Source organism: Pseudomonas koreensis (genome assembly GCF_036668835.1).
Taxonomy (GTDB): Bacteria; Pseudomonadota; Gammaproteobacteria; order Pseudomonadales; family Pseudomonadaceae; genus Aquipseudomonas; species Aquipseudomonas koreensis_I.
Genome location: NZ_JAZEVW010000008.1, coordinates 170,182 through 227,852, shown reverse-complemented (window position 1 = coordinate 227,852; position 57,671 = coordinate 170,182). Strand labels below are relative to the sequence as shown.

Sequence of the window (57,671 nt, the reverse complement as noted above, 5' to 3'; positions counted from 1 at the left end):
ATAGGGGCGGCATTATATGGAGTTGTTCGGCTGTCGGCTACGGTGATGCTGCGTGCTTGAGCAGGTTGAGTGAATCCCGGACAATGCGGCCTCTTTTTCTAACGCTTGGGCGTGATAAACGATGTCGACAGACAAGGTTTCTGTCCACGGCAGTTGGGCTAGCCGCTGGGTATTCATACTCGCCGCGACCGGTTCGGCCGTGGGACTGGGTAGTATCTGGAAGTTCCCCTACATGGTCGGGGTCTACGGTGGCGGCGCCTTTGTGCTGATGTTTCTGGCCTGCATCGCGCTGATCGGCGTTCCAGTGATGCTCGCTGAAACCCTGATCGGCCGTCGCGCCCGGCAAAGTCCGGCGAATGCCTTGAAGGTGCTGGCGCTGGAAGCCGGGCACTCGCCCAAGTGGTCGTGGGGCGCCTTTGCCGGGATGATCACGGCGTTGCTGATCCTGTCTTTCTATAGCGTGGTCGGCGGCTGGTCGCTGGACTATATCGTCGACATGGGGCGCGGCGACTTCCAGGGCGCGACACCCGATCAGGTCGGCGCGTATTTCGGCAATGTCATCGCCGATCCATGGCGGCTGACACTTTGGCACACGATTTTCATGCTGCTCTCGGCCTTGGTCATCGCCAGAGGCGTGGTTGCCGGGCTGGAACGCAGCCTGCGGATCATGATGCCCCTGCTGTTCGTGATGATTCTGGTGCTGCTGGGCTACAGCATGACCACTGGGCATTTCATGGAGGGCGTGCATTTCATGTTCGACTTCCATCCGGAAAAAGTCCTTGATGGCTTGCTGCCTGCGATGGGTCACGCGTTCTTCTCGCTGAGCGTCGGTGTCGGCTCGATCATGATCTACGGCGCCTACATGCCGAAGAACACCTCGCTGTCGCGTACCGTGGTGGGTGTCGCGTTGCTCGATACGTTCGTGTCGCTGGTCGCCGGTCTGGCGTTGTTTCCGATTGTGTTTGCGGCCGGCCTGAACCCGAGCGAAGGTCCGGGGCTGATGTTTGTCAGCCTGCCGTTTGCCTTTGGTAACGTGTTTTTCGGCCAGCTGATGGGCGTGGTATTTTTTGTGCTGGTCGCGGTGGCGGCGTGGAGCTCGGCGATTTCGCTGCTTGAGCCGATGGTCGCCTACCTGGTCGAGCGCACGAAAATCAGTCGCGCCTGGGTCACGTTCTGGCTGGCCTTTACCTGCTGGTTTGTTGGGTTGGGCACGGTGTTTTCCTTCAATATCTGGAAGGAAGCCAAGTTTTTCGTGAACGAAGGCGGAGTGTTCAGCCTCTACCAATGGGGCGCGAAGAGCGGGCTGGATTTCTTCGGCGTGATCGATTTCTTCACCTCGCGGATCATGCTGCCCGTCGGTGGCTTGTGTTTCGTGTTGTTCGCCGGATGGGTGATGGGGCGTGAGGCGGTGCGCGACGAGTTGTCGATCCGTAACCCGGCACTGTTTGGCCTGTCCTTGTTCTTGATGCGCTACGTGGCGCCTATCGGCATTCTTGTAGTATTTGCCGCTCAGCTCTGGAAGTAACGCTTACATGACGACACATATTCAACGATCCGCGCTGCTGCCTTACCCGGCGCAGTTTCTCTACGACCTGGTCAATGATGTGGCGCGGTATCCGGAATTCCTGCCGTGGTGTTCGGCTGCCGAGGTGCTGGAAAGCTCGCCGGACCATATGCGCGCCAGTGTCGGCGTGGCCAAGGGCGGCCTCAGCCAGCATTTCGTGACGCGCAATACCCTGGTGCCAGGGCAATCAATCGAGATGAACCTGGAAGAAGGGCCTTTCAATCAGCTGCACGGCGTCTGGGTGTTCAAAGCGTTGAACGAAAAAGCCTGCAAGATCAGCCTCGACCTTTCGTTCGATTATGCCGGGCCGCTGGTACGCGCTACGTTGGGGCCGCTGTTCAATCAGGCGGCCAATCAGCTAGTGGATGCGTTCTGTCAGCGCGCAAAACAGATGCATGGTCAGCCCGGTGCTTGAGATAGAAGTGGTGTATGCCGCAGTCGATCGCCAGGTGCTGCGTTCGCTCAATGTGCCGGAGGGCATGACGGTGCGTGCGGCGGTGCAGGCGTCGGGGATCGCTGCCGACTTTCCTGAGCTCAAGCTGGATGAGTGCCCGTTGGGTATCTTCGGTAAGGCGGTCGCGGACACGCGTGTGATTCAGGCGGGCGATCGCATTGAGATCTACCGGCCGCTGCTTGCCGATCCCAAGGAAGTGCGACGCTTGCGAGCGGCCAAGGCTGCCGAGGCAAAAGCCCGGAATATTTGATCAAGCCAAACGGCAGGCAATAAAAAACCCGGAATGTCCGGGTTTTTTATTGCCTCGCAAAATTATTGCGGCGAGGTGTCCAGCGGTTCTGGCGTTGGCACCGGAACGGTTTCTACGCCATCGACGTCCTTCTGGATCTGATCCAGCAAGGAGCCTGGTTTGGCTGGTTTTTCAGCTTCTGGCTTCTCGGCGTTTTCAGCAGGCGCGGTAACGGTGGTACCGCTGTCCTTGCCGAGAATGGCTTCGTCACGGCTCACACCCGGCATGAAGTCACCGGACAAGCTGACGAGCTGGTCGTTTGAGTTGAAAATAACGCTGACGCGTTCCTGTTGGCGTTCACCGCCACCCGGTTGCAGGCTGTACAGATAATCCCAGCGATCGGCATGGAACGTGTCGGCAAGCAGAGGGTTGCCCATGATAAACCGTACTTGCGGCCGGGTCATTCCCGGGCGTAACTGGTCTATCATGTCCTGCGTGACGACATTGCCCTGCTGGATGTCGATTTTGTAAACCCCGGGGAATGAACAACCGGCGAGTGCGAGCAGTCCCACAAAGGTGAAACTGGTTAGCAAGAGCTTGGTGTTTTGCATCGGTGGGCGACTTCCACTATCTTGGCTGGGACAACGTAAACGCCGATCATACCCGCATTAAGAGAAGCTGCGAAGCAGCATCGCGAGAAAGCTGACCATGGTTGAAAATAGCGAACTACGCAAAGCCGGCCTCAAAGTGACCCTGCCACGGGTCAAGATCCTGCAAATGCTCGACTCCACCGAGCAGCGCCACATGAGTGCCGAAGACGTCTACAAGGCGTTGATGGAAGCTGGCGAGGACGTCGGTCTGGCCACGGTTTACCGTGTACTGACCCAGTTCGAAGCGGCCGGCCTCGTGGTCCGCCACAACTTCGACGGCGGCCACGCGGTCTTCGAACTGGCTGACGGTGGCCACCACGACCATATGGTCAACGTGGAATCGGGTGAAGTGATCGAGTTCTTCGACGAAGAAATCGAAAAACTTCAAAAATCGATCGTCGAGAAGCATGGCTTCGAGATGGTTGATCACAACCTGGTGTTGTACGTACGCAAGAAAAAGTAAGCATGTCGCGCGAATTTCACGTTCGCGAAACGAACGAAGGCGACCCAAGGGTCGCCTTCGTGCTTTCTGCTGTCGGTCAAGCCTTCGCCGTCACCACCATTTTTTTCGCATGGGCCAAGGATTCCTTGGTCAGATCGATGCCGCCGAGCATGCGTGCGACTTCTTCGATACGTTCGTTTTTGCTCAGCTTCGCGACAGCGGTGTGAGTGGCTTTTTCATCGCGAACCTTGTGCACAAACAGATGCTGATGCCCCTGCGCGGCTACCTGCGGCAAATGCGTCACGGTCAGCACCTGGCCGCGCTCGCCTAGACGCCGCAACAATTGGCCGACAATTTCCGCCGTTGGCCCGCCAATACCTACGTCCACTTCGTCGAACACCAGCGTCGGCACGCGGGATGTCTGCGCCGTGATCACCTGAATCGCCAGGCTGATTCGTGACAACTCGCCGCCAGAGGCGACTTTTGCCAAGGCTTTGAGCGGTTGGCCAGGGTTGGCACTGACCAGCAGTTCAACCTGTTCCAGCCCATTGGGCTGCAGTTCGTCGCCACTGTTTGCTTTCAATTCGATGGTGAAGCGACCGCCGGGCATGCCCAGGCGCTGGATTTCCTGTTCCACCGCGCTGGCCAGGCTGCCCGCTGCCTGATGACGAAGGTCGCTCAGCTCGCGCGCTTTCTCCTGATAATGACGGGCATACGAAGCCAGCTCTTCACCCAGGCGCTCGATGGATTCGTCATTGGCATTCAGCGTTTCGATTTCATCCAGCAGTTTCTGCTGCATTTCACCGACTTCGGTCGGCTGGATGCGGTGCTTGCGCGCCAGCGTGTAGATAGCGTCGAGACGCTCTTCCAGATATTGCAGGCGCGCCGGATCGGCATCGAAATTGTCGAGGAAGCGGTTGAGCTCGCCGACGGCTTCTTCGACCTGGATCTGTGCACTGGTCAACAGGCTGCTGGCTTCGCCCAGCGCGCCGGCGGAATGATTGACGCTCGACAGGCGGTTGAGGCTCGCGGTCAGCGCGTTCAGCACATTGCCCGAATCGCTTTCACTGCACTGTTCGACCACTTGGCGGCAGATGCCCAGCAAGGTTTCGGCGTTGGTCAGGTTCTTGTGTTCCTGTTCCAGTTGCTCCAGTTCGTTCTCGCCGAGGCCGAGGTTTTCCAGCTCTTCGAGCTGATAGCTGAGCAACTGATGCCGGGCGCGTTGTTCATCGCCGGAATTGGACAGACGCTCCAGCTCCTGACGAGTCTGGCGCCAGCGCTGGGCGGCAAGCTGTACCTGACGGGCGAGATCGGTAGCGCCTGCGTACTCATCCAGCAAGCGGCGGTGGGTATCGGTTTTCAGCAGCGACTGATGTTCATGCTGGCTGTGGATATCGATCAGCAGTTCGCCAAGCGACTTGAGATCGCCCAGCGGGCAAGGCGTGCCATTGATATAGCCGCGCGAGCGCCCTTCGCAGGTGATGACCCGGCGCAGAATGCACGGGCCGTCGATGTCCAGGTCGCGCTCGGCCAGCCAGGCGCTGGCTTCCGGAATGTCGGCCAGATCGAACGTCGCCAGGATATCGGCCTTGTCGGCGCCCGGGCGAACCACGCCGCTGTCGGCGCGATCGCCCAGGGTCAGGCCCAGCGCGTCGAGCATGATCGACTTGCCGGCGCCGGTTTCCCCTGTGATCACGCTCATCCCGCGATCGAGTTCGAGATCGAGATGTTCAACGATGGCGTAGTTGTGTACGGACAGGTGCACCAGCATAAAGGCCGCTCCCAGGCTTGAGGTCTGGTTATTTATACAGTGTTTTGTTCGGGCCTGACAATGCCCCGGCTTAGCTCGATTCGCTTGGTCGAGTAACTTTTTTAGTGCATTCGAGAATGCTTAATCAGCACTTTTTTGTAGGGACAATCGAATCCAGCCCTTGAAGCCTGATTTTGCGGCCCCATATATCGGGGCAGAAGCGCGAGTCAGGCTCGCGGACGTAATTGAAAGGAGAATTCTATGGCTGACGAATCGACAGTAGATCCGCAAAACCCAGAAGCCAATCAGGCGCCCGAAGGTTCGGGTGACGACCTGGCGACCCGTGTACAAGTGCTCGAAGAGCAATTGGCCGCCGCGCAGGACCAGTCTCTGCGTGTTGCTGCCGATCTGCAGAACGTCCGTCGCCGTGCCGAACAGGACGTCGAGAAGGCGCACAAGTTTGCCCTGGAAAAATTTGCCGGCGACTTGCTGCCTATCGTTGACAGTCTGGAGCGCGGCCTCGAGCTGTCGAGCCCGGACGACGAAAGCATCCGCCCGATGCGCGAAGGTATCGAGCTGACGCTGAAAATGTTCCATGACACCCTCAAGCGTTATCAGCTGGAAGCGATCGACCCGCATGGCGAACCGTTCAACGCCGTTCAGCATCAGGCCATGGCCATGCAGGAAAGCGCTGACGTCGAACCGAACAGCGTGTTGAAGGTGTTCCAGAAAGGCTACCAGCTCAACGGTCGCCTGTTGCGCCCGGCCATGGTTGTGGTCAGCAAGGCGCCTGCGCCAGTTTCGCCTTCTATTGACGAGCAGGCTTGAAATTAGCCGCAAGGCCCCCATTTAGAAGTCAAGCGTTTAAGTATTACCGCAGTCAGCCACCACTGCTGCGGCAAAAAAATCAAAGTTTCGGGAGAGTGAACATGGGCAAAATTATCGGTATCGACCTGGGGACTACCAACTCCTGCGTCTCCGTGCTGGAAAACGGCAAGGCTAAAGTTATTGAAAACGCTGAAGGCGCGCGTACCACGCCGTCGATCATTGCGTACGCCAACGATGGCGAAATTCTGGTAGGTCAGTCGGCCAAGCGTCAGGCTGTGACCAATCCGCACAACACCCTGTACGCAGTCAAGCGTCTGATCGGTCGTCGTTTCGACGAAGAAGTTGTGCAGAAAGACATCCAGATGGTCCCTTACAAGATCGTCAAGGCTGACAACAATGACGCCTGGGTTGAAGTGAACGGCCAGAAAATGGCGCCGCCACAGATCTCGGCTGAAATCCTGAAAAAGATGAAGAAGACTGCCGAAGACTACCTCGGCGAAGCAGTGACCGAAGCGGTGATCACCGTTCCGGCCTACTTCAACGACAGTCAGCGTCAGGCGACCAAAGACGCCGGCCGCATCGCGGGTCTCGACGTTAAACGTATCATCAACGAACCAACCGCAGCCGCTCTGGCTTACGGTATGGACAAGGCCAAGGGCGATCACACCGTGATCGTTTATGACCTGGGTGGCGGTACTTTCGACGTTTCCGTGATCGAGATCGCTGAAGTTGACGGCGAGCACCAGTTCGAAGTGTTGGCCACCAACGGTGACACGTTCCTGGGCGGTGAAGACTTCGACATTCGTCTGATCGACTACCTCGTTGACGAATTCAAGAAAGAAAGCGGCATGAACCTCAAGGGTGACCCGCTGGCCATGCAGCGCCTGAAAGAAGCCGCTGAGAAAGCCAAGATTGAGCTGTCGTCCGCGCAGTCGACAGACGTCAACCTGCCGTACATCACTGCAGATGCCACCGGTCCTAAGCACCTGAACGTGAAGATTTCGCGTGCCAAGCTCGAAGCACTGGTTGAAGACCTGGTTCAGCGCACCATCGAACCTTGCCGTATCGCCATGAAAGACGCCGGTATCGACGTTGGCGCGATCAACGACGTAATTCTTGTCGGTGGTCAGACCCGTATGCCACTGGTGCAGAAGCTGGTAACCGATTTCTTCGGTAAAGAAGCTCGCAAAGACGTCAACCCGGACGAAGCTGTTGCCATGGGTGCTGCAATCCAGGGCGCCGTTCTGGCCGGTGACGTTAAAGACGTTCTGCTGCTCGACGTCAGCCCGCTGACCCTGGGTATCGAAACCATGGGTGGCGTGATGACCGCGCTGATCGAGAAAAACACCACGATTCCTACCAAGAAATCGCAAGTGTTCTCGACTGCCGATGACAACCAGGGCGCTGTGACCATTCACGTTCTGCAGGGCGAGCGCAAGCAAGCCGCACAGAACAAGTCGCTGGGCAAGTTCGACCTGGCCGATATTCCACCTGCTCCACGTGGCGTGCCGCAGATCGAAGTGACCTTCGACATCGATGCCAACGGCATCCTGCACGTAGGTGCGAAAGACAAGGCCACCGGCAAGACCCAGTCGATCGTGATCAAGGCCAACTCCGGTCTGTCCGACGAAGAAATCGAGCGCATGGTGCGTGACGCTGAGGCGAATGCCGAGGAAGACCGCAAGTTCGAAGAGCTGGCCGCTGCCCGTAACCAGGGCGACGCACTGGTTCACTCCACTCGCAAGATGGTCGCGGACGCCGGTGACAAGGTGACTGCCGAAGAGAAGACCGCAATCGAAGCTGCTGTAGTTGCCCTCGAAGCCGCTGTTAAAGGCGACGACAAGGCTACCATCGAAGCCAAGGTTGAAGAGCTGTCGAAAGTCTCCGCTCCGGTTGCGCAGAAGATGTACGCCGAACAGGCTCAGCCAGCTGATGGCGCGGCCCCGCAAGGCGAGTCGGCCGAGAAGGCTGATGATGTTGTCGATGCAGAGTTCGAAGAAGTAAAAGACCAAAAGTAAGTTGTTGGTCGTCCGGTTGACTGCCTTGCGGCGGTGACTGGTAGGATGTCGCCGCGCGGGAGCTTGCTCCCGCGTTGGCGTATCTGGAATACGCGAATTTTTACAGCATGCGACAAAGCTCGCGTGCTCGTGGTATGGCCGAAAATGCTCCTGCTTTTCGCGCCGCAGATACCGCATGAATCAAAGACCAGGATCGTTGAATTGACGTGAGTTGGGTCCGGGCCTTCATGGGGGCTCAACGAGTTTGGCGAGGCTCAGGAGGGGTTTGCCGAACGTCCTTAAGAGTGCAAAGAACTTATGGCAAAGCGTGACTATTACGAAGTATTGGGTGTCGAGCGAGGCACGAGCGAAGCGGACCTGAAGAAGGCCTATCGCCGCCTGGCAATGAAGCACCACCCTGACCGTAATCCGGGCGACAAGGCTTCGGAAGATGCGTTCAAAGAAGCCAACGAGGCTTATGAAGTGTTGTCCGACGCCAGCAAGCGCGCGGCCTACGACCAGTACGGTCATGCCGGCGTCGACCCAAGCATGGGTGGCGGCGGTGCCGGTTTTGGCGGGCAGAACTTCTCCGATATTTTCGGCGACGTCTTCAGCGACTTCTTCGGCGGCGGTCGCGGCGGTGCCCGTGGCGGCGCTCAGCGTGGCAGCGACTTGCGCTACACCCTGGAGCTGAATCTGGAAGAAGCGGTGCGCGGTACCTCGGTGAATATCCGCGTGCCGACACTGGTCAACTGCAAGCCGTGCGATGGCTCGGGTGCGAAGAAAGGCTCGTCGCCGTCGACCTGCCCGACCTGCGGTGGTATCGGTCAGGTGCGCATGCAGCAAGGCTTCTTCTCGGTGCAGCAAACCTGCCCGCGCTGCCATGGCCAGGGCAAGATCATTTCCGACCCGTGCGATTCGTGCCACGGTGACGGTCGCGTTGAAGAATACAAAACCCTGTCGGTGAAAGTGCCGGCCGGCGTCGACACCGGCGATCGCATTCGTCTGTCCGGCGAAGGTGAGGCGGGGACGCAGGGTGGTCCGACGGGCGATCTGTACGTGGTCATCAATGTCCGCGAACACGACATCTTCCAGCGTGACGGCAAACACCTGTTCTGCGAAGTGCCGATCAGCTTCGTCGACGCGGCGCTGGGCGGCGAGCTGGAGATTCCGACCCTCGACGGTCGGGTCAAACTGAAAATCCCTGAAGGCACCCAGACCGGCAAGCAGTTCCGCGTGCGCGGCAAAGGCGTGGCGCCAGTGCGTGGCGGTGGTGCGGGCGACTTGATGTGCCGCGTCGCGGTCGAAACGCCAGTCAACCTCAATCGTCGTCAGCGTGAACTGCTGGAAGAATTCCGTAGCTCGCTGGCCGACGACAACAGCCATTCGCCGAAAACCACCGGTTGGTTCGACGGTGTGAAGCGCTTCTTCGGCGATCTGTAAGGAGTCGGCATGCGACGTATAGCTGTGATGGGCGCTGCTGGGCGCATGGGCAAGATTCTGGTCGAAGCCGTGCAGCAGCGCGCGCCGCTGACCGGTCTGACGGCCGCGGTGGTGCGTCCCGGCAGTACGCTGATCGGCGTCGACGCCGGTGAGCTGGCTTCGCTGGGGCGTATCGGTGTGCCGCTGTCTGGGCATATCGAAGCCGTGGCGGAAGAGTTCGATGTGCTGATCGACTTCACATTGCCGGAAGTGATGTTGAAAAATCTGGCGTTCTGCCGCAAGGCTGGCAAAGCCATGGTCATCGGCACCACCGGGCTGGACGCAGCGCAAAAGCAGTTGCTGGTCGAGGCGGGCAAGGACATTCCGATCGTCTTCGCGGCCAACTTCAGCGTCGGCGTCAATCTGTCGCTGAAGCTGCTCGACATGGCGGCACGTGTCTTGGGCGATGAAGCGGACATCGAGATCATCGAGGCGCATCACCGGCACAAGATCGATGCGCCGTCCGGCACCGCGCTGCGCATGGGTGAAGTCATCGCCAGTGCGCTGGATCGTGATCTGCAGAAAGTCGCGGTCTACGGTCGCGAAGGTCACACCGGCGCCCGTGAGCGTGAAACCATCGGCTTCGCCACTGTGCGCGGTGGTGATGTGGTAGGTGATCACACCGTGCTGTTCGCCTGCGAGGGCGAGCGTCTGGAGATCACTCACAAGGCGTCGAGCCGTATGACTTTCGCCAAGGGTGCGGTGCGTGCCGCGCTGTGGCTTGATGGTCGTGAGCCGGGTCTTTACGACATGCAGGACGTGCTCGAGCTGCGTTAACGCAGTGCTGAACCCGGTGCAAACGCCCTGTTTGCACCGGTTTTTCTCCGCTTGGCGACGACCTGTCGCATTCTCCGGCCTTTAGGGCTCTTTAGCGGTGGACCAAAAAAGCCTTTTTCTGTAAGCTACAGCTTTAGTGTGTCCACTAAAAGCGCGCAGAATAATTCAGTGAAGAAGCGGGGTGACGTGTCCATACGTCACTCCGCTTTTTTACAACCTGCGATCGCCCTTTCATGCGTTATTTACGGGAGGTCTTCTTGACTAAGCCAGCCATACTTGCCCTTGCTGATGGCAGCATTTTTCGCGGCGAAGCCATTGGAGCCGACGGTCAGACCGTTGGTGAGGTGGTGTTCAACACCGCAATGACCGGCTATCAGGAAATCCTTACCGATCCTTCCTACGCCCAACAGATCGTTACCCTGACTTACCCGCACATCGGCAACACCGGCACCACGCCGGAAGACGCCGAGTCCGACCGCGTATGGTCCGCTGGCCTGGTCATCCGTGACCTGCCGCTGGTAGCGAGCAACTGGCGTAACACGATGTCGCTGTCCGATTACCTGAAAGCCAACAATGTCGTGGCGATCGCCGGTATCGACACCCGTCGTCTGACCCGCATCCTGCGTGAAAAGGGCGCGCAGAACGGCTGCATCATGGCCGGTGACAACATCTCCGAAGAAGCCGCCATCGCCGCTGCGCAAGGCTTCCCGGGCCTGAAGGGCATGGACCTGGCGAAAGTCGTCAGCACCAAGACTCAATACGAATGGCGCTCGACGGTCTGGGATCTGAAAACCGACAGCCACGCGACCATCGAAGCGTCCGAGCTGCCGTATCACGTGGTTGCCTTCGACTACGGCGTCAAGGTCAACATCCTGCGCATGCTGGTCGAGCGCGGCTGCCGCGTCACCGTGGTGCCTGCCCAGACTCCGGCAGCCGATGTCCTGGCGTTGAAGCCGGACGGCGTGTTCCTGTCCAACGGCCCGGGTGACCCGGAGCCATGCGACTACGCGATCCAGGCGATCAAGGACGTGCTGGAAACCGAAATCCCGGTCTTCGGCATCTGCCTCGGTCACCAGCTGCTGGCTCTGGCCTCCGGCGCCAAGACCGTGAAAATGGGCCACGGCCATCACGGTGCCAACCACCCGGTGCAGGATCTGGACACCGGCGTTGTGATGATCACCAGCCAGAACCACGGTTTTGCGGTCGACGAAGCCACCCTGCCGGGCAACGTTCGCGCGATCCACAAATCGCTGTTCGACGGCACCCTGCAAGGCATCGAACGCACCGACAAAAGTGCGTTCAGCTTCCAGGGCCACCCTGAAGCGAGCCCGGGCCCGAACGACGTCGCGCCACTGTTCGACCGCTTCATCAACGAGATGGCCAAGCGACGCTAAGCGTTCGCCTTGAGACTGTAGAGAGAAGTATTCGAGGGCGGCCCCGGCACCGGTGGCCCCTTCGGGACTTCAGAAATCGATCAAGACGGCTTGCCGACTGACCTGCGGATTTGAGTGACAACCCATGCCAAAACGTACAGACATTAAAAGCATCCTGATTCTCGGCGCTGGCCCGATCGTTATCGGCCAGGCCTGCGAATTCGACTACTCCGGCGCCCAGGCCTGCAAAGCCCTGCGCGAAGAGGGCTACCGCGTCATCCTGGTGAACTCCAACCCGGCCACCATCATGACCGACCCCGACATGGCCGACGCCACCTACATCGAGCCGATCAAGTGGCAGACCGTTGCCAAGATCATCGAGAAAGAACGTCCGGACGCCGTCCTGCCAACCATGGGCGGCCAGACCGCTCTGAACTGCGCCCTGGACCTGGAGCGCGAAGGCGTTCTGGAGAAGTTCGGCGTAGAAATGATCGGCGCCAACGCCGACACCATCGACAAGGCTGAAGACCGTTCGCGTTTCGACAAGGCGATGAAATCCATCGGCCTGGCGTGCCCGCGCTCCGGCATCGCGCACAGCATGGAAGAAGCCAACGCCGTCCTCGAGACACTGGGCTTCCCGTGCATCATCCGTCCGTCCTTCACCATGGGCGGCACCGGTGGCGGTATCGCGTACAACCGTGAAGAATTCGAAGAAATCTGCGCCCGCGGTCTGGACCTGTCGCCGACCAAAGAGCTGCTGATCGACGAATCGCTGATCGGCTGGAAAGAATATGAAATGGAAGTTGTCCGCGACAAAAAGGACAACTGCATCATCGTCTGCTCGATCGAAAACTTCGACCCGATGGGCGTGCACACCGGTGACTCGATCACCGTGGCGCCGGCACAGACCCTGACCGACAAGGAATACCAGATCCTGCGTAACGCCTCGCTGGCGGTACTGCGCGAGATCGGCGTTGAAACCGGCGGTTCCAACGTGCAGTTCGGTATCTGCCCGAACACTGGTCGTATGGTCGTGATCGAGATGAACCCGCGCGTATCGCGTTCCTCGGCGCTGGCTTCGAAAGCCACCGGTTTCCCGATCGCCAAAGTCGCGGCCAAACTGGCTGTGGGTTACACCCTCGACGAACTGTCGAACGACATCACCGGCGGCAAGACCCCGGCGTCCTTCGAGCCGTCGATCGACTACGTCGTGACCAAGCTGCCACGCTTCGCTTTCGAGAAATTCGCCAAGGCTGACGCACGCCTGACCACTCAGATGAAGTCGGTGGGTGAAGTCATGGCCATCGGCCGGACTTTCCAGGAATCCCTGCAGAAAGCCCTGCGCGGTCTGGAAGTCGGCGTTTGCGGTCTGGACGAAAAACTCGACCTGAGCAACCCGGAAAGCATGAGCGTGCTCAAGCGCGAGCTGACCGTTCCGGGCGCCGAGCGTATCTGGTACGTGGCTGACGCATTCCGCGCCGGTCTGTCGGTCGAAGACATCTTCGGCATGAACATGATCGACCCGTGGTTCCTGGTGCAGATCGAAGACCTGATCAAGGACGAAGAGAAGGTCAAGACCCTCGGTCTGTCTTCGATCGACCGCGACCTGATGTACAAGCTCAAGCGCAAAGGCTTCTCCGATCAGCGTCTGGCCAAACTGCTGGGCGTGACCGAGAAGAACCTGCGCACGCATCGTCAGAAGCTCGAAGTGTTCCCGGTCTACAAGCGCGTCGACACCTGCGCCGCCGAGTTCGCCACCGACACCGCTTACCTCTACTCGACATACGAGGAAGAGTGCGAAGCCGCGCCGTCCGGCCGCGACAAGATCATGATTCTGGGTGGCGGTCCGAACCGTATCGGCCAAGGCATCGAGTTCGACTACTGCTGCGTTCACGCCGCGCTCGCCCTGCGCGAAGACGGCTACGAAACCATCATGGTCAACTGCAACCCGGAAACCGTTTCCACCGACTACGACACCTCCGATCGTCTGTACTTCGAACCAGTGACCCTGGAAGACGTGCTGGAAATCTGCCGCGTCGAGAAGCCGAAAGGCGTGATCGTCCAGTACGGTGGCCAGACCCCGTTGAAACTCGCTCGCGCGCTGGAAGCCGCTGGCGTGCCGATCATCGGCACCAGCCCTGACGCCATCGACCGTGCCGAAGACCGTGAGCGCTTCCAGCAAATGGTTGAGCGTCTGAACCTGCGTCAGCCGCCGAACGCCACCGTGCGCAGCGAAGACGAAGCCGTCCGTGCTGCCGCGAAGATCGGTTACCCGCTGGTCGTGCGTCCGTCCTACGTACTGGGCGGCCGTGCGATGGAAATCGTTTACAAGGAAGACGAGCTCAAGCGCTACCTGCGTGACGCGGTGCAAGTGTCGAACGACAGCCCGGTGCTGCTCGACCACTTCCTCAACTGCGCCATCGAGATGGATGTGGATGCGGTCTGCGACGGCAAAGACGTGGTGATCGGCGCGATCATGCAGCACATCGAACAGGCGGGCGTTCACTCCGGTGACTCGGCGTGCTCGCTGCCGCCGTACTCGCTGCCGGCGCACATCCAGGACGAAATGCGCGAACAGGTCAAGAAAATGGCCCTGGAACTGGGCGTTGTCGGCCTGATGAACGTGCAGCTGGCTTTGCAGGGGGAAGACATCTACGTCATCGAAGTCAACCCGCGCGCCTCGCGTACCGTACCGTTCGTGTCCAAGTGCATCGGTGTTTCCCTGGCGATGATCGCTGCTCGTGTGATGGCCGGTAAGACTCTGAAAGAGATCGGCTTCACCAAGGAAATCATTCCGAACTTTTACAGCGTGAAAGAGGCGGTGTTCCCGTTCGCCAAATTCCCTGGCGTTGACCCGATCCTTGGCCCAGAAATGAAGTCGACCGGTGAGGTGATGGGCGTCGGCGACACCTTCGGTGAAGCATTCGCCAAAGCCCAGATGGGTGCCAGCGAAGTGCTGCCAACCGGTGGTACTGCGTTCATCAGCGTGCGTGACGACGACAAGCCACTGGTTGCAGGCGTGGCCCGTGATCTGATCAACTTGGGCTTCGAAGTGGTTGCCACTGCCGGCACTGCCAAGCTGATCGAAGCCGCAGGTCTGAAAGTGCGCCGCGTGAACAAGGTAACCGAGGGCCGTCCGCACGTGGTCGACATGATCAAGAATGACGAAGTCACACTGATCATCAACACCACCGAGGGTCGTCAGTCGATCGCCGATTCGTACTCCATTCGTCGCAATGCCCTGCAGCACAAGATCTACTGCACCACCACCATTGCTGCGGGCGAAGCGATCTGCGAAGCGCTGAAATTCGGTCCGGAAAAGACCGTGCGTCGCTTGCAGGATCTACACGCAGGATTGAAGGCATGATCAAATACCCAATGACCGTCCAGGGCGCCAAAGCCCTGGAAGAAGAACACGCTCACCTGACCAAGGTCGTCCGTCCGAAGCTCAGCCAGGACATCGGTACGGCCCGCGAATTGGGTGACTTGAAGGAAAACGCTGAATACCATGCCGCCCGCGAACAGCAGGGCATGGTCGAGGCGCGGATCCGTGACATCGAAGGCCGGATTCAGAATCAGGTCGTCATCGATGTCACCACCATCCCGCACACCGGCAAAGTGATTTTCGGGACCACCGTCGAAATCGCCAACGTCGAGACTGACGAAAGCGTCACTTACCAGATCGTGGGTGAGGATGAAGCTGACTTCAAACTCGGCAAGATTTCGGTCGGCTCGCCGTTGGCCCGTGCCTTGATTGGCAAGGAAGAGGGGGACGTAGTCGCCGTCAAAACGCCAAGCGGCGTGATCGAGTACGAGATTGTCGAAGTTCGTCACATCTGAAAGACGGCGCCCGCTACATGCGGGCGCCATGCTTTGGCAGCTGGCCCAGATGCTTTGGGTCGGCGGGCTATGGTTGATTCATCTCGGTTTGCAGCCGGCCTTGGGCCAGATTGGCCTGGCGCCGCTGCTGATCGACGAAGTCGCCGGTGCCTTTGAGGTGCTGGTCGTGGGTTTCGCTGCAGTTTGCGTGATCTTTCAGGCTTTGGTGCTGGTACAGGCCGAGGGCCCTGGCAGTCTATGGCGGGATTTTCGCGGGCAGGTGCTGCTGATGGCGTTGTACGCGTGTGCGATGTATGTCGCCGTGCGTGTCGGCTGGCCGGATGCGCAGCGCTGGCAGGTGTTCAGTTATCTGGTGCTGGGTTTTTCCGGGCTGGTGCTGGTCATGCAGCCGGTGCCGGGCTGGAGTGCCAGGGTGCGCGAAGCACACCCTTGACCCTTGTCATCACTTGAAGCGATGAACGTTCGACAGCTGCTTGTTGACGCTGAAGTTCTTGCGATACACCAGTGCCATCTTGCCGATGACCTGTACCAGGTCCGCTTTGCCGACCTTGCACAATTCTGCAATGTGCGCCAGGCGCGACTCGCGATCGAGGATGTTGAGCTTGATCTTGATCAGCTCGTGATCCGCCAAAGCGCGTTCGAGTTCGGCTAGCACACCTTCAGTCAGACCGTTGTCAGCCACAGTCAGAACTGGTTTCAAGTGGTGGCCAATGGATTTGTACTGTTTCTTCTGCTCTGGAGTGAGCGGCATAATCTGACCCTTTCGTCTGGATTCTGTAAAATGGCGGCCATTTTACCCGAGGGTTCGTGGATCCGCCCAACTAATCACGACCCTTATCATCGAGGTGCCCAATGGCGCGTTCCAAGACAAGCCTTGGTTGGCTGAAAAGACATGTCAACGATCCCTATGTGAAGCAGGCGCAGAAGGATGGCTACCGCTCGCGTGCGAGTTACAAACTTCTGGAAATCCAGGAAAAATACAAACTGATCCGTCCCGGCATGAGCGTTGTCGATCTGGGCGCGGCGCCCGGTGGTTGGTCGCAGGTCACCAGTCGACTGATCGGTGGTCAGGGGCGTTTGATCGCTTCGGACATCCTGGAAATGGACAGCATTCCGGACGTCACCTTCATTCACGGGGACTTCACCGAGGACTCGGTACTCGGCCGAATCCTTGAGGCCGTCGGTAATTCGCAAGTGGACCTTGTGATTTCCGATATGGCCCCCAATATGAGTGGTACGCCTGAAGTGGATATGCCCAAGGCCATGTTCCTGTGCGAGCTGGCGCTGGACCTGGCGGAACGGATCCTCAAGCCGGGTGGCAATTTCGTCATCAAGATTTTTCAGGGCGAAGGGTTTGATGTTTACCTGAAGGATGCTCGTCGCAAATTCGACAAGATCCAGATGATCAAGCCGGATTCTTCGCGTGGCAGCTCCCGCGAGCAATACATGCTGGCTTGGGGTTACCGCGGCAACGGCGAATAAAAAACGGTTTTTCAGCGGGGCGATAGCTTTTTCATATTTTGCCCCGCGCGCATAAACGAATATTGTGTGGAAAGTGTTTCACAAAGGGTTACAGACGGCGCCTGCCAGAGTTGTAGGTAATGTAGTAAGTTAGGCCGGTGAATATCATGCGAAGCGCGCGCCAGTAGCGGAGCTTGCTTCAGAGGGTAGTTAATTGAACGATATGGCAAAGAATCTGATCCTGTGGTTGATCATCGCGGCTGTCCTGGTGACGGTGATGAACAACTTCTCCAGCCCTAACGAGCCACAGACCCTCAACTATTCCGACTTCATCCAGCAGGTCAAGGATGGCAAGGTCGAGCGCGTCGCCGTTGATGGTTATGTGATTACCGGCAAGCGCACCGATGGCGACAGCTTCAAGACCATTCGTCCGGCAATCCAGGACAATGGTCTCATCGGCGATCTGGTCGACAACCATGTCGTGGTTGAAGGCAAGCAGCCTGAGCAGCAAAGCATCTGGACTCAACTGCTGGTGGCCAGCTTCCCGATCCTGGTGATCATCGCGGTGTTCATGTTCTTCATGCGCCAGATGCAGGGCGGTGCCGGTGGCAAGGGCGGGCCGATGAGTTTCGGCAAGAGCAAGGCGCGCCTGCTCTCGGAAGACCAGGTCAAAACCACGCTGGCTGACGTCGCCGGTTGCGACGAAGCCAAGGAAGAAGTTGGCGAATTGGTCGAGTTCCTGCGTGATCCGGGCAAATTCCAGCGTCTGGGCGGCCGCATTCCTCGCGGCGTGCTGATGGTCGGTCCTCCGGGTACCGGTAAAACCTTGCTGGCCAAGGCGATTGCCGGCGAAGCCAAGGTGCCGTTCTTCACCATTTCCGGTTCTGACTTCGTCGAAATGTTCGTTGGTGTCGGTGCCAGCCGTGTGCGTGACATGTTCGAGCAGGCCAAGAAGCACGCACCGTGCATCATCTTCATTGACGAAATCGACGCCGTCGGTCGCCACCGTGGCGCCGGCATGGGCGGCGGACACGACGAGCGTGAGCAGACCCTCAACCAGTTGCTGGTAGAGATGGACGGCTTCGAAATGAACGATGGCATCATCGTCATCGCTGCTACCAACCGTCCGGACGTTCTCGACCCGGCATTGCTGCGCCCGGGCCGTTTCGACCGTCAGGTGGTGGTTGGCTTGCCAGACATCCGTGGTCGCGAGCAGATTCTCAAGGTCCACATGCGCAAAGTGCCAATGGGTGACGATGTTGCTCCAGCGGTGATCGCGCGTGGTACTCCAGGCTTCTCCGGTGCCGACCTGGCCAACCTGGTCAACGAAGCTTCCCTGTTCGCTGCGCGCAGCGGCAAGCGCATCGTCGAGATGAAAGAGTTCGAACTGGCCAAAGACAAGATCATGATGGGCGCCGAGCGCAAATCGATGGTCATGTCCGAGAAAGAAAAACAGAACACCGCTTATCACGAGGCCGGCCACGCCATTGTTGGTCGTGTAGTGCCTGAGCATGATCCGGTTTACAAGGTCTCGATCATCCCGCGCGGTCGTGCGCTGGGTGTGACCATGTTCCTGCCGGAAGAAGATCGCTACAGCCTGTCCAAGCGTGCGCTGATCAGTCAGATCTGCTCGCTGTACGGTGGCCGTATCGCTGAAGAAATGACCCTTGGCTTCGACGGTGTCACCACCGGTGCCTCCAACGACATCATGCGTGCCAGTCAGATCGCACGGAACATGGTGACCAAGTGGGGCCTGTCGGAAAAACTCGGTCCGTTGATGTATGCGGAAGAGGAAGGTGAAGTGTTCCTCGGTCGCGGCGGCGGTGGTCAGGCAGCGAGCTTCTCGGGTGAGACTGCCAAGCTGATCGACTCCGAAGTGCGCAGCATCATCGATCACTGCTACGGCACGGCCAAGCAGATCCTGACCGACAATCGCGACAAGCTCGATGCGATGGCTGACGCGCTGATGAAGTACGAAACGATCGATGCTGAGCAGATCGACGACATAATGGCGGGGCGTACACCTCGCGAGCCGCGCGACTGGACGGGTGGCACGGGTACTCCGCCACCACCAGTAGTCCGAGACGAGCGTCCGGAAACACCGATTGGCGGTCCGGCTGCTGATGTTTAAGGCTTGAAATGACTTCTGTACAGTCCCTGACCCGGTTGCCTTGCGGCAACCGGGTTCTTGATTTGGCCCGGACGCATGTCATGGGCATTCTCAATGTCACTCCTGATTCCTTCTCCGACGGCGGCCAATACAGCCAGCTGGACGCTGCCTTGCGTCACGCTGAAGCCATGGTGGCTGCCGGCGCGACGCTGATCGATGTCGGTGGCGAATCCACGCGCCCAGGTGCAAGAGCGGTGTCACCGCTGGAAGAGCTTGAGCGCGTGGCGCCAATCGTCGAGCTGATCAATCGCGAGCTCGATGTGATCATTTCGGTCGATACCTCGACGCCAGCGGTCATGCGCGAAACCGCGCGACTCGGCGCCGGCCTGATCAATGATGTCCGTTCGCTGCAGCGCGATGGTGCGCTGGATGCAGCAGCGGCTACCGGTTTGCCGGTGTGTCTGATGCACATGCTCGGCGAGCCTGGAAACATGCAGGACAACCCGCAGTATCAGGATGTCACGCGGGAAGTGGGTGAGTTTCTCGCCGGGCGCATGGCGCAGTGTGCGGCGGCCGGTATTCCTGCCGAGCGAATCATTCTCGATCCCGGTTTCGGTTTCGCCAAAACCCTGCAGCACAATCTAAGCTTGTTCAAACACATGGAAGCCCTGCATGCGTTGGGCAGACCCTTGCTTGTGGGTGTTTCGCGAAAGAGCATGATCGGGCAGGCCTTGAATCGCCCTGTGGGCGAGCGTCTTCATGGCGGTCTGGCCCTTGCTGCGCTGGCGTCGGTAAAAGGTGCGTGTATATTGCGCGTCCATGATGTGGCGGAAACGGTAGATGTGGTGCGGATGATCGCGGCCGTAGAATCAGCCGAATAAGAATGATGGAGCGTTTATGAGCAAAAAATACTTTGGTACCGACGGCATTCGTGGCCGGGTCGGTGTGTACCCGATCACTCCTGACTTCATGCTCAAGCTCGGCTGGGCCGCCGGCATGGCGTTCCGCAAGATGGGCGCCTGCAAGGTGCTGGTCGGCAAGGACACGCGTATTTCCGGATACATGTTCGAATCGGCTCTCGAGGCGGGCCTGACATCGGCAGGCGCCGATGTGATGTTGCTCGGCCCGATGCCGACGCCGGCGATTGCCTATTTGTCGCGCACATTCCAGGCCGAGGCCGGGATCGTGATCAGTGCCTCGCACAATCCGCACGACGATAACGGTATCAAGTTCTTCTCCGGCAAAGGTACCAAGCTGCCGGATGAGTTAGAGCTGATGATCGAAGAGTTGCTCGACGCGCCGATGACGGTGGTTGAGTCGAGCAAGATCGGCAAAGTGTCGCGAATCAACGATGCATCCGGCCGTTACATCGAATTCTGCAAAAGCAGTGTGCCGACCGGCACCAGTTTTTCCGGTATGAAAATTGTCATCGATTGCGCACACGGCGCGACCTATAAGGTTGCGCCAAGCGTGTTCCGCGAGTTGGGCGCAGAAGTGGTCGTGCTGTCGGCGCAGCCTAACGGTCTGAACATCAACGATAACTGCGGCTCGACCCATATGGGCCCGTTGCAGGCTGCGGTGTTGGCTGAGCACGCTGATCTGGGCATCGCCTTCGATGGTGATGGCGATCGCGTTCTGATGGTCGATCACACCGGCGCCATTGTCGATGGCGACGATTTGCTGTTCATCATCGCCCGTGATCTGCATGAGCGCGGCAAGTTGCAGGGCGGCGTCGTCGGCACCTTGATGAGTAATCTGGGTCTTGAGCTGGCGCTTGCCGATCTGTCCATCCCGTTTATTCGGGCCAACGTCGGTGACCGCTATGTGATTGCTGAGCTGCTTGAGCGCAACTGGTTGGTGGGTGGCGAGAATTCCGGGCATGTCGTGTGCTTCAATCACACCACTACTGGTGACGCGATCATCGCGGCGTTGCAGGTGCTGATGGCGCTGAAGAGCCGTAATGAGGGTCTGGCGCAAACCCGTCAGGCGCTGCGCAAATGTCCTCAGGTGCTGATCAACGTGCGTTTCGGTGGCGGCGAAAGCCCGCTGGAGCACCCGGCTGTCAAAGAGGCGAGTGCGCGTGTAACCCAGGCAATGGCCGGTCGTGGTCGAGTGCTTTTGCGCAAGTCGGGAACAGAGCCTTTGGTGCGCGTGATGGTTGAAGGCGAGGACGAAACTCAGGTTCGCGGCTATGCCGAAGAACTGGCAAAACTGGTAACTGAAGTTTCTGCCTGATTCGGCTTGCCAGCCTTCACTCTCTTGGGTAACATCTGCGCCCACTTTGACCGACGAGGTACAGCATGCGTCGCCCTATGGTAGCTGGTAACTGGAAGATGCACGGTACCCGCGCCAGCGTCGCTGAGCTGATCAACGGCCTTCGTCATCTGGCCTTGCCAAGCGGTGTTGATGTCGCGGTATTCCCGCCTTGCTTGCATATCAATCAAGTGATTGATGGCTTGAAAGGCAAGTCGATTTCGGTCGGCGCGCAGAATTCTGCGGTGGAAGCCATGCAAGGTGCACTGACCGGTGAGATTGCTCCCAGTCAGTTGGTGGATGCAGGTTGTTCCCTGGTGCTTGTCGGGCACTCCGAACGCCGCCAGATAATGGGCGAGCGCGACGGGATGTTGAATCGCAAGTTCGCAGCGGCACAGGCATGCGGCTTGATTCCGGTGTTGTGTGTAGGGGAAACCCTCGAGCAGCGTGAAGCCGGTAAAACTCTTGAGGTTGTCGGGCGTCAGCTGGGCAGTATCATCGAGGAGTTGGGTGTCGGTGCCTTTGCCAGGGCAGTCATTGCTTACGAGCCTGTCTGGGCTATTGGTACCGGACTGACTGCAACGCCGCAACAGGCTCAGGATGTGCATAAAGCCATTCGCGAGCAGTTGGCGGCAGAGAATTCTGAAGTCGCACGAGGTGTGCGGCTTCTATACGGCGGCAGCGTGAAGGCGGCCAATGCGGCCGAACTGTTCGGCATGCCGGATATCGATGGGGGGCTCATTGGTGGAGCTTCCCTGAATGCAGATGAGTTCGGTGCGATTTGTCGCGCCGCGGGAAACTGAGAAAATGCTGGAAACAGTCGTAGTCGTTTTTCATCTGCTGGGTGCATTGGGCGTAGTTGCTCTGGTTTTGCTGCAGCAGGGTAAGGGTGCGGACGCTGGCGCGTCTTTCGGAGCAGGTGCTTCAAATACTGTGTTCGGAAGCCAAGGTTCCTCTACCTTTCTTAGTAAGTTTACTGCTATACTTGCCGCCGGTTTCTTCATAACCAGCTTGGGGTTAGGTTACTTTGCTAAAGAGAAGGCTCATCAGCTGACTCAAGCAGGTTTGCCAGATCCAGCAGTGTTGGAAGTACCTAAGCAACAACAGCCGGCTTCTGATGATGTCCCGGTGCTTCAAGAGCAAAAGTCGGCTATTCCAGCGACTGACGTACCTCCAGCTCAAGAGCAGAAGTAAGAAGGGTTCCAAACGTAGTTTTGCCGAGGTGGTGGAATTGGTAGACACGCAACCTTGAGGTGGTTGTGCCCATAGGGTGTAGGGGTTCGAGTCCCCTTCTCGGTACCAATTAGTCAGGAGAGCCCGCTGTTGCGGGCTTTCTTGCAGGTGGAAGGTTACATTGACCCTATAAGGGATCGGTCGTATACTTCCGCCCCAGCTTTGTCGCGGGGTGGAGCAGTCTGGTAGCTCGTCGGGCTCATAACCCGAAGGTCGTCGGTTCAAATCCGGCCCCCGCAACCAGTTTAAGGAGCCCCTTTTCAGGGGCTTTTTGTTAGCTGGACACTTTCAATGCCGCTGTTCGACGGCGTTTCAAGGATGGGCGTTATGCCCATTTTTTTATTTTGCAAAGCATGCACATATCATGCACTAGGGGGTTCAGGTGTCGAGCAAGCTAGAAGAGTTGCAGGCCTTGCTGGCCCCGGTGGTCGTGGCCCTGGGCTATGAATGCTGGGGTATCGAGTTTTCGGCTCAGGGTCGGCACTCGATGTTGCGCGTTTATATCGATAAAGAGGGCGGCGTGCTGGTGGACGATTGCGCCATTGTCAGCCGTCAGATCAGCGGTGTACTGGATGTTGAAGATCCAATCTCCGTTGAATACACCCTTGAAGTTTCCTCGCCTGGCATGGAGCGCCCGCTGTTCACTCTTGAGCAGTTTGCAAAATTTGCCGGTGAACAAGTGAAGATCAAGCTGCGCTCGCCTTTTGAAGGTCGGCGCAACTTTCAGGGCCTTCTGCGCGGTGTAGAAGAGCAGGACGTCGTGGTGCAGGTAGATGACCATGAATTCCTGTTGCCGATCGATATGATCGACAAGGCCAACATTATTCCCAGTTTTGACTGAGACGCGGATCCCGCGGATCCAATGGCTTGCGAAAGGCGAGGCGTACGATGAGCAAAGAAGTACTGCTGGTTGTTGAGTCGGTATCCAATGAAAAGGGCGTACCGGCAAGCGTAATTTTTGAAGCGCTGGAGCTGGCTCTGGCCACTGCTACCAAAAAGCGTTTTGAAGACGAAGTGGACCTGCGTGTGGAAATTAACCGCCACACCGGTTCTTACGAGACTTTCCGTCGCTGGACGGTCGTTGAAGAGAATGATCTCGACGATCCGGCCATCGAAACCTGGCCAAGCAAGGTTGCCGAAACGCATCCGGGCGCCAAGGTCGGCGACGTTGTAGAAGAAAAAATCGAATCCATCGAGTTCGGCCGCATCGCTGCACAGACTGCCAAGCAGGTCATCGTGCAGAAAGTTCGCGAAGCCGAGCGCGCTCAAGTGGTTGACGCCTATCGCGAGCGCCTGGGAGAAATCATCTCCGGCACCGTGAAAAAAGTTACCCGCGACAATGTGATCGTCGATCTGGGCAACAACGCAGAAGCGTTGCTGGCCCGTGAAGACATCATCTCTCGCGAAACCTTCCGTGTCGGCGTGCGTCTGCGTGCGCTGCTCAAGGAAATCCGCACCGAGAACCGCGGCCCGCAGCTGATCCTGTCGCGTACCGCGCCGGAGATGCTGATCGAGCTGTTCCGCATCGAAGTGCCGGAAATTGCCGAAGGCCTGATCGAAGTCATGGCAGCGTCCCGTGATCCGGGTTCGCGCGCCAAGATCGCCGTTCGCTCCAAGGACAAACGCATCGACCCGCAGGGCGCTTGCATCGGTATGCGCGGTTCGCGCGTCCAGGCAGTGTCGGGCGAGTTGGGCGGCGAGCGTGTTGACATCGTGCTGTGGGACGATAACCCGGCCCAGTTCGTGATCAACGCCATGTCCCCGGCCGAGGTTGCGGCAATTATCGTCGACGAGGATGCCCATGCCATGGACATCGCCGTTGGCGCAGATAACCTGGCTCAGGCCATTGGTCGCGGTGGGCAGAACGTGCGTCTGGCCAGCCAGTTGACTGGCTGGACCCTGAACGTGATGACCGAATCGGACATCCAGGCCAAGCAGCAAGCGGAAACCGGCGATATCCTGCGCAACTTCATCGACGAGCTGGAAGTCGACGAAGAGCTGGCGCAGGTGCTGGTTGACGAAGGCTTCACCAGCCTGGAAGAGATTGCCTACGTACCGGTGGAGGAGATGCTCAACATCGACGGCTTCGACGAGGATATCGTCGACGAGCTTCGCGCTCGTGCCAAGGATCGTTTGTTGACCAAAGCCATCGCTACTGAGGAAAAGCTGGCAGACGCCCATCCGGCCGAAGACCTGCTCTCGCTTGAGGGTATGGACAAGGATTTGGCGATGGAACTGGCGGTGCGCGGCGTAATTACCCGCGAAGACCTGGCCGAGCAGTCTATTGACGACCTGCTCGACATCGACGGCATTGACGATGATCGTGCCGGCAAGTTGATCATGGCCGCCCGAGCCCACTGGTTCGAGTAATTAGGCGCGGCCTGAGGAGAGAAGTGCATGACGCAAGTCACGGTGAAACAACTGGCCGATGAGGTCAAAACACCGGTAGAGCGCCTGTTGCAGCAGATGCGTGAGGCAGGTCTGCCGCACACCGCCGCCGACGAAAATGTGACTGACAGTGAGAAGCAGTCCCTGCTGACTCACTTGAAAAGCAGCCACAAGGCGAAAGTGGAAGAACCACGCAAGATCACGCTGCAGCGTAAAACCACCAGCACCCTGCGTGTGGCTGGTAGCAAGAGCATCAGCGTAGAAGTTCGCAAGAAGAAAGTTTTCGTACAGCGCAGCCCGGAAGAAATCGAAGCCGAGCGCAAGCGTGAACTGGATGAGCGTCGCGCAGTAGAAAATGCTGCCCGTCAGAAGGCTGAAGAAGAAGCCAAGCAGCGCGCCGAAGAAGAAGCGCGCCGCCAGCCTGCTGCTGCGCAAGCCGCTGCCAGCGACGCCGCTGCGGCACCGGCTGCAGTGGCCGAACCTGTGCGCGAAAGCGAGCCGGTGGCTGCTGCTCCAGCGCCGTCTGCTGACGTTCGCAACAAGCAGAACGAACAGCGCCGTCCGGACAAGCCGCGTGCCGACGACAACAATCGTCGCAGCGGCGGTGGTGATGGCGAGCGTAAAAACGCTCCGCATCGCGCATCGGTCAAGGAAAAAGCCCCGGCTCCACGCGTGGCGCCACGCACTACCGACGAAGAAAGCGATGGCTTCCGTCGCGGTGGTCGCGGCAAGGCCAAGCTGAAGAAGCGCAACGCCCACGGTTTCCAGAGCCCTACCGGCCCTGTCGTGCGTGACGTGCAGATCGGCGAGACCATCACGGTTGGCGATCTGGCCAATCAGATGTCGGTCAAAGCGGCTGAAATCATCAAGTTCATGTTCAAACTGGGTACCCCAGCGACCATCAACCAGGTGCTTGATCAGGAAACTGCTCAACTGGTAGCCGAAGAACTGGGCCACAAAGTGACCCTGGTCAGCGACACCGCCCTGGAAGACTCCCTGGCCGAGTCCCTGAAGTTTGAAGGTGAGTCGTTCTCCCGTGCGCCAGTCGTGACCGTAATGGGCCACGTTGACCACGGTAAAACGTCCCTGCTCGACTACATCCGTCGTGCCAAGGTAGCTGCTGGCGAAGCCGGCGGTATCACCCAGCACATCGGTGCGTACCACGTTGAGACTGATCGCGGCATGGTCACCTTCCTCGATACCCCGGGTCACGCTGCGTTTACCGCAATGCGTGCCCGTGGTGCCAAGGCGACCGACATCGTGATCCTCGTGGTTGCAGCCGACGACGGCGTGATGCCGCAAACCATCGAAGCGGTTCAGCATGCCCAGGCAGCTGGCGTGCCTCTGGTGGTTGCAGTGAACAAGATCGACAAGCCGGGCGCCGATCTCGATCGCATCCGCAGCGAACTGTCGGTTCACGGCGTGACCTCCGAAGAGTGGGGTGGCGACACTCCATTCGTACCAGTATCCGCCAAAATGGGTACTGGCGTGGACGAGCTGCTTGAAGCCGTTCTGCTGCAGGCCGAGGTTCTCGAACTGAAAGCGACTCCATCGGCTCCTGGCCGTGGTGTGGTGGTTGAATCGCGTCTCGACAAAGGTCGTGGCCCGGTAGCCACCGTGCTGGTTCAAGACGGTACCTTGCGTCAAGGCGACATGGTTCTGGTCGGTTCGAACTACGGTCGTGTGCGTGCCATGCTCGACGAGAACGGCAAGCCGATCAAGGAAGCCGGTCCTTCCATCCCGGTCGAGATTCTCGGCCTGGACGGTACCCCGGACGCTGGCGACGAGATGAGCGTGGTTGCCGACGAGAAGAAAGCCCGTGAAGTGGCTCTGTTCCGTCAAGGCAAGTTCCGCGAAGTCAAACTGGCTCGCGCTCACGCCGGCAAGCTGGAAAATATCTTCGAAAACATGGGGCAGGCCGAGAAGAAGACGCTCAACATCGTCCTCAAATCCGACGTCCGTGGTTCGCTGGAAGCGTTGAACGGCGCCTTGAATGGCCTGGGCAACGACGAAGTTCAAGTGCGCGTAGTGGGCGGCGGCGTCGGTGGCATCACCGAATCCGATGCCAACCTGGCACTGGCTTCCAACGCTGTACTGTTCGGCTTCAACGTGCGTGCCGATGCTGGCGCACGGAAGATCGTCGAGCAGGAAGGTCTGGACATGCGTTACTACAACGTGATCTACGACATCATCGAAGACGTCAAGAAAGCCCTCACCGGCATGCTCGGCAGCGATGTTCGCGAGAACATCCTGGGTGTGGCCGAAGTGCGTGACGTGTTCCGTTCGCCGAAGTTTGGCGCGATCGCCGGTTGCATGGTGATCGAAGGTGTTGTGCACCGTAACCGTCCGATCCGTGTACTGCGTGAAGACATCGTTATCTTCGAAGGCGAGCTGGAATCCCTGCGCCGCTTCAAGGATGACGCTTCCGAAGTACGTGCCGGCATGGAATGCGGTATCGGCGTGAAGAGCTACAACGACGTCAAAGTCGGCGACAAGATCGAAGTCTTCGAGAAGGTTCAGGTTGCTCGCAGCCTCTGACTCGCGCACTTCAAGGGCCACGATGCGCCGTAGCATGCAAATGCGCGGTGCAGCGTCCGGACTCTAAACGCAACGCCCGGTCTGGCATTTGTCAGGCCGGGCGTTTGCCGCTTTCAGACCTTGCGGGTTTCACCGCTGGGCAGTAACAGGTAACAAATCATGGCAAAAGAATACAGCCGCACCCAACGTATCGGCGATCAGATGCAGCGCGAGCTGGCCCAGTTGATCCGTCGTGAAGTCAAAGACCCGCGCGTGGGTCTGGTCACCATCACCGCAGTGGAAGTCTCCCGTGACGTCGGTCATGCGAAGATCTTCATCACGGTGATGGGGCAGGACAACGCCGAAGACATCGCGCAAAGCATCAAGGTGCTTAATGCCGCCGCAGGTTTCCTGCGCATGCAACTGGCCCGTGAAATGAAGCTGCGCAGCGTGCCGCAATTGCACTTCCACTACGACGAATCCGTCGTGCGTGGCGCGCATTTGTCGGCGTTGATCGAGCGCGCCGTGGCTGAAGACAATCAGCACGTCGCGGCGCCTGCACCTGAAGACACCAAGGAGTAACTCGGTGGCTCAGGTCAAACGTATCCGTCGTAACGTCAGCGGCATCATTCTGCTCGACAAGCCGCTGGGGTTCACCTCCAACGCCGCGTTGCAAAAGGTGCGCTGGCTGCTCAATGCCGAGAAGGCCGGTCACACTGGCAGCCTCGACCCGCTGGCCACCGGTGTGCTGCCGTTGTGCTTTGGCGAGGCGACCAAGTTCTCGCAGTATCTGCTCGATTCCGACAAGGGTTACGAGACCCTGGCGCAACTGGGCAAGACTACAACCACGGCCGATGCCGAAGGTGAAGTTTTGCAGGAACGTCCGGTGACCGTTGGTCGCGCCGATGTCGAAGCGGTTTTGCCGAAATTTCGCGGCCAAATCAGTCAGATACCGCCGATGTACTCGGCGCTCAAGCGTGATGGCCAGCCGCTGTACAAGCTGGCCCGTGCAGGCGAAGTAGTGGAGCGCGAACCGCGTTCTGTTACTATTGCGCGCTTGGAATTGCTGGCCTTCGAAGGCGATACTGCGCGTCTTGCGGTGGACTGCAGCAAGGGCACCTATATCCGCACCCTGGTGGAGGATATCGGCGAGCAACTCGGTTGTGGTGCGTACGTCGCAGAATTGCGCCGTACCCAGGCCGGGCCTTTCACCCTCGCGCAGACGGTGACCCTCGAAGAGCTGGAAGCGGTACATGCCGAAGGCGGCAACGAAGCGGTCGATCGCTTTTTGATGCCATCGGACAGCGGCCTGCAGGATTGGCCGTTGCTGCATTTCTCGGAAGCGAGCGCGTTCTACTGGCTCAACGGCCAGCCGGTACGTGCCCCGGATGCCCCGAAGTTCGGCATGGTACGGGTACAGGATCACAATGGTCGCTTCATCGGCATCGGTGAAGTGAGCGAAGACGGGCGCATCGCGCCACGTCGCTTGATTCGGTCGGAATGACCGGAACCGGCCTGTGTCACAGCAGGTCGGCGAGTGTGGCTGTCAACAGGCACGGTCACGACTCATTTATAGATACAGGGATTTGTCCCTGGCCTGTTGAAACTGTTTTTTTGAAACAGTTTCCTGATAAGGAAGGATTGCCTCATGGCTCTCGACGTTCAAGAAAAAGCTCAAATCGTTGCTGACTACCAGCAAGCTGTTGGTGACACTGGTTCGCCAGAAGTGCAAGTTGCACTGCTGACCGCCAACATCAACAAACTGCAAGGTCACTTCAAGGCCAACGGTAAAGATCACCACTCCCGTCGTGGTCTGATCCGCATGGTAAACCAGCGTCGCAAGCTGCTGGACTACCTGAAAGGCAAGGACGTGAGCCGTTACAGCGCTCTGATCGCTCGCCTGGGTCTGCGTCGCTAATCAGCGATTGCGCTATGAGGTTGGTTGTCTGCAAGTCGTCAGCGGTTCGCCGCTGGCGCCTTGCAGGCTCCCAGCCTCAAGTTTTATCTGCGGCATGGCTTTACCTGTAGCACCCGGACAATACACATCGGGCCGATTCCCGAGATTGCCCAAGAATTCGCAAGAAACCGTTTTCCCCAAGAGCCACAAAGAAGGTAGGACACCGTGAACCCGGTAATCAAAAAATTCCAGTTCGGTCAGTCGACCGTTACCCTCGAGACTGGCCGTATCGCCCGTCAGGCCTCCGGCGCAGTATTGGTCACCGTTGACGACGACGTCAGCGTATTGGTGACTGTTGTCGGTGCCAAGCAAGCCGATCCGGGCAAGGGCTTTTTCCCTCTGTCCGTTCACTACCAGGAAAAGACTTACGCTGCCGGTAAGATCCCTGGCGGTTTCTTCAAGCGTGAAGGCCGTCCTTCCGAGAAAGAAACCCTGACTTCCCGACTGATCGACCGTCCGATCCGTCCGCTGTTTCCTGAAGGCTTCATGAACGAAGTGCAGGTTGTCTGCACCGTCGTTTCCACCAGCAAGAAGACCGATCCGGACATCGCTGCGATGATCGGTGCCTCGGCTGCCCTGGCCATTTCCGGCATTCCATTCGACGGCCCGATCGGCGCCGCGCGCGTGGCTTTCCATGAAAGCACCGGCTACCTGCTGAACCCGACTTACGAACAGCAAGCCGCTTCGAGCCTGGACATGGTCGTTGCCGGTACCTCCGACGCCGTACTGATGGTTGAATCGGAAGCCAAAGAGCTGACCGAAGACCAGATGCTGGGCGCGGTACTGTTTGCCCACGACGAGTTCCAGGTGGTGATCAACGCCGTTAAAGAACTGGCCGCTGAAGCTGCCAAGCCAACCTGGAACTGGGCTCCTGCGCCTGAAGCCACCGAACTGCTGGGCGCGATCCGTGCCGAGTTCGGCGACGCGATCTCCCAGGCTTACACCATCACCATCAAGGCCGATCGCTACGCGCGTCTGGGCGAGCTGCGTGACCAGGTGGTTGCCAAGCTGTCCGGTGAAGAAGGCCAGCCTTCGTCCAGCGAAGTCAAAGCCGCTTTCGGCGAAATCGAATACCGCACCGTTCGCGAAAACATCGTCAACGGCAAGCCACGTATCGACGGCCGCGACACCCGTACCGTACGTCCGCTGAACATCGAAGTCGGCGTTCTGCCGAAGACTCACGGTTCGGCACTGTTTACCCGTGGTGAAACCCAGGCGCTGGTTGTTGCAACACTGGGCACCGCCCGTGATGCACAGCTGCTGGACACCCTGGAAGGCGAGAAAAAAGACCCGTTCATGCTGCACTACAACTTCCCGCCGTTCTCGGTGGGCGAGTGTGGTCGCATGGGTGGTGCCGGTCGTCGCGAAATCGGTCACGGCCGTCTGGCCCGTCGTTCGGTTTCGGCCATGCTGCCAGCCGCTGACGTGTTCCCGTACACCATTCGCGTGGTGTCGGAAATTACTGAATCCAACGGTTCGAGCTCGATGGCTTCCGTTTGCGGCGCTTCCCTGGCTCTGATGGACGCTGGTGTGCCGATGAAGGCACCGGTTGCCGGTATCGCCATGGGTCTGGTTAAAGAAGGCGAGAAGTTCGCCGTCCTGACCGACATCCTCGGTGACGAAGACCACCTCGGCGACATGGACTTCAAGGTAGCCGGTACCGCCAAAGGCGTGACCGCGCTGCAGATGGACATCAAGATCAAGGGCATCACCGAAGAGATCATGGAGATCGCTCTGGGCCAGGCCCTGGAAGCGCGCCTGAACATCCTCGGTCAGATGAACCAGATCATTGGCCAGTCGCGTACCGAACTGTCGGCCAACGCACCGACCATGATCGCGATGAAGATCGACACCGACAAGATCCGTGACGTTATCGGTAAAGGTGGCGCGACCATCCGTGCGATCTGCGAAGAAACCAAGGCCTCGATCGACATCGAAGACGACGGTTCGATCAAGATCTTCGGCGAAACCAAGGAAGCTGCAGAAGCTGCTCGTCAGCGCGTTCTGGGTATCACCGCCGAAGCCGAGATCGGCAAGATCTACGTCGGCAAGGTTGAGCGCATCGTCGACTTCGGCGCGTTCGTCAACATCCTGCCGGGCAAGGACGGTCTGGTGCACATCTCGATGCTGAGCGACGCTCGCGTAGAGAAAGTCACCGACATCCTCAAAGAAGGTCAGGAAGTGGAAGTGCTGGTACTGGACGTGGACAACCGCGGCCGTATCAAGCTGTCCATCAAAGACGTGGCAGCTGCCAAGGCTTCGGGCGTTTAATCACCCCCAGCCTGTAGCGCAATGAAAATGCCCCGCCGTGCAAACGGCGGGGCATTTTTTTGCCTGCGAAATACCCGGACATTCTGCGAAGTTGCCGGACCACAACAGCGGTGCTAGTTTTAGCCCATCGCCCGTGTAGCTCAGCCGGTAGAGCAGCGCACTCGTAACGCGAAGGTCGCAGGTTCGATTCCTGTCTCGGGCACCATCCCTCGCTTATTTCACCTTGCGGCTCAGATCCTCGACGGTACGTTTGAGCTGATCCATGGCTCGATCCTGATCGTTGACCTTCTGCTTCAGATTCGAAATCTCGCTGCTGCTGGAATTGGAGCTGGAGCCACTGTTGCGCTTGAGGTCTTCAACCTGGCGGCCAAGGGTTTCCAGTTCACGGTCCTGTTCCTTGACCTTGTTCTTCAGTTCGTCCAACTCCCTGCTGCTGGAGTTTGAGCTGGAACCGCCGCTTCGCTTGAGCTCTTCGATCTGGCGCGATTGATCATTGAGGGTGTCGCGCATCTTTTGCAGCTCATCGATGCTGATATCGCTTTTGATCACGACGGTCTTGCCATAATCGTTGTGGATCAGTGAAACCTTGTCGCCATAGGACGGGCTGCTGGAACTCAGCTCAACGGCCATGGCACTTGCCGGCAGGACCAGGGCAGCAATCAAAGCGGTAGTGGAGACAACAGCGGAGATTTTCGAGAAGCTGCGCATCACTGGTTTTCCTTGTGAACAGCATGATGTGTGCCGAAGTGGCACATGGCTATGACTCGGGATCGGCATTTATGTTCCGCAAGTCAGCTTTTTGCACCAGAGATGTAAAGAGCCGTGTAATTCGTCATGCAAACGTCCTATATTCGGTGCCTGCATGAGCATCGCTTAGCAGTTTTCAGATGATCCCGAATGGTTCCGAAGGCCGGCCAAGCCGCGTCAGAGAGATCCTTGATGATCCAGATCCATCCTCCATTCTTAAGATCAACGAGAACGCCATGACTGAATTAACTCAAGAGCAGCGTCACGAACAAGCGCTGGAAAAGTACAAACTTGATGCGCCGCAACTGCTGGAAGAGATCAAGGATCTCAGTCCCGATGATCAGAAAGACCAGATTCAGTGGGCTTTTGAAGACGAAGCCGAGGCTCAGGGTTTGCAGCCTTGGGAGTTGACGCTCAAGTACACGAGCACGCCGGAGGAGTTCGAGGCCCAACGTCTCGTACTGCATAAAGAGGCGGCTGAAGTATTGGGTGTCGAATGGGATGAGTACTGCGAGATGAACAACCTCGTCGTCTAAAAGCAGCTACAAGTTTCAAGCGGCAAGCTACAAGTCAAAGCAAAAGTGTTATGGCTTGTAGCTTGAAACTTGCCGCTGCTGTTAGAGGCTGAGGCGCATCGACAGGTCCACCGCTTTGACATCCTTGGTCATCGCACCAATCGAGATGTAATCCACCCCGGTTTCGGCGATCGGCAGCAGCGTGCTTTCGTTGATGCCACCGCTGGCTTCCAGTTTCGCCTTACCGCCGTTCAAGCGCACGGCTTCGCGCATGTCGTCCAGGCTCAGTTCGTCGAGCATGATGATGTCGGCGCCGGCATCCAGTGCTTCTTTCAATTCCTGCAGACTTTCCACTTCGATCTCGACCGGTTTGCCCGGGGCGATCTTGTGTGCGGCGGCGACGGCTTCGGTGATGCCACCGCTGGCAGCAATGTGGTTTTCCTTGATCAGGAATGCGTCATAGAGGCCAATGCGATGGTTATGGCAGCCGCCGCAGGTCACGGCGTATTTCTGCGCCAGACGCAGGCCCGGCAAAGTCTTGCGCGTGTCGAGCAGCTTGACCTCGGTTTGCCCGACGAAATCGGCCAGGTACTGCGCGCGCGTGGCGACGCCGGAGAGCAACTGGAGAAAATTCAGCGCGCTGCGCTCACCGGTCAGCAGCGAGCGCGCCGGGCCTTCCAGATGGAACAGTGGCTGATTGGGTTTGACCCGTTCGCCATCGATCACTTGCCAATGCACCGCAACGCGCGGATCAAGCTGACGGAACACCGCATCGACCCACGCCGTGCCGCAGATGACAGCGTCGTCACGGGTAATGATGGTGGCTTTGGCCAGACGTTCGGCCGGGATCAGTTGTGCGGTGATGTCGCCGCTGCCGACGTCTTCGAGCAACGCACGGCGCACGTTGGCTTCGATTTCGGCGGTCAGATCGGCGAGACGTAGATTCGGCATAACGGGCTCCACAAACAAAGTGGCCCGATTATAGGGGCAGGGCGCGAGCCAACCCAAGGTGAGAACAGGCGTGCCGGCCTGCAGCCTGTCGATTTTGTTTGAGCAAACCAGCGATATCGTGGTCATTGAAGGGGCGTTGCTAGGGGAAACCCTGACGGCTATGGCGCGGGGAACACGTTATGAAAGATAATCCGCCTTGCATTTGACGTCATAGCATTGACGTCTGATGTCGCCAGAATGGCCGGGACTTGTGGGAGCGAGCCTGCTCGCGAATGCATTTTTTCAGTGACATTGATGCGGCTGACACACCGCCATCGCGAGCAGGCTCGCTCCCACAGGGGATCGGAGTTGCTTGATCGAACGAATCACCGTTTCAGGAGGCTTGGATGCACAGCGACGGAAAAGTAGTGCCTTTGCACAAGGCTGCTATTGATCAGGCGAATCACTCGCCGCTCGCCCGCCTGCCGGTGATTCTGCTTCAGGTCCGCGACAAGGCCGCGCAGCAATTGCGCCACGGTTTGCAGGAGCTGTTCGATAACGCCGATGACACCCTGTTCGAAATGGCCGACCGGGCGCGCAACGATGTCGAGCAAAACATCTTTTTCGAAGCCATGCGCGACCTGCGCCTCAAGCGCAAACACATCGAACGCGGCTTTCTCGAACTGTTTTTCGAAGCCTTCGTCGGCCTGACCCAATACGACCCCACCCACAATGCCTTGCCGCGCACGCTGCTGTTCGACGAGGCGGCGCCGCGCACCGACGACATGGAGCGCAGCGTGGCCATTGAAACCATGGTCCGTCGCGTGCTCAAGCGTGACGGCTTTGCCCTCGATCAGTTGACGGCGCGGCTCAACGCGTTGCTCGGCAAGACCCTCGACGATCAACACAACCCGCTCGGGCCGGCACTGCTGTGCGAATTCTTTCTGCAGGCCGGTCGCAATCTGGGCGTGGAGATCAAGGTCAAGCTGATCCTGCTCAAGCTGTTCGAGCGCTATGTCCTGGCCGAAACCGAGCAGCTGTACGCCGAAGCCAATCAACTGCTGCTCGCCACCGGCGTGTTGCCGGAGCTGAAAGCAGCACCGGCGCGGCGTGCGCTGGATCGTGCCGCCGCCCAGGTCGAGCGCGATGAGCGTGAAGAGTTGCCGCCCGCCGATGACGATGTGCAGGAAGTCTTCGCCGCGTTACAGCAGTTACTCGTGCAGGTGCGCGGCACGGTCGCGCCAACCCTGGAGCCGAGTGTCGCGGCGCAACCGATCTCCACCCGCGATTTGCTGCGTCTGCTCTCGCATCTGCAACACTATGTGCCGGCGCTGGCGACGCAAGATGATTTCGACCTGCGCAATCAGCTCGAACAATTGCTGACCCGGGTCAGTGTCAGGAGTGGCAAGTCGCGGATCGTCGGCGATGCAGACGAAGACGTGATCAATCTGATCGCCATGGTTTTCGACTGCATTCTCGAAGACCGCAATGTGCCGGATTCGCTCAAGGCGCTGATCGCCCGTTTGCAGATTCCAATGCTCAAGGTGGCGGTGCTCGACAAGAGTTTCTTCAGCCGCGGCACACACCCGGCGCGGCGCCTGCTCAACGAAATCGCCGAGGCGGCGATGGGCTGGGGCGATTGCGATGGCGAGGCGCGCGACAGTCTGTATCAGCGCATCGAACAAGTGGTGCAGCGCTTGCTCACCGATTTCGTCGATGACCCGGCGATTTTCTCCGAGCTGTTGGCCGACTTTCTCGCCTTCACCAGCGACGAACGCCGCCGCAGCGAACTGCTGGAACAGCGTTTGCGCGATGCCGAAGAAGGCCGGGCCCGAACCGAACTGGCGCGGCGCCGGGTCGAGCAGGTATTGAATCAGGCGTTGCTGGGCAAAACCCTGCCGCCGGCGGTGGTCACGTTTGTCGAGAACGCCTGGAGCAAGGTCCTGCTGCTGACCTGCCTGAAACATGGCGACCAATCCGCCGAATGGCAGGCCGATGTGCAGACCATGGAGCAACTGATATGGAGCGTGCAGCGTCATGAGGACGCCGAATCCAGCCTGCGCCTGCTGGCGCTGGTACCGGGGTTGCTCAAGTCGTTGCGTGATGGCTTGAACAGTTCGGCATTCGATCCGTTTGCCACCGGCGAGTTTTTCAGCGAGCTCGAAGCGTTGCACGTCAGTGTGCTGGAGCGTTCCGCTGAAGCCGATCAAGCCGCGCCCATGGTCGAGGTGTCGCAAAAGATCGTGCTGCCGGCCGTCGACGAGGGCGACACCACGTTGCCAACGGTGCGCCTGCCCCACGATGACCCCGGTTTGCGCCAGGTCGAGCAATTGCGCGTGGGCAGTTGGGTAGCATTTACCGAAGACGACGAGCACACCCTGCGCTGCAAACTCGCAGCGATCATCGAAGCCACCGGCAAATATGTCTTCGTCGATCGCACCGGAATGAAAGTGCTCGAGCGCAGCAGGACCGCGCTGGCCCTGGAGTTGCGCCGCGGTGTTGCACGTGCGCTGGACAATACCTTGCTGTTCGACCGTGCGCTGGAGTCGGTGCTGGGCAATCTGCGCCGACTCAATCGCGCCAAGTGATCGCGCGCCGGTGGCCGATCACGGCATACTGGGCGCCAACAAAGTCGGCGTTGAAGGAATCGGTATGCAGTTGGATCCCGCTAGCGGGTGGTGTCACGGGGTGCAGGTCTGCCCATCGCCCAACTTCAATGAACGTCCGAGCGGCGAAATCTCCTTGTTGGTCATCCACAACATCAGCCTGCCGCCGGCGCAGTTCGCCACCGGCAAGGTCCAGGAGTTTTTCCAGAATCGTCTGGATGTCACCGAACATCCCTACTTTGCAGGGATTGCCGACTTGCGCGTCTCGGCGCATTTTCTGATTGAACGTGACGGCGCGGTCACCCAGTTTGTCTCCTGTCTTGCGCGGGCGTGGCACGCGGGTGTCTCGGTGTTCGATGGGCGCGAGACCTGCAACGACTTTTCCGTGGGTATCGAGCTCGAAGGCACCGATGATCAGCCGTTCACCGATGCGCAGTATCAAGCGTTGATTGCGTTGACCCGGCAGTTGCAAACGGCATTTCCGGCGATCACCGACGCACGCATCTGCGGTCACAGTGATATTGCCCCAGGGCGCAAGACTGATCCTGGCCCGGGGTTCGACTGGGCGCGTTACCGCGCAGCCCTGGCACAAGAGGAAGGACGATGAGTTTTCTGGTGTTACTGCTGGCGCTGTGGATCGAGAAGTTTTCGGCCTTGCGCCATCGGGTTCAACGCGATGGCGGATGGATCCGCGAACTGCACAAGCTCGAAAGCAGCCAGCGCATGGCGGGCAAACCGTGGCTGGTGCTGACCATACTGGTGCTGTTGCCGGTGGCGCTGCTGGCGCTGTTGCTGCTGGTGCTGGAACCGGTGGCGTATGGCTTGCTGGCGTTGCCGGTGCATTTGCTGGTGGTGATTTACAGCCTGGGGCGTGGCGATCTGCTCGGCGGGCTCGGGCCGTTTCGCGATGCCTGGCGCCGCGAAGATTTGCAAGCGGCGGCGCATGTGGCCAAGCGCGATCTGAACATCTGCGCCGACAGCGGCGAGCAGTTGCTTGAACGCGTGCAGGCGCATCTTTTGTGGCAGGCCTATCAAAGCTTCTTCGCGGTGATTTTCTGGTATTTCGTCCTCGGCCCGGTGGCAGCACTGGCGTATCGCTTGCTGGCGCTGGCTCAGGAACATGGCCAGAACCCGGCGCTGGTCGAGCGCGCCGCGCAACTGCGGCATGCCTTCGACTGGTTGCCGGTACGTTTGCTGGCGGCGAGTCTGGCGCTGGTCGGCAACTTCGTCGCGGTCAGTCGGGTGATGCTGCATGAGTTGCTCAACTGGAACATCAGCGCGGCGCAACTGATCAACCGCGTCGGTCTGGCGGCCGGAGAAATCCCGCCACCGGCGCTCGGGCCGGAAGGCATCAACACCCTCGACTGCCTGTGGGAACTTCTGCTGCGCGCAGCGGTTCTGTGGTATGCCGGGTTTGCCCTGTGGACCGTACTGGTGCACTGACCCCGACGTGCCGAGGGCGCCATTCCCTCGGCACGGCTGCCGTTAACCTTAAGTTACAAAAACTCCCTTCGATTTGAGCTATACAGAGATGGCGCCAGATGGTGGCTATCTGCTTTCGCTGCGCGCCTGCCAATAAAAACAAGAAAAACAAGGGAGACTTCCAGTGAAGAGCTTGCTCTATCCCGCCGTCTCGCTGATGAACCGCTTGAGCTTCGGCATGAAGTTCAGCCTGATCAGCGTGCTGTTTCTGGTGCCGATGCTGGTGACCAATTTCTATCTGGTGCGCGATTCCTATCGCGAATTCCAAGGCACTCGGGTCGAATTGCAAAGCCTCGACCTGCTGGGCAGCGGCCTCGCCCTGCGTCGGGATCTGGAAACCCTGAACAATCTGGTGCAGATCAATGTCACCCTCGGCCAGTCCGGCAAAGCGGGAAATGTCGAAGCGCAGATCAGCACGCTCGAACAAGCGCTGCTGGCCCGTCTGCAAAGACTGACGGCGATGACCGACGACCCCGAGCAGATCAAGCTTTTCGATGCCAAGCGCGATGAAATGATTGCCGCGTTCAAGGCCCAGCAAGCGGAGAACTCGCTGCAAAGTAAAAGCGCGTTGATCGGCAAGCTGCTCACCAGTGCGCAGATTTTCAGCCAGATCATCAGCAGCCAGGCCGGGTTGAGCCGTGACAACCAGAGTGACATCCGCCAACTCAGCGAACTGGTCACGCTCATTACGCCCAGCGTCACGCAAACGCTTGGCGAAGGCCGGGCGATGGGCTCTTACTCGTTGGGCCAGGGTTTTCTCAACAGTGCGTCGAGTACCCGCTTCGATGAACTGCTGGTGCAGATTGAAAAGCTCCAGGCCGAATATGGCCTGAAACTGCAAGACGCCCTCGCTTCCAGCAGCGCCGCGCGTGAATCCCTCAACGCCCCGGCCGAGAGCAGCAAGGCCTCGCTGAAACAGGCCAGCGAACTGTTCGAAGAACAGGTCGTGATGGCCGACACCCTCGATGCGCCATGGCAGGCGTTTTATGACCAGGTCACCGGGCTGATCGACAAGACCTACCAGCTCAATGACGCCACGCTGAAATTTCTCGACCGGCAATTGCAGCAGCGCCTGGCCCAGAACCGCACCCACATGGTCCTGCAGGCGGTGGCGCTGTCGCTGGTGTTTGTGCTGATTTTCTATCTCTACGGCGGCTTCTACGCCTCGACCCGCACCACGCTCAAACGTCTCGGCGCGATGATGGACAAAGTGGCGGCCGGCGACATGACCGTCAACTTCAAGGCCAGTAGCCGCGACGAACTCGGCGAATTGGGTGAGGTGTTCAACGGCACCGTGAAGAAGATTCACGACTTGATCGAGCGGGTCGGTCAGACTGTCGCTGAAGTCGAGCGCCAGGCCGGGCAGGTGGAAAATGTCTCGGCACAAAGCAATCAGGCGGTTGCCGGTCAGCGCACGCAGATCGAGCAAGTGGCGACGGCGATGAATCAGATGTCGGCAACCTCGCTGGAGGTCGCGCGCAGTGCCGCCGCCGCCGTGAGCAGCGCCCACAGCGTCAATGAAGAGACCGTCAGCGGCCGCGGTCTGGTCGAGTCGCAGCAGGGCAGCATTGCCGCACTGGCCAGTGAAATCGACCAGTCGGTAATAGTCATCAATCAGTTGGCCAGCGACAGCCAGTCGATCAGCCGCGTGCTCGAAGTGATCAAGAGCATCGCCGAACAAACCAACCTGCTGGCGCTCAACGCCGCAATCGAAGCCGCGCGTGCCGGCGAGCAGGGGCGCGGTTTTGCCGTGGTCGCTGATGAAGTGCGCACGCTGGCCAAACGCACCCAGCAATCGACCGAAGAAATCGAGCAGATGATCGCCAAGCTGCACGGCGGCGTCGGCGCGGCGGTAAAAGCCATGGGCATCAGCCATCAGATGGCCAACGGCACCGTTGACCAATCGGCCAAGGTGCAGCAGGCGCTGGAAAACATCCTCGGCGCGGTGGGCATGATTGTCGATCAGAACCAGCAGATCGCCGCCGCGGTTGAACAGCAGACCGCCGTGGCCCACGACATCGACCAGAACATCGTCGAAATCAACCGCGTCGGCGAACGCACGGCGCAGGGCGCGCACCAGACTGAAGATGCCAGCCGGGCGTTGTCGGCGCAGGTGGTTGAACTCAAGCAATTGATCAGCGCGTTTCGCGTCTAGGCCTTACGCAGATCCCTTGTAGGAGTGAGCTTGCAGGAGGGCGATGTGTTACCAGCCGAAGACTTCGCTGCAGTTGGCGGTGCTGGCAGTGGCGAGTTGGTCAGGAGTGATTTTCATCAGTTCGGCTAGCGCCGCGCAAATCGCCGGTAAATGCGCCGGGCTGTTGCGCTGGCCGGGGTACATCGTCGGGGCCATGTCCGGTGAGTCGGTTTCCAGCACCACCGACTCCAGCGGCAGCTCCGGCAACACGCGGTGCATGCGCAACGCCTGCGGCCAGGTTGGGGCGCCGCCCAGGCCGAGTTTGAAACCGAGCTTGATGTACTCGCGCGCTTCTTCGCGGCTGCCGGCGAAGGCGTGGATGATCCCGGCGCGTTTGAGCTTGAAGCGTTTGAGCGTTGCGATCACCGCCGCGTGGCTGCGGCGCACATGGATCAGCGCCGGCAGTTGGAAGTCTGCGGCCAATTGCAGTTGCGCCTCGAACAGCGTCTGTTGCCGCTCGCGGTCGAGGGTTTCGATGAAGTAGTCCAGACCGATTTCGCCCACCGCGCACAGTTGCCGATGACCGTGCAGGCGCGTCAGCCAGTCGCCCAGTGTCTGCAGGTCTTTGGGCCGATGCTGATCGAGAAATACTGGGTGCAGACCGAATGCCGCGTAAAGATCGGCATCGCTCTGCACCAGGTCCCACACCCGTTGCCAGTTACCGGTATGCACGCCAAGCACCACCATGCGCCGCACGCCGAGGGCGCGGCTTTCGGCGAGCAACGCCGAGCGATCGGCGTCGAAGTCGGGGAAGTCCAGGTGGGTGTGGCTGTCGATCAGCTCCACGATTCAGTCCCGGTGAATACGCTGCTTGAACGTACGCGCGATGGCTTGTACGCCGGGGGCGTACTCCGACTGTTCGACGGCAGCGAGCGCCAGTTCCAGCGCCTTGTCGGCGATCAACTGGTGCTGCTGGGCCATGGCATTGACCGGCAGCGGCAGGAAATCCAGCAACTGCGTGTCGCCGAAGGTGCCAAGGCGCAGCGGCCGCGATTTCAGCGGGAAGTCGTGCAGCGCATCGAACACACCCTGCAGCAAAACGTAGGACGTGGTGATCAGCGCGTCGGGCAAATGCCCCAAACGTTGCAAGAGTTCTTCCATCAGTTGCTGGCCGCATTCGCGGCTGAAGGCCTCGGCGTGTTCGACCAGCACTTCGCCTTTGAAGTCGCTCAGTGCCTGCCGGAAACCGGCGGCACGCTCCTGGCTGATGCTCAGTTCCGGGCGCGCGCCGAGCAGCACGATCTGCTTCGGTTGCGGATCGAGCAGGCTCTGGGTCAGGTGCAGGCTGGCTTCGCGGTCGTCACTGATCACCGAGCAGAAATGCTCTGGCTCCATGACCCGGTCGATGGCGATGATCGGCAGCCCTTTGGCCTGCAATTGCCGATAACTGTCATCGCTGGCCGGCAGGCAACTGGCGACGATCAGCGCATCGCAGCGGCGCGCGCGGAACAGTTGCAGCAACTGCCGTTCGCTCTCAGGCGCATCGTCGGAACTGGCGATCAGCAACTGATAACCGCGAGCCCGCGCGCCTTGCTCGAGCAGCTTGGCGATTCGCGCGTAACTGGGGTTTTCCAGATCCGGCAGAATGAAGCCCAGCGTGCGCGTATGCCGGCTGCGCAGGCCGGCCGCTTGCGGGTTTGGGGTAAAGCCGTGCAAATCGACCACCGCGCGCACGCGCTCGACGGTCGCTGTGCTGATGCGTTGCTGTTCGGCCTTGCCGTTGATGACGTAGCTGGCGGTGGTGACGGAGACGCCGGCCAACCGCGCGATATCACTGAGTTTCAACCCGGGATTTCCTTGTTTTTTCGAGCATGCGTCGACATTTTCGCCAATCCTACCCGATTCGGGCAGACGACTTATGGCCTACGCACTTCCGACAAGTTGGACTTCAACGATGAGACATTATCGAGTAACGTGCCGATCAATCTAGATTAAACGTTTCAGCAAGCGTATTTTCTACGTTTTAGACGCCTTTGGACGGTTCTGCCGTAAAACCGCCAAAACTGCCGCTCAAAAAGCGCGGCCGAGCGCCTAAGCTGTGACCATCAAAACAATACCTGGCCTGTATCGGGCCAAAAAGGAGATTGCATGCTCGAGCTCACTATAGAGCAGATATCCATGGGCCAGACGGCCGTGGATAAACCCGCCGCCCTGCAACTTTTGGCCGATCATCTGGTTGCCGATGGCCTGGTCGCCGATGGTTATCTCGCCGGCTTGCAGGCCCGGGAAGCACAGGGCTCGACCTTTCTCGGCCAAGGTATTGCCATTCCTCACGGCACCCCGCAAACCCGCGATCAAGTGTTCGCCACCGGCGTGCGCCTGATGCAGTTTCCCGAGGGCGTCGATTGGGGCGATGGGCAGATTGTCTATCTGGCGATCGGCATCGCGGCCAAATCCGATGAACACCTGCGCCTGTTGCAACTGCTGACCCGCGCCCTCGGCGAAACCGATCTGGGCCAGGCCCTGCGTCGTGCCAGCTCGCCGCAAGCACTACTGAAGTTGCTGCAAGGTGCGCCGCAGGAACTGGCGCTGGATGCGCAGATGATCGGCCTCGGCGTTTCTGCCGACGATTTCGAAGAACTGGTCTGGCGCGGCGCGCGTCTGCTGCGTCAGGCCGATTGTGTCAGCAACGGTTTCGCCGGCGTGTTGCAGCAGGTCGAAGCGCTGCCGCTCGGCGATGGCCTGTGGTGGCTGCACAGCGAGCAAACCGTGAAGCGACCGGGCCTGGCGTTCGTCACCCCGGACAAACCGATGCGTTACCTCGGCCAGCCACTCAGCGGTCTGTTTTGTCTGGCCAGCCTTGGCGAAGCGCATCAGGCGTTGCTCGAGCGTTTGTGTGCGTTGCTGATCGAAGGCCGCGGCCATGAATTGGGCCGCGCCACCAGCAGCCGTAAAGTCCTCGAAGTGCTCGGCGGTGAGTTGCCTGCCGACTGGCCGAGCGCGCGGATTGCGCTGGCCAACGCCCACGGTCTGCATGCGCGGCCGGCAAAAATACTCGCGCAACTGGCGAAGAGTTTTGACGGCGAAATTCGTGTGCGCATTGTCGACAGCCAGGACAGCGCCGTGTCGGTCAAAAGTTTGAGCAAATTGCTCAGCCTCGGTGCCCGGCGTGGTCAGGTGCTTGAGCTGATCGCCGAACCGAGCATTGCCGCCGATGCCTTGCCGGCATTGCTCGCCGCCATCGAAGAAGGTCTCGGCGAAGAAGTCGAACCATTGCCGCCAGTCAGTCAGCAGCGTGAAGTGATGGCCGACATCGCCGAGGTGCTGGTCGCCCCGGCCTCTGGCAGTCTGCTGCAAGCGATTCCGGCAGCGCCGGGCATTGCCATCGGCCCGGCGCATGTTCAGGTGCAACAAACTATTGATTACCCGTTGCGCGGCGAGTCCGCCGCCATCGAGCGTGAGCGCCTGACGCAAGCGCTGAGCGACGTGCGCGCAGACATTCAGGGCCTGATCGAACGCAGTAAGGCGAAAGCCATTCGCGAGATTTTCATCACCCACCAGGAAATGCTCGACGACCCGGATCTCACCGACGAAGTCGACACCCGCCTCAAGCAAGGCGAGAGCGCCGAAGCGGCGTGGATGGCGGTGATCGAAGCCGCGGCGAAACAGCAGGAAGCGTTGCAGGACGCCTTGCTCGCCGAGCGCGCGGCGGATCTGCGTGACATTGGTCGCCGTGTGCTGGCGCAGTTGTGTGGCGTGCAAACCGCGAGCGAGCCTGAGCAGCCGTACATTCTGGTGATGGACGAAGTCGGCCCGTCCGACGTTGCGCGTCTGGACCCGGTGCGCGTCGCGGGGATTCTCACCGCTCGCGGCGGCGCCACCGCGCACAGCGCAATCGTTGCCCGCGCCCTCGGCATTCCGGCGCTGGTTGGCGCAGGCGCAGCGGTGTTGCTGCTGGAGCCGGGTACGCCGTTACTGCTCGACGGTCAGCGCGGGCGCCTGCATGTCGACGCCGATGCTGCGACCCTCAAACGTGCCGCTGAAGAGCGCGACACTCGCGAGCAACGCCTGAAGATCGCCGCCGAACAACGCCATCAACCGGCACACACCACCGACGGTCACGCCGTTGAAGTGTTCGCCAACATTGGCGAAAGCGCCGGTGTGACCAGCGCGGTGGAGCAGGGCGCCGAAGGCATTGGCCTGCTGCGCACCGAACTGATTTTCATGGCCCACCCGCAAGCGCCGGACGAGGCGACGCAAGAAGCCGAATACCGCCGCGTCCTTGATGGCCTCGCCGGGCGTCCGCTGGTGGTGCGCACGCTCGATGTCGGCGGCGACAAACCGCTGCCGTATTGGCCGATCGCCAAAGAGGAAAATCCGTTCCTCGGCGTGCGCGGCATTCGCCTGACCTTGCAGCGTCCGCAGATCATGGAAGCGCAACTGCGCGCCTTGCTGCGTTCGGCCGACAACCGGCCGCTGCGGATCATGTTCCCGATGGTTGGCAGCGTCGAAGAATGGCGCCAGGCCCGCGCCATGACCGAACGCCTGCGGAAGGAAATCCCGGTCGCCGATCTGCAACTGGGGATCATGATCGAAGTGCCCTCGGCCGCGTTGCTCGCACCGGTGCTGGCCAAGGAAGTCGACTTCTTCAGCGTCGGCACCAACGACCTGACGCAATACACCCTGGCCATTGACCGTGGTCACCCGACGCTGTCGGCGCAGGCGGACGGCTTGCACCCGGCGGTGCTGCAACTGATCGACATCACCGTGCGCGCGGCCCATGCCCATGGCAAATGGGTCGGCGTCTGCGGCGAGCTGGCGGCCGATCCGCTGGCGGTGCCGGTGCTGGTCGGCCTCGGTGTCGATGAACTGAGCGTGTCCGGCCGCAGCATTGCCGAAGTCAAGGCGCGCATTCGCGAACTCAGCCTGACCCAGGCGCAAACCCTTGCTCAACAGGCCCTGGCCGTGGGCAGCGCCAACGAAGTGCGCGCATTAGTGGAGGCCCTGTAATGGCCAAAATTCTTACCCTGACCCTCAACCCGGCGCTCGACCTCACCGTCGAGTTGCCGCAGCTGGAGGCCGGTCAGGTCAATCGCAGCGACGAGATGCACACCCACGCTGCCGGCAAAGGCGTGAACGTCGCGCAGGTACTCGCCGACCTCGGCCATCAACTGACGGTCAGCGGTTTTCTCGGTGAGGACAATCTGCAAGCGTTCGAAACCCTGTTCGCCAAACGCGGCTTTGTCGACGCGTTCATCCGCGTGCCGGGCGAAACGCGCAGCAACATCAAGGTCGCCGAACAGGACGGCCGCATCACTGACATCAACGGTCCCGGGCCGGTGGTCGATGCAACGGCGCAGCAAGCGTTGCTCGACCGTCTGCTGCAGATCGCACCGGGGCATGACGCGGTGGTGGTCGCCGGCAGTTTGCCGCGCGGGGTCACGGCACAGTGGTTGCGTGAGCTGATCGAAAAACTCAATGCGCTCGGCCTGAAAGTCGCCCTCGACTCCAGCGGCGAAGCGTTGCGCGCGGCATTGCAGGCCGGGCCTTGGCTGATCAAGCCGAACACCGAAGAACTGGCCCATGCGCTCGGCTGTGAAGTGGTTTCCCCGCTCGCCGAAGCGCAAGCCGCCGCACAGTTGCACGCCCAAGGCATCGAGCATGTGGTGATCTCCCACGGCGCTGACGGCGTGAACTGGTTCAGCGTCGGCTCGGCGCTGCACGCGACGCCGCCCAAGGTCAGCGTCGCCAGCACGGTCGGTGCCGGTGACTCGTTGCTGGCCGGCATGCTCCACGGTTTGCTCAGCGCCGATACGCCCGAGCAAACCCTGCGCACGGCCACCGCGATTGCCGCGATGGCGGTGACCCAGATCGGTTTCGGCATCAACGACGCCGCGCAACTGGCGCAGCTCGAACAGGGCGTGCGCGTGCGCCCCCTGACAGAACAATAAGAGGGTTTGTGATGAAGTTAGCCATTGTTACGGCTTGCCCGAACGGCATGGTCACCAGTGTGCTGTGCGCACGTTTGCTTGATGCCGCAGCGCAGCGTCAGGGCTGGAGCACCAGCGTCGAAGTGATCGATCCGGCGCACCCGGAGCGCGAGTTGTCGGCGGTGACCATCGAAGCGGCAGAGTGGGTTTTGCTGGTCACTACCGGCCCGGTCGACATGAGTCGTTTTGTCGGCAAGCGGGTGTTCCAGATCGCCCCGGCGCAGGCGTTGCAGGATGTCGAAGCGGTGCTGCGCCGTGGTGCTGAAGAGGCTGAGGTCTATGTCGCCAGCGAAGCAGTACCGGCGGCAGACACGTCGCGTGCGCCGCGCATTGTTGCGATCACCGCATGCCCGACCGGCGTTGCTCACACCTTCATGGCGGCCGAAGCATTGCAGCAGACGGCCAAGCGTCTGGGCTATGAGCTGCAGGTCGAAACCCAAGGCTCGGTGGGCGCGAAAACCCCGTTGAGCGCAGCGGCGATTGCCGACGCCGACGTGGTCCTGCTGGCGGCGGACATCGACGTCGCCACCGAGCGTTTCGCTGGCAAGAAGATCTATCGCTGCGGCACCGGCATCGCCTTGAAGCAGTCCGAAGCCACGCTGAAAAAAGCCTTGGCCGAAGGGGTTGTCGAAAGCGCGGCGGGCGAGGGCAACGTCCCGGCCAAGTCAGAGAAAACCGGCGTCTATAAACACTTGCTGACCGGTGTCTCGTACATGCTGCCGATGGTCGTGGCCGGCGGTTTGCTGATCGCCCTGTCGTTCGTCTTCGGCATTACCGCGTTCAAGGAAGAGGGCACGCTGGCGGCGGCGCTGATGCAGATCGGCGGCGAGACCGCGTTCAAATTGATGGTGCCGCTGCTGGCTGGCTACATCGCTTACTCGATTGCCGACCGTCCGGGCCTGGCGCCGGGGATGATCGGTGGTTTGCTGGCGGGCACGTTGGGCGCCGGGTTTATCGGCGGGATAATCGCCGGTTTCATTGCCGGTTACGCGGCGAAAGCGATCAGCCGTTATGTCGCGTTGCCGCAGAGTCTGGAGGCGCTGAAACCGATTCTGATCATTCCGCTGTTCGCCAGTCTGATCACCGGTCTGGTGATGATTTACGTGGTCGGCAAACCGGTCGCCGGCATGCTCGCGGCGCTGACGCAGTTCCTCGACAGCATGGGCACCACCAACGCGATTCTGCTCGGTGTGCTGCTCGGCGCAATGATGTGCGTCGACCTCGGCGGGCCGATCAACAAAGCCGCGTATGCGTTTTCGGTGGGGCTGCTGGCCTCGCAGAGTTACGCCCCGATGGCTGCGACCATGGCCGCCGGCATGGTGCCGCCGATCGGTCTGGGCATCGCCACGTTCATCGCTCGGCGCAAGTTCGCCCAGAGCGAACGCGAGGCAGGCAAAGCGGCCTTCGTGCTCGGCCTGTGCTTTATCTCCGAAGGGGCAATCCCGTTTGCCGCGAAAGACCCGTTGCGGGTGATCCCGGCGGCCATCGCCGGCGGCGCACTGACCGGCGCGTTGTCGATGTACTTCGGCTGCAAACTGATGGCGCCGCACGGTGGCTTGTTCGTGCTGGCGATCCCGAATGCGATCAATCATGCGCTGCTGTATCTGCTGGCGATTGTCGCCGGGAGTCTGGTGACGGCGGTGGTGTATGCGCTGCTCAAGCGGCCTGAAGTGGTTGAGCTGGCGCTGGAGCCGGCCAAGGCTTAGCTGACACCGAAAAACCTGTGGGAGCGAGCCTGCTCGCGAAAGCGGAGTGTCAGATGACGAGGTTATAGCTGACAGGACGCCTTCGCGAGCCGGCTCGCTCCCACCGGGACCTGTGTTGTCATTCCGGGTTCATGAACCCATGCTTAAGTTTTCCCTTTTGCAGGGAGAACACCATGAGCGATTTCAACCTCGGCCGCCGTCGTGTCATGCAAGCGGTCGGCGCCGGACTGTTGCTGCCGGGGCTGGCGCCGGCGGTGATTGCTTCGGTCAAGGATCGTCCACAACTCACCGATGGCGTGCAATCGGGCGACCTGCTCGGCGACCGCGCGATGATCTGGAGCCGCAGCGATCGTCCGGCACGCATGGTGGTCGAGTGGGACACCCGCAGCCTGTTCGGCAATCCGCGCAAGTTCGTCTCGCCACTGGCCGATACCCGCAGCGATTTCACCGCCCGTGTCGAGCTGACCGGGCTGCTCGCCGATCAGGCGATTTTCTATCGCGTGTACTTCGAGGATGCCCAGACCGGCGTCGCCAGCGAACCGTGGTTCGGCCACCTGCGCAGCGTCCCCACGGCTAAACGCGACATCCGTTTTGTCTGGAGCGGCGACACCGTCGGCCAGGGTTTCGGCATCAACCCGGACATTGGCGGCATGCGCATCTACGAAGCCATGCGCCTGCGCCTGCCGGACTTCTTTATCCACAGCGGCGACACCATCTACGCCGACGGCCCGGTGCCGGCGCAACTGACCACCGAAAGCGGCCGCATCTGGCGCAACCTCACCACCGAGGCCAAGAGTAAGGTCGCGCAGACCCTCGACGACTATCGCGGTAACTATCGCTACAACCTGATGGACGAAAACATCCGCCGCTTCAACGCCGAAGTGCCGCAGATCTGGCAGTGGGACGATCACGAAGTAGTCAACAACTGGTCGCCGGGCAAACAACTCGATGAGCGCTATCAGGAAAAAAGTATCCACACCCTGGTCGGCCGCGCGCGCCAGGCGTGGCTGGAATATGCGCCGATGCGCTTGCAAGCGGCCGATGGCGGTGGGCGGATTTATCGCAAGCTGAGCTATGGGCCGATGCTCGATGTGTTCGTGCTGGACATGCGCAGTTACCGCGAGGCCAACGACGACAATCTGGGTGCGGCGAAACCGTTTCTCGGGCGTGAGCAACTGGACTGGCTCAAACGCGAACTCAAGGATTCGAAGGCGCAGTGGAAAGTCATCGCTGCCGACATGCCCATCGGGCTCGGTGTGCCGGACGGCGAGGTCAGCCCTGGCGTTGCACGCTGGGAAGCCGTGGCCAATGGCGATCCCGGCCCGGCGCAAGGCCGGGAGCTGGAGATCGCCGAACTACTCGGCTTCCTGCGCGCACAGCAGGTGCGCAATTTCGTGTTTTTGACGGCCGATGTGCATTACTGCGCCGCGCATCACTATCACCCGGATCGGGCGGCGTTTCAGGATTTCGAATCGTTCTGGGAATTTGTTGCGGGGCCGTTGAATGCCGGGAGTTTCGGGCCTAATCCGCTGGATAAAACCTTCGGGCCAGAGGTGGTTTTCGAGAAAGCCCCCGCCGCGCAGAACACCTCGCCGTTTGCCGGGTTTCAGTTTTTTGGCGAGGTGAATATCGAAGGGCAGAGCGGCGAGATGAGCGTGGTGTTGCGGGATCTGGATGGCATCGCTGTTTTCGAGCAGAAACTGCAACCGGTCTGAACACCGCGTCCCCTGTGGGAGCGAGCTTGCTCGCGAAAGCGGACTTACGGCCAACACCGATGTTGACTGTAAATCGTCTTCGCGAGCAGGCTCGCTCCCACAGGGATATGAGTTGGATCAGTAAACGTCGCGGCGGTAGCGGCCCTGTTCGATCAGGCGTTCGACTTCGGCGCTGCCGAGGATATCGATGAGTGCCTGATCCACGCCTGAGGCCATCCCCTGAAGGCTGCCGCAGACGTAAATCACCGCACCCTCCGCCAGCCATTGCTTCAGCTCTTGCGCCGACTCACGCAAGCGATCCTGCACATAAACCTTCTCGGCCTGATCCCGGGAAAACGCCAGATCGAGGCGCGCCAGATCACCGTTGATCAACCACTCTTCCAGCTCGGCGCGGCAGAGGAAATCGTGCTCGCGATTGCGCTCGCCAAACAGCAGCCACTGGCGTTGCTGGCCGTCGGCAATCCGAGCCTTGAGCAAACTGCGCAACCCGGCGATGCCGGTGCCGTTGCCCAGCAGAATCATCGGCACGGGTTCGTTGGGCAAGTGGAAACCACTGTTGCGGCGCACGCGCAGGCTGATGCTGCCGCCCACTGGCGCGTGTTCGGTCAGCCAGCCGGAGCCGATGCCGAGAGTGCCGTCGGTATGCTGTTCCTGACGCACGATCAGTTCCAGCACGCCGTCGGCGGCGATCGAGGCGATCGAGTATTCGCGCATGGCCAGCGGCACCATGGCGTCGACCAGTGATTGCGCATGCAGGCCGACCAGATGCGCGCGGTGTTCCGGCAATTGGCGCGAGGCCAGTGCCACTTCCAACGGCTCGCTGAGGCCGTTGATCTTCACGGTGGTCTCGCCACGAATGCCGAGGCCGTCGAGGAAATGTTCAATCGCCCACGGGCAATTGCGCGGCAGCACTTCGACCAGATCACCGGCCAGCCAGCTGCTGGTGTCGGGGGCTTTGAGGCCGAGTAGATAGACCGGCGCGCCGCTGCTGTCGGGGTTCATCAGTTCACGCTTGACCAGCGTCCAGTTGGCGTAGCTCGGTGCTTGCCAGGTGTCGGTCGGTGCCTGCCCGGTGAGTTGGCCCAGTTGTGTCTGCCAGTGGCGCAGCGCATACGGGTCACCGCTGTCGACTTCGACGGGCGCGAACAAGGTCTTGCCGCCGTGCTCGCCCAGCCACTGATGCAGGCGTTTGGCAAAGCCGCAGAAGTGTGCGTACTGGCGGTCGCCGAGGCCCAGCACCGCGTAGTTCAGACTGTCGAGGGTCGCGGCCTGACTCAGCACCTTGCGCTCGAAACCGCGCGCGCTGTCCGGCGCTTCGCCGTCGCCGAAAGTACTGACGACGAACAGGGCATTGCTCGAGGCGCGCAGATCCTGCTCACTGACATTGGCCAGCGGCTGCACGTTGACCGGCAGTCCGGCAGCTTGCAATTGCCCGGCGGTCTGCCAGGCCAGTTGTTCGGCAAAACCGCTCTGGCTGGCGAAACCGACCAGCCACGCCGAGGCGTCGCCGGCCGGTTGCTCTAGCCCTTTGCGTGCATCCTTGATCTGTTTTTTCTTGCGTCGACGGTCGAGGTACAGCAGCCAGCCGGTAATGAAAAACAGCGGCATGCACACCGCCGCAACGGTCACGATGATGCGCCCGACGAGGCCGAAATAGCTGCCGACGTGCAGCGCATAAATGCTGGTCAGCAGTTGTGCCTTGAAGCTTTTGTCGGCGTAGCGGTCGACGCGTTTGACCTGCCCGGTGGCCGGGTCGAGGGTGATCTGGTTCAGCGCACGATCATGCGGCGAGCTGTCGAGCAGATAGAACACCGTCGCCGGTTGGCCGGCCACGGGCGGCATGCGAATGTTGTAGGCGGACAGGCCTGGGCCGGCGGCGCTGTAGATGCTGCTCCACATCGCCGCGTAGTCGGCGGTCGGCGCCGGGCCTTCGGGCGCCGGACCACGACCGCCGCGCACGCGCTCGTTTTGCGGGGCGTCGGAAAGCAGGCGGGTCAGGCCTTTGTTGTACCACTCGTAGGACCACGACAACCCGGTCAGCGCCAGCAGCAGGTACACCAACAAACACCATGTGCCGGCCACCGAATGCAGGTCCCAGTTGAACGCCCGACCTTTTTTCTTCCAGTCCAGGGTCAGCCACACGCGCCAGCTGTTCCACTGCCGCGGCCAGCGCAGGTACAAACCGGACAGGCAGAAAAACAGCAGCATCAAGGTGCAGGCGCCGGTGATGTTGCGCCCGGTATCGCCCATCGCGAGGAAGCGGTGCAGTTGCAGCATCAGGCCGAAGAAATCCTGGCCGACGGCATCACCCTTGAACTCGGCGTTGTAGGGATCGAAGTAGCGCATCTCGCCGCGACGCTCGCCTTTGGGCGGTGTGAAGTACACCCGTGCCGCGTTGCCACTGTCGGTTTCGACCCAAAGCATGGCGACTTTCTTGCCGGATGCGCCTTCGATGCGCTCCACCAGTTCGACCGGCGGCAGCACCCCGGCGACCTGTTTTTCCACTTGCAGGACGGATGGATTCAGCGCCCGCAGGATTTCGTCCTGAAACGAATAGGCCGCCCCGGTGATGCCCATCAAGGCCAGCACCAGCCCCGCGGTGATGCCAAAAAACCAGTGCAACTGGAACAGGGTTTTCTTCAACACGTCACTCGCCGTCCGTTCGAAAGTTGTCATCACGGCGCGCATTATGCCGTGGGTTGTCGTGAAGCGTTTTTCGTAACACGCAAAAGCCCCGTTCAATTGAATGAACGGGGCCTGATCCGTTTCGCAGATCTCATGTGGGAGCGAGCTTGCTCGCGAAGGCGTCGTGTCAGTCAGCATCGACTTCACTGAGCCACCGCTTTCGCGAGCAAGCTCGCTCCCACAGGTTTTCACATCGGTCAGAAGTGGAAGTTGGTGCTCAACAGCGCCGTACGGCCCGCCGCCTGATTGGCGAAGTGGGTCGAGAAAGCTTTGTCGTAATAGGTTTCGTCGGTCAGGTTCTGCACGTTGAGTTGCAGGTCGACGTTCTTGGTCAGCTTGTAGGCGGCCATCGCGTCGTAACGTACATAGGAATCGACCATCGTGGTGTTGGCAACACTGCCGTAGACGTCGTCGACATAGAACGCGCCACCGCCGATCGTCAGCTTCGGCGTGACCTGGTAAGTGGTCCACAGGCTGGCGCTGTTTTTCGGCGTGTTCGGCAAGTCGTTGCCGTCGTTGGCGCGGCCCAGCGGGCCGCCGTCAACCTGTTCGCTGTCCATGAAGGCGTAACCGGCAAACACCTGCCACTTGTCGGTGAGCTTGCCGCTGGCCGACAGCTCGAAACCTTGTACGCGGGTCTTGCCGGCGTTTTCGTACGAGCTGGTATCGACTTGCACGCGGGCGTTTTCTTTCTCGGTGCGGAAGATGTCAGCGGTCAGCGACAGGCGATCGTTGAGCAGATCCCACTTGGTGCCGATCTCGTAGTTCTTGGTGGTTTCCGGCTCCATGTCGCTGCTCAGCAGGTTGCCGCTGCGATCCGGCGTGCCGCCCAGCGGGTTGCCTTCCTGGCCTTCGCCCAGGGTGTTGCCCGGCGGGGTGGCCGAGGTGGCGTAGGACGCGTAAATGCTGCCGTTTTCCGCCGGCTTGTAGACCACGCCGAACTGGCCGGTGACGAACTCGCTGGTGTCATCGCCCTTGGAGGTGGTGCGACCGGCTGCGTTGTAGGTCTTGTAATCGGTGTCGAAGTGGTCGTAACGCAGGCCCATGTTGACCAACCACTGCTCGGACAGCTCCAGGGTGTCGAACACGTACAGCGCGTAAGTGTCGGCCTGGGTGTCGGTGCCGGCGTAGTTGCGCGAGATCGCGCCGTTCCACGGATCGTTCGGATTCGGATTCGACAGCGAGGTGCAGTTGTAACCGCTGGCGGCGCCGATCAGCCCCGGGTTGCAGTTGGTGGTTACGGCGCTGGTGCGCGGCGTGGTGTCGGTGTTGACGTTGTACGAGGATTTCTCGCTCTGCTCACGGGTGTATTCGACCCCGGTGGAGAAACTGTTCTTGAAACCGGCCACGTAGAAGGTGCCGAACAGGTCGGTCTGGTTGGTGGTGGTTTCGGTGTTGCTCACTCGCGTATTCGCTCGACGCCAGACGCTGCCATTGTTGACGTTGCCCTTGCTGTCGTCCGGCTGGGTCAGGATGTAATCCTGCATGCTGGTGCCGTGGCGCAGGGTGTTCTTGATGGTCAGCGCGTCGTTCAGGTCATGCTCGATGGCGAAGGTCGCGGTGTCGGTGCGGCCCTTGCGGAAGTCGCGGTCCAGACCATAGAAATTGTCGTGATCGCCACCGGCGTACGGCTTGTCCGGATTGGACTTGGTGCGCGCGGCCGAACCACCGGCTGGAATGGTGTACGGGATGCCCGAATCCGGCGTGTCGTTGCTTTCCAGATGGTAGTAATCGAGGTTGACGCGGGTGTCGGTGCCCAGGCCAAACGCCAGCGACGGCGCGATGCCCCAACGGTCGTAATCGACCTTGTCACGACCGGCGACGTTGCTCTCGTGGCTCATCAGGTTCAAACGGCCGGCAGCGCTGTCGCTGAACTGATAGTTGCCGTCGAGGGTGTAGCGCTGGGTCTGGTCGGAGCCGTAGGTGAAACCGCCATCGAACGAATTGCCCAGATGGGCTTTCTTGCTCACCAGGTTGATGCTGCCGCCCGCCGCGCCACGACCGCCGATCGCGGAGTTTGGGCCCTTGCTGACTTCGATGTTCTCGACAGCGAATATCTCGCGGCTCTGCGAACCGGTGTCACGCACGCCGTCCAGGTAGGTGTCGCCCTGTGCATCGAAACCACGGATGAACGGACGGTCGCCCTGCGGGTTACCACCTTCACCGGCGCCAAAAGTGATGCCCGGCACGGTGCGCAACGCGTCCTGCATGTTCAGCGCGCCGGTGTCTTTGAGCACCTGTTGCGGAATGACAGTGACCGAGCGCGGCGTATCGACCAGCGGCGCGGTGTACTTGGGTGAGGAGGCCTTCTCGACCTGATAGGACGTCGAGTCCTGGGCTTCGCCAGTGATGGCGGTAGCGTCCAGGGCGATGGCATTACCGGAGGCTTTGCTCTCGGTCTTTTCGGCGGCGAACACCATCTGGCCTGCGGAGCCGGCGGTGATTGCCACACCGATTGCAGAGGCAAGCAGACGTGGTGAACTGACCGGTAATTGTGCGTGTTGACGTGCCATTTTTATTCCCCTCCCCAAGGATTTGAGGCGGCGGAATATAGGGTAAACAGGTATTTGTATCAATTGCGAAAAATTACTATTCGCGACAAATTTACATTCTTTACAATTTAACCTTACGGATTTTGCCAGTTCATTCGTCTGTCACGTTTTACATGGGCAATAAGAATCAATACCATTGCCGCCTCTTTGCCATCAGGTGACATCGCCATGCTGCTGCACATTCCCGGTCTGTTCGCCAAAGAAGAGGTGCAGCGCATTCGCCAGGCGTTGGAGCAGGCCGACTGGGCCGATGGCAAGATCACCGCAGGCTTTCAATCGGCCAAGGCCAAGCACAACCTGCAACTGCCCGAAGGCCACCCGCTGGCCAAGGAAATCGGCGCGGCGATGCTCGAACGGCTGTGGAAAACCCCGCTGTTCATGTCGGCCGCGCTGCCGCACAAGGTCTTCCCTCCGTTAGTGAACTGTTACACGGCGGGCGGCAGCTTCGACTTCCACATCGACAACGCCGTGCGCCAGCCCAAGGGCAGCATCGAGCGCGTGCGCACCGATCTGTCGGCCACGCTGTTTTTCAGCGAGCCGGACGATTACGACGGCGGCGAGCTGGAGATTCAGGACACCTACGGCACGCAACGGGTGAAATTGCCGGCCGGCGACATGGTGTTGTATCCGGGCACCAGTCTGCACAAGGTCAACGCGGTTACTCGCGGCGCGCGTTACGCTGCGTTCTTCTGGACGCAAAGCCTGGTGCGCGAAGACAGCCAACGCGCATTGCTGTTCGAGATGGACGGCGCGATTCAGCAACTGACGCATGATGTTCCCGACCATCCTTCGCTGATCCGCCTCACCGGCACGTATCACAACCTGCTGCGTCGCTGGGTCGAGGTATGAGCTTCCAGCTGCGCCGCGAGGAAGTGCTCGACGTTGCTGATCTGGCAGCGATGCTTGAAGAAAGCCCGAGCCGTGCTGCACAGGCGATTCTGCTGGCGGCGGGTGAGGGGGAAGTTGAAGCGCAGGCGTTGCTCGGGCAGATTTTGCTCGATGGCCGAGGCATCGCCCAGGATCGACCGCTGGCACTGCGCTGGTTCGGCATCGCCGCCGGGCGCGGGCACCTGATGGCGCGTAACATGCTCGGGCGGTGTCATGAGCATGGTTGGGGGTGTATAGCTGATGCGTCGGTGGCGGCGCAGCATTATCGGATCGCCGCTGAGGCCGGGCTGGATTGGGCGATGTACAACCTTGCCAATCTGCTGGCGACCGGGCGCGGCCTGGCTGTGGACCAGCCGCAAGCTTTGGCGCTTTATCGTCAGGCCGCTGAGTCGGGGCACGCCAAGTCGATGAACCTGCTCGGTCGGTATCTTGAAGAGGGACGCCATTGTCGCGCGGACCCGGTCGCAGCCTTCGATTGGTATCGCCGCTCGGCGCAGAGCGGCGACTTCCGTGGCCAGTTCAGTTATGCCAGTGTCCTGGCTGAGCGCTCACAAATTAGAGAAGCATTGGAATGGTACCGCCAGGCGATGTACGCGGGGCATGCGGTGTTTCTCCATATAGCTGCCCAGACCCTGGAAAGCGCATTACACCCAGCTATTCAAACATTGGCTCTAGAATACAAAGAACGTGCAGAACGCATGGCCGTCTAGTTAAATAAAAAGCTGCTAAAGACTTTCGAGTTGTGTGTCTGATTGTTGGTATTGTTTGTAAATGAATTGAGGGTGTGACGCACTTCTTTAAGTTTAGCTTTTGTGTTTAAGTTTGATTGGAGAGTTCAAGGCTTGTCTGCTTTAACTTTCTTGTTGATTAAACTTAACTTAAAACTGATTAAAGGAATGATCATGTCTTCTTCCAATTTATGGGGCGATGCCCTGAATAATGCCTCCTCTGAGCAGGTTATGCAGATGGCGTCGGCGGCGCCGAAGTTACTCAGCCATGCGTCGGTTTCAGAGGGGAGTGATGTCGTGCGTGACCGGGGACTTCTCCTCACCAAAAAACAGATCATTGATCTGCGTAAATATGAAGCAGCCGGTCTGGCGCTTCCCCATACCCTGAAGGATGTCGAAGATTATCTGCGTTTTGGCGCCGGGCAGAACGGTGGCCCTGGTTTGAATCCGACAGATTTCCTTTCGACCTTCCTCAGCACCCGCAACCACGCAAGACGTTGGTCGCCGTTGCGTGAACGCATCATGATGACCGGGCAAGGGCTGAAGAGCTTTGCCAGCAGCATGCTCAATTATGGCAAGGCGATTCAGGAAGTCTTGAACGATGATGATTCAGTCGCGTTCCTCAAGGCAAACAAGATTAAAACGCTCGCTCAGCTTAAAGCGCTGGAAATCGAACTGGGTGACAAGTTTCCGGATATTGCAATTGACCCTGATACGGTCGCGACGCTGGGCTATTACCTGCAACGAATATTCGAGAGGATCAATAAAAACCTGAGCGATGTGCAGGACATCAAAAAGGATCTGGATCTGTTTGGTTATGATCTGCGTGAGCATGTTCTGCCCAACATCAAACTTCGGGTCGGGCTGATTGATAGTAGTGCGTTGGCAGCGGAGATCAAAGTATTGAAAAACAATATTGATAATCGTGCTAAAGAAATTGATATAAAAAACACTGAATACAAGGCGGCGGTTCAGGAGGCATTGAAGGCTGCAGCCGGGATGAACATCGTGGGCCTGGCCATGGCTATCTACATGGGGGTAGAGGCCGAAAATATTCGTGCTGCACGCAACGAGTTGTATGCCGAACAGGAGCGGGATATCCAGGTGCTGGCGAACATGAACCAGACACTTGGTTCCCTTGCCCGCGTCAAACATGACCTGCAAAGTCTGATGATCGTGGCGATTGATGCCGACATTGCCACACAGAACCTGATGCATGTCTGGAGAAGCCTCTACCTGCACATCTCCAATTCGGTAGCTGCGATGGATCGCATCAACGACGCCTTGAGCCTGCGGATCTTTGGTGCCGATTTCGAAGAAGTCGTGCTGCCGTGGAAAGCCATCGAGACCGACTCGGACAAGCTTATCCAAGTCTTCAAAGAGGCTGATGAAGAATACGAGCGCAACTATTCGTCGA

General features: G+C 59.8%; 47 protein-coding genes, 3 tRNA genes and 1 pseudogene (2 of these 51 only partly in view). 41 read left to right on the top strand and 10 right to left on the bottom strand.

Annotation, left to right across the window (positions count from 1 at the left end):
- On the bottom strand, positions 1-2 hold a 2-nt sliver of the coding sequence (gene smpB, locus V6F91_RS21780) for an SsrA-binding protein SmpB (RefSeq protein ID WP_007953781.1). 481 nt of this gene lie to the left of the window's left edge; only 2 of the gene's 483 nt are visible here; its start codon straddles the left edge of the window (only 2 of its three bases are visible, at positions 1-2); its stop codon lies beyond the left edge, outside the window.
- 119 nt (positions 3-121) lie between these two features.
- Here smpB and V6F91_RS21775 point away from each other — a divergent pair, with 119 nt between their 5' ends.
- From V6F91_RS21775 to V6F91_RS21765, 3 genes are read left to right on the top strand one after another with little or no spacing between them, the layout of a single operon-like run.
- On the top strand, positions 122-1,525 hold the full coding sequence (locus V6F91_RS21775) for a sodium-dependent transporter (RefSeq protein ID WP_332768036.1): 1,404 nt from the start codon (positions 122-124) through the stop codon (positions 1,523-1,525).
- Between the two features lie 7 nt (positions 1,526-1,532).
- Positions 1,533-1,979 (top strand): type II toxin-antitoxin system RatA family toxin, encoded by a 447-nt coding sequence (locus V6F91_RS21770; protein ID WP_258450543.1) that lies wholly within the window; start codon positions 1,533-1,535, stop codon positions 1,977-1,979.
- Positions 1,960-2,268, top strand: a complete 309-nt coding sequence (locus V6F91_RS21765) for an RnfH family protein (RefSeq protein ID WP_332768034.1) — start codon at positions 1,960-1,962, stop codon at positions 2,266-2,268. The genes V6F91_RS21770 and V6F91_RS21765 overlap by 20 nt, the downstream gene beginning before the upstream one ends.
- Before the next feature lie 62 nt (positions 2,269-2,330).
- Here the strand turns inward: V6F91_RS21765 and V6F91_RS21760 are convergent, their stop codons facing one another.
- A complete protein-coding gene (locus V6F91_RS21760) occupies positions 2,331-2,858 on the bottom strand; it encodes an outer membrane protein assembly factor BamE (protein ID WP_093104791.1) in 528 nt (175 codons plus the stop codon).
- Positions 2,859-2,955: 97 nt separating this feature from the next.
- Here V6F91_RS21760 and fur point away from each other — a divergent pair, with 97 nt between their 5' ends.
- Entirely contained in the window at positions 2,956-3,360 is a 405-nt protein-coding gene (gene fur, locus V6F91_RS21755; RefSeq protein ID WP_016771770.1) for a ferric iron uptake transcriptional regulator, read from the top strand.
- Between the two features lie 76 nt (positions 3,361-3,436).
- Here the strand turns inward: fur and recN are convergent, their stop codons facing one another.
- Complete coding sequence (gene recN, locus V6F91_RS21750) at positions 3,437-5,110, bottom strand: DNA repair protein RecN (protein ID WP_208938789.1); 1,674 nt, start codon at positions 5,108-5,110, stop codon at positions 3,437-3,439.
- 240 nt (positions 5,111-5,350) lie between these two features.
- On the opposite strand from recN, the gene grpE reads away from it, so the two are divergent.
- The 8 genes from grpE to V6F91_RS21710 all read left to right on the top strand — a co-directional run bounded on the left by grpE (position 5,351) and on the right by V6F91_RS21710 (position 15,819).
- On the top strand, positions 5,351-5,917 hold the full coding sequence (grpE, locus tag V6F91_RS21745) for a nucleotide exchange factor GrpE (RefSeq protein ID WP_090281700.1): 567 nt from the start codon (positions 5,351-5,353) through the stop codon (positions 5,915-5,917).
- 101 nt (positions 5,918-6,018) lie between these two features.
- Complete coding sequence (dnaK, locus tag V6F91_RS21740; protein ID WP_332768029.1) at positions 6,019-7,935, top strand: molecular chaperone DnaK; 1,917 nt, start codon at positions 6,019-6,021, stop codon at positions 7,933-7,935.
- 297 nt (positions 7,936-8,232) lie between these two features.
- On the top strand, positions 8,233-9,357 hold the full coding sequence (gene dnaJ, locus V6F91_RS21735; RefSeq protein WP_332768027.1) for a molecular chaperone DnaJ: 1,125 nt from the start codon (positions 8,233-8,235) through the stop codon (positions 9,355-9,357).
- 9 nt (positions 9,358-9,366) lie between these two features.
- Complete coding sequence (gene dapB, locus V6F91_RS21730) at positions 9,367-10,173, top strand: 4-hydroxy-tetrahydrodipicolinate reductase (RefSeq protein WP_090281703.1); 807 nt, start codon at positions 9,367-9,369, stop codon at positions 10,171-10,173.
- A gap of 257 nt (positions 10,174-10,430) precedes the next feature.
- Positions 10,431-11,567 carry a glutamine-hydrolyzing carbamoyl-phosphate synthase small subunit gene (gene carA / locus V6F91_RS21725; protein WP_203420696.1) on the top strand — a complete coding sequence of 379 codons (1,137 nt, stop codon included), beginning with the start codon at positions 10,431-10,433 and terminating at the stop codon, positions 11,565-11,567.
- A 124-nt stretch (positions 11,568-11,691) separates the two neighbouring features.
- Positions 11,692-14,913 (top strand): carbamoyl-phosphate synthase large subunit, encoded by a 3,222-nt coding sequence (carB, locus tag V6F91_RS21720; RefSeq protein WP_332768024.1) that lies wholly within the window; start codon positions 11,692-11,694, stop codon positions 14,911-14,913.
- Entirely contained in the window at positions 14,910-15,386 is a 477-nt protein-coding gene (gene greA, locus V6F91_RS21715) for a transcription elongation factor GreA (RefSeq protein WP_332768022.1), read from the top strand. Before carB ends, greA begins: the two co-directional genes overlap by 4 nt.
- Positions 15,387-15,414: 28 nt before the next feature.
- On the top strand, positions 15,415-15,819 hold the full coding sequence (locus tag V6F91_RS21710; RefSeq protein ID WP_332768020.1) for an MFS transporter: 405 nt from the start codon (positions 15,415-15,417) through the stop codon (positions 15,817-15,819).
- A gap of 9 nt (positions 15,820-15,828) precedes the next feature.
- Here the strand turns inward: V6F91_RS21710 and V6F91_RS21705 are convergent, their stop codons facing one another.
- The gene (locus tag V6F91_RS21705; protein WP_003221534.1) at positions 15,829-16,137 is read right to left on the bottom strand and encodes a YhbY family RNA-binding protein; all 309 of its coding nucleotides are present in this window, start codon (positions 16,135-16,137) and stop codon (positions 15,829-15,831) included.
- A 101-nt stretch (positions 16,138-16,238) separates the two neighbouring features.
- On the opposite strand from V6F91_RS21705, the gene rlmE reads away from it, so the two are divergent.
- The 16 genes from rlmE to V6F91_RS21625 all read left to right on the top strand — a co-directional run bounded on the left by rlmE (position 16,239) and on the right by V6F91_RS21625 (position 31,781).
- The gene (gene rlmE / locus V6F91_RS21700) at positions 16,239-16,868 is read left to right on the top strand and encodes a 23S rRNA (uridine(2552)-2'-O)-methyltransferase RlmE (RefSeq protein ID WP_090281706.1); all 630 of its coding nucleotides are present in this window, start codon (positions 16,239-16,241) and stop codon (positions 16,866-16,868) included.
- Between the two features lie 202 nt (positions 16,869-17,070).
- Entirely contained in the window at positions 17,071-18,978 is a 1,908-nt protein-coding gene (gene ftsH, locus V6F91_RS21695) for an ATP-dependent zinc metalloprotease FtsH (protein WP_090281707.1), read from the top strand.
- A gap of 8 nt (positions 18,979-18,986) precedes the next feature.
- Positions 18,987-19,838, top strand: a complete 852-nt coding sequence (gene folP / locus V6F91_RS21690) for a dihydropteroate synthase (protein WP_332768016.1) — start codon at positions 18,987-18,989, stop codon at positions 19,836-19,838.
- Between the two features lie 16 nt (positions 19,839-19,854).
- Positions 19,855-21,192 carry a phosphoglucosamine mutase gene (gene glmM, locus V6F91_RS21685; RefSeq protein ID WP_332768014.1) on the top strand — a complete coding sequence of 446 codons (1,338 nt, stop codon included), beginning with the start codon at positions 19,855-19,857 and terminating at the stop codon, positions 21,190-21,192.
- Positions 21,193-21,257: 65 nt separating this feature from the next.
- On the top strand, positions 21,258-22,013 hold the full coding sequence (gene tpiA, locus V6F91_RS21680) for a triose-phosphate isomerase (protein ID WP_332768012.1): 756 nt from the start codon (positions 21,258-21,260) through the stop codon (positions 22,011-22,013).
- Positions 22,014-22,017: 4 nt separating this feature from the next.
- Positions 22,018-22,404 (top strand): preprotein translocase subunit SecG, encoded by a 387-nt coding sequence (secG, locus tag V6F91_RS21675; protein ID WP_332768010.1) that lies wholly within the window; start codon positions 22,018-22,020, stop codon positions 22,402-22,404.
- Positions 22,405-22,426: 22 nt separating this feature from the next.
- Positions 22,427-22,512: transfer RNA gene (locus tag V6F91_RS21670), tRNA-Leu, on the top strand.
- A gap of 97 nt (positions 22,513-22,609) precedes the next feature.
- A tRNA-Met gene (locus V6F91_RS21665) sits at positions 22,610-22,686 on the top strand.
- A 139-nt stretch (positions 22,687-22,825) separates the two neighbouring features.
- Complete coding sequence (rimP, locus tag V6F91_RS21660; protein WP_007915250.1) at positions 22,826-23,284, top strand: ribosome maturation factor RimP; 459 nt, start codon at positions 22,826-22,828, stop codon at positions 23,282-23,284.
- Positions 23,285-23,331: 47 nt separating this feature from the next.
- On the top strand, positions 23,332-24,813 hold the full coding sequence (gene nusA, locus V6F91_RS21655) for a transcription termination factor NusA (RefSeq protein WP_208938784.1): 1,482 nt from the start codon (positions 23,332-23,334) through the stop codon (positions 24,811-24,813).
- A 27-nt stretch (positions 24,814-24,840) separates the two neighbouring features.
- Complete coding sequence (infB, locus tag V6F91_RS21650) at positions 24,841-27,369, top strand: translation initiation factor IF-2 (protein ID WP_332768006.1); 2,529 nt, start codon at positions 24,841-24,843, stop codon at positions 27,367-27,369.
- A 159-nt stretch (positions 27,370-27,528) separates the two neighbouring features.
- The gene (rbfA, locus tag V6F91_RS21645) at positions 27,529-27,930 is read left to right on the top strand and encodes a 30S ribosome-binding factor RbfA (protein WP_016771753.1); all 402 of its coding nucleotides are present in this window, start codon (positions 27,529-27,531) and stop codon (positions 27,928-27,930) included.
- Between the two features lie 4 nt (positions 27,931-27,934).
- The gene (truB, locus tag V6F91_RS21640) at positions 27,935-28,852 is read left to right on the top strand and encodes a tRNA pseudouridine(55) synthase TruB (protein WP_024011571.1); all 918 of its coding nucleotides are present in this window, start codon (positions 27,935-27,937) and stop codon (positions 28,850-28,852) included.
- 144 nt (positions 28,853-28,996) lie between these two features.
- Positions 28,997-29,266, top strand: coding sequence for a 30S ribosomal protein S15 (gene rpsO, locus V6F91_RS21635; protein WP_011332409.1), 270 nt, complete (start codon positions 28,997-28,999; stop codon positions 29,264-29,266).
- A 204-nt stretch (positions 29,267-29,470) separates the two neighbouring features.
- On the top strand, positions 29,471-31,576 hold the full coding sequence (gene pnp / locus V6F91_RS21630; protein WP_332768001.1) for a polyribonucleotide nucleotidyltransferase: 2,106 nt from the start codon (positions 29,471-29,473) through the stop codon (positions 31,574-31,576).
- Positions 31,577-31,705: 129 nt separating this feature from the next.
- Positions 31,706-31,781 (top strand) — tRNA-Thr (locus tag V6F91_RS21625).
- 8 nt (positions 31,782-31,789) lie between these two features.
- Here V6F91_RS21625 and V6F91_RS21620 read toward each other — a convergent pair.
- Positions 31,790-32,284, bottom strand: a complete 495-nt coding sequence (locus tag V6F91_RS21620) for a hypothetical protein (protein ID WP_332767999.1) — start codon at positions 32,282-32,284, stop codon at positions 31,790-31,792.
- Positions 32,285-32,559: 275 nt separating this feature from the next.
- Between V6F91_RS21620 and V6F91_RS21615 the strand changes: the two genes are divergently transcribed.
- Complete coding sequence (locus tag V6F91_RS21615; protein WP_064119459.1) at positions 32,560-32,859, top strand: DUF6388 family protein; 300 nt, start codon at positions 32,560-32,562, stop codon at positions 32,857-32,859.
- Between the two features lie 81 nt (positions 32,860-32,940).
- Here the strand turns inward: V6F91_RS21615 and nadC are convergent, their stop codons facing one another.
- Positions 32,941-33,789: a carboxylating nicotinate-nucleotide diphosphorylase gene (nadC, locus tag V6F91_RS21610; RefSeq protein ID WP_093104768.1), complete on the bottom strand. Its 849-nt coding sequence runs from the start codon at positions 33,787-33,789 to the stop codon at positions 32,941-32,943.
- Between the two features lie 386 nt (positions 33,790-34,175).
- Here nadC and V6F91_RS21605 point away from each other — a divergent pair, with 386 nt between their 5' ends.
- The 5 genes and pseudogenes from V6F91_RS21605 to V6F91_RS27545 all read left to right on the top strand — a co-directional run bounded on the left by V6F91_RS21605 (position 34,176) and on the right by V6F91_RS27545 (position 40,011).
- A complete protein-coding gene (locus V6F91_RS21605; RefSeq protein ID WP_332767995.1) occupies positions 34,176-36,356 on the top strand; it encodes a DUF1631 domain-containing protein in 2,181 nt (726 codons plus the stop codon).
- Positions 36,357-36,420: 64 nt separating this feature from the next.
- Positions 36,421-36,981, top strand: a complete 561-nt coding sequence (gene ampD, locus V6F91_RS21600; RefSeq protein ID WP_332767993.1) for a 1,6-anhydro-N-acetylmuramyl-L-alanine amidase AmpD — start codon at positions 36,421-36,423, stop codon at positions 36,979-36,981.
- A complete protein-coding gene (gene ampE / locus V6F91_RS21595) occupies positions 36,978-37,817 on the top strand; it encodes a regulatory signaling modulator protein AmpE (protein ID WP_258450531.1) in 840 nt (279 codons plus the stop codon). Before ampD ends, ampE begins: the two co-directional genes overlap by 4 nt.
- Before the next feature lie 196 nt (positions 37,818-38,013).
- A pseudogene (locus V6F91_RS27550) lies at positions 38,014-39,105 on the top strand (methyl-accepting chemotaxis protein); the annotation flags it as partial.
- Entirely contained in the window at positions 39,082-40,011 is a 930-nt protein-coding gene (locus V6F91_RS27545) for a methyl-accepting chemotaxis protein (RefSeq protein ID WP_423815349.1), read from the top strand. The pseudogene V6F91_RS27550 and the gene V6F91_RS27545, both read left to right, overlap by 24 nt.
- Positions 40,012-40,059: 48 nt before the next feature.
- Here V6F91_RS27545 and V6F91_RS21585 read toward each other — a convergent pair whose 3' ends face one another.
- Positions 40,060-40,836 carry a TatD family hydrolase gene (locus V6F91_RS21585; RefSeq protein ID WP_332767987.1) on the bottom strand — a complete coding sequence of 259 codons (777 nt, stop codon included), beginning with the start codon at positions 40,834-40,836 and terminating at the stop codon, positions 40,060-40,062.
- A 3-nt stretch (positions 40,837-40,839) separates the two neighbouring features.
- Entirely contained in the window at positions 40,840-41,835 is a 996-nt protein-coding gene (gene cra / locus V6F91_RS21580; protein WP_258450528.1) for a catabolite repressor/activator, read from the bottom strand.
- 303 nt (positions 41,836-42,138) lie between these two features.
- Here cra and ptsP point away from each other — a divergent pair, with 303 nt between their 5' ends.
- From ptsP to V6F91_RS21560, 4 genes are all read left to right on the top strand, one after another.
- On the top strand, positions 42,139-45,000 hold the full coding sequence (gene ptsP / locus V6F91_RS21575; protein WP_332767985.1) for a phosphoenolpyruvate--protein phosphotransferase: 2,862 nt from the start codon (positions 42,139-42,141) through the stop codon (positions 44,998-45,000).
- Positions 45,000-45,941, top strand: a complete 942-nt coding sequence (pfkB, locus tag V6F91_RS21570) for a 1-phosphofructokinase (RefSeq protein WP_332767983.1) — start codon at positions 45,000-45,002, stop codon at positions 45,939-45,941. The genes ptsP and pfkB overlap by 1 nt, the downstream gene beginning before the upstream one ends.
- A gap of 11 nt (positions 45,942-45,952) precedes the next feature.
- Entirely contained in the window at positions 45,953-47,686 is a 1,734-nt protein-coding gene (locus V6F91_RS21565; RefSeq protein ID WP_332767981.1) for a PTS fructose-like transporter subunit IIB, read from the top strand.
- Between the two features lie 173 nt (positions 47,687-47,859).
- A complete protein-coding gene (locus tag V6F91_RS21560) occupies positions 47,860-49,401 on the top strand; it encodes an alkaline phosphatase D family protein (protein WP_332767979.1) in 1,542 nt (513 codons plus the stop codon).
- Positions 49,402-49,518: 117 nt separating this feature from the next.
- Here the strand turns inward: V6F91_RS21560 and V6F91_RS21555 are convergent, their stop codons facing one another.
- Complete coding sequence (locus tag V6F91_RS21555) at positions 49,519-52,047, bottom strand: sulfite reductase flavoprotein subunit alpha (protein ID WP_332768116.1); 2,529 nt, start codon at positions 52,045-52,047, stop codon at positions 49,519-49,521.
- 236 nt (positions 52,048-52,283) lie between these two features.
- A complete protein-coding gene (locus V6F91_RS21550; protein WP_332767977.1) occupies positions 52,284-54,599 on the bottom strand; it encodes a TonB-dependent receptor in 2,316 nt (771 codons plus the stop codon).
- 207 nt (positions 54,600-54,806) lie between these two features.
- On the opposite strand from V6F91_RS21550, the gene V6F91_RS21545 reads away from it, so the two are divergent.
- The 3 genes from V6F91_RS21545 to V6F91_RS21535 all read left to right on the top strand — a co-directional run.
- Entirely contained in the window at positions 54,807-55,487 is a 681-nt protein-coding gene (locus V6F91_RS21545) for a Fe2+-dependent dioxygenase (protein ID WP_332767975.1), read from the top strand.
- Positions 55,484-56,236 (top strand): tetratricopeptide repeat protein, encoded by a 753-nt coding sequence (locus V6F91_RS21540; RefSeq protein WP_332767973.1) that lies wholly within the window; start codon positions 55,484-55,486, stop codon positions 56,234-56,236. Before V6F91_RS21545 ends, V6F91_RS21540 begins: the two co-directional genes overlap by 4 nt.
- 192 nt (positions 56,237-56,428) lie before the next feature.
- A protein-coding gene (locus tag V6F91_RS21535) for an alpha-xenorhabdolysin family binary toxin subunit A (protein WP_332767971.1) crosses the window boundary here: on the top strand, positions 56,429-57,671 show its 5' portion. It continues 1,028 nt past the right edge of the window; the window shows 1,243 of its 2,271 coding nt (coding positions 1-1,243); it begins with the start codon at positions 56,429-56,431; the stop codon falls past the right edge of the window.

Excerpts from the sequence above, each read along its gene's own strand:
- V6F91_RS21775 (WP_332768036.1), top strand. The coding sequence starts at position 122 with ATGTCGACAGACAAGGTTTCTGTCCACGGCAGTTGGGCTAGCCGCTGG.
- V6F91_RS21770 (WP_258450543.1), top strand. The coding sequence starts at position 1,533 with ATGACGACACATATTCAACGATCCGCGCTGCTGCCTTACCCGGCGCAG.
- V6F91_RS21765 (WP_332768034.1), top strand. The coding sequence starts at position 1,960 with ATGGTCAGCCCGGTGCTTGAGATAGAAGTGGTGTATGCCGCAGTCGAT.
- V6F91_RS21760 (WP_093104791.1), bottom strand. The coding sequence starts at position 2,858 with ATGCAAAACACCAAGCTCTTGCTAACCAGTTTCACCTTTGTGGGACTG.
- fur (WP_016771770.1), top strand. The coding sequence starts at position 2,956 with ATGGTTGAAAATAGCGAACTACGCAAAGCCGGCCTCAAAGTGACCCTG.
- recN (WP_208938789.1), bottom strand. The coding sequence starts at position 5,110 with ATGCTGGTGCACCTGTCCGTACACAACTACGCCATCGTTGAACATCTC.
- grpE (WP_090281700.1), top strand. The coding sequence starts at position 5,351 with ATGGCTGACGAATCGACAGTAGATCCGCAAAACCCAGAAGCCAATCAG.
- dnaK (WP_332768029.1), top strand. The coding sequence starts at position 6,019 with ATGGGCAAAATTATCGGTATCGACCTGGGGACTACCAACTCCTGCGTC.
- dnaJ (WP_332768027.1), top strand. The coding sequence starts at position 8,233 with ATGGCAAAGCGTGACTATTACGAAGTATTGGGTGTCGAGCGAGGCACG.
- dapB (WP_090281703.1), top strand. The coding sequence starts at position 9,367 with ATGCGACGTATAGCTGTGATGGGCGCTGCTGGGCGCATGGGCAAGATT.
- carB (WP_332768024.1), top strand. The coding sequence starts at position 11,692 with ATGCCAAAACGTACAGACATTAAAAGCATCCTGATTCTCGGCGCTGGC.
- greA (WP_332768022.1), top strand. The coding sequence starts at position 14,910 with ATGATCAAATACCCAATGACCGTCCAGGGCGCCAAAGCCCTGGAAGAA.
- V6F91_RS21710 (WP_332768020.1), top strand. The coding sequence starts at position 15,415 with ATGCTTTGGCAGCTGGCCCAGATGCTTTGGGTCGGCGGGCTATGGTTG.
- V6F91_RS21705 (WP_003221534.1), bottom strand. The coding sequence starts at position 16,137 with ATGCCGCTCACTCCAGAGCAGAAGAAACAGTACAAATCCATTGGCCAC.
- rlmE (WP_090281706.1), top strand. The coding sequence starts at position 16,239 with ATGGCGCGTTCCAAGACAAGCCTTGGTTGGCTGAAAAGACATGTCAAC.
- ftsH (WP_090281707.1), top strand. The coding sequence starts at position 17,071 with ATGGCAAAGAATCTGATCCTGTGGTTGATCATCGCGGCTGTCCTGGTG.
- folP (WP_332768016.1), top strand. The coding sequence starts at position 18,987 with ATGACTTCTGTACAGTCCCTGACCCGGTTGCCTTGCGGCAACCGGGTT.
- glmM (WP_332768014.1), top strand. The coding sequence starts at position 19,855 with ATGAGCAAAAAATACTTTGGTACCGACGGCATTCGTGGCCGGGTCGGT.
- tpiA (WP_332768012.1), top strand. The coding sequence starts at position 21,258 with ATGCGTCGCCCTATGGTAGCTGGTAACTGGAAGATGCACGGTACCCGC.
- secG (WP_332768010.1), top strand. The coding sequence starts at position 22,018 with ATGCTGGAAACAGTCGTAGTCGTTTTTCATCTGCTGGGTGCATTGGGC.
- nusA (WP_208938784.1), top strand. The coding sequence starts at position 23,332 with ATGAGCAAAGAAGTACTGCTGGTTGTTGAGTCGGTATCCAATGAAAAG.
- infB (WP_332768006.1), top strand. The coding sequence starts at position 24,841 with ATGACGCAAGTCACGGTGAAACAACTGGCCGATGAGGTCAAAACACCG.
- rbfA (WP_016771753.1), top strand. The coding sequence starts at position 27,529 with ATGGCAAAAGAATACAGCCGCACCCAACGTATCGGCGATCAGATGCAG.
- rpsO (WP_011332409.1), top strand. The coding sequence starts at position 28,997 with ATGGCTCTCGACGTTCAAGAAAAAGCTCAAATCGTTGCTGACTACCAG.
- V6F91_RS21620 (WP_332767999.1), bottom strand. The coding sequence starts at position 32,284 with ATGCGCAGCTTCTCGAAAATCTCCGCTGTTGTCTCCACTACCGCTTTG.
- V6F91_RS21615 (WP_064119459.1), top strand. The coding sequence starts at position 32,560 with ATGACTGAATTAACTCAAGAGCAGCGTCACGAACAAGCGCTGGAAAAG.
- nadC (WP_093104768.1), bottom strand. The coding sequence starts at position 33,789 with ATGCCGAATCTACGTCTCGCCGATCTGACCGCCGAAATCGAAGCCAAC.
- V6F91_RS21605 (WP_332767995.1), top strand. The coding sequence starts at position 34,176 with ATGCACAGCGACGGAAAAGTAGTGCCTTTGCACAAGGCTGCTATTGAT.
- ampD (WP_332767993.1), top strand. The coding sequence starts at position 36,421 with ATGCAGTTGGATCCCGCTAGCGGGTGGTGTCACGGGGTGCAGGTCTGC.
- ampE (WP_258450531.1), top strand. The coding sequence starts at position 36,978 with ATGAGTTTTCTGGTGTTACTGCTGGCGCTGTGGATCGAGAAGTTTTCG.
- V6F91_RS27545 (WP_423815349.1), top strand. The coding sequence starts at position 39,082 with ATGACCGTCAACTTCAAGGCCAGTAGCCGCGACGAACTCGGCGAATTG.
- ptsP (WP_332767985.1), top strand. The coding sequence starts at position 42,139 with ATGCTCGAGCTCACTATAGAGCAGATATCCATGGGCCAGACGGCCGTG.
- pfkB (WP_332767983.1), top strand. The coding sequence starts at position 45,000 with ATGGCCAAAATTCTTACCCTGACCCTCAACCCGGCGCTCGACCTCACC.
- V6F91_RS21565 (WP_332767981.1), top strand. The coding sequence starts at position 45,953 with ATGAAGTTAGCCATTGTTACGGCTTGCCCGAACGGCATGGTCACCAGT.
- V6F91_RS21560 (WP_332767979.1), top strand. The coding sequence starts at position 47,860 with ATGAGCGATTTCAACCTCGGCCGCCGTCGTGTCATGCAAGCGGTCGGC.
- V6F91_RS21550 (WP_332767977.1), bottom strand. The coding sequence starts at position 54,599 with ATGGCACGTCAACACGCACAATTACCGGTCAGTTCACCACGTCTGCTT.
- V6F91_RS21545 (WP_332767975.1), top strand. The coding sequence starts at position 54,807 with ATGCTGCTGCACATTCCCGGTCTGTTCGCCAAAGAAGAGGTGCAGCGC.
- V6F91_RS21540 (WP_332767973.1), top strand. The coding sequence starts at position 55,484 with ATGAGCTTCCAGCTGCGCCGCGAGGAAGTGCTCGACGTTGCTGATCTG.